Genomic DNA, 57,671 nt, shown 5'->3' with positions numbered 1-57,671 from the left:
GTCAATTTGAACATTTGGTATTGAAATAACTAATTTGAATTAAAAAAATTTAAAATTGACAGTGCGTGAGGGAGTGAATATAATTGATCACAAGTTGAACGCGCGGTCAACTTGTGATTTAATTCCATGTATTCCTATGCGAAAAAACACAAGGGGTGTAACCATGAATCTTTCTTTTCCTAAGTTTAAGTGGGCCATCGTCATGGCTATTGGATTTTCATTAGTGGTTTCAGGATGCAGCAGTGGTGACAAGAATGCTCCTGCTAATACAGCATCAACGAATGAAGCTCCAGCATCTACTCCTACTGAGGGAGGGGAGTTAACCTTCGCACTTGCGGGCTCTCCGAGTACGCTGGATGTCGGGGTCACCTCTTCTGACATTGACTTCCGGGTTGGCCGGAATATATTTGATAGTCTGGTGGGCGAACTGCCGGATCATACAATCAAACCTTGGCTGGCAGAGTCCTGGGAAATTTCAGCAGATAAGAAGAGTTATACCTTCAAGCTGCGTACAGACGTTACTTTCCATGACGGTACACCATTCAACGCAGAGGCAGTCAAAGTCAATTTTGACAGAAGCGCTGATCCTAACGGGAAGTCCGTTTATGCGAAACAATTGCTAGGACCGTACGAGTCTTCCGAGGTCATCGACGAGTCTACCCTTAAAGTGAATTTTAAAGAACCGTTTACGCCTTTCTTAAGTAATCTGGCTAAATCCACTTTGGGCATTCAATCGCCAGAGTCCTTTAAGAAGTATGGCGACCAAGTGGGTCAGCATCCTGTAGGAACCGGTCCGTTCAAGCTGGCCTCCTGGGTTGCAAATTCCGAGATCGTCTTGGAGAAAAATAGCGATTATAAGTGGCCTTCACCGGCAGCGGAACATAGTGGTCCAGCTTATTTGGATAAAATCGTGTTGAAGCTTATTCCGGAAGAAGCGACTCGCGTCAGCAGCTTGCAAAGTGGTCAGGTGCTTGCCGCCGAATCTATTCCGGCTCAGAATATTGTCGCATTGGAGAAAGACCCTAATTACCAGATTCAGAAGGCTTTGCTCCCAGGTGCTACTTTCCAGCTCACCTTTAATAATGAGAAAGCACCATGGAATAATGTGAAGCTTCGCCAGGCGATACAATCTACTGTCGATATCGATGCGATTGTGAAATCTCTGTACCTTGGCACATTCCCGCGGTCATGGAGTCCATTGTCCTCCTCAACCTTAGGCTACGATTCTTCCCTGGAAGATTCATATAAGGTAGATATTCAGCATGCTAACCAATTGCTTGATGAAGAAGGCTGGAAGTTAGGTGCGGATGGTATCCGCGAAAAAGACGGTAAGCCACTGGAGATCAATTATATTGATATCACCGGCAATAGAGAAAAACGCGGGGACATCATTAAAATGGTGCAGCAGCAAGTGAAGCAAATCGGTGTGAAGATGAATGTTTCGATTATGGCTGCGGGCCCTTATGTTGATGCACTGAAAGCTGCCAGCTATGATCTAGTCGGCCACAGCTTTGCTGGTGGAGATCCTGATATTTTAAGAACTATTTTCTCCAAAGCGAACTGGTCTACGAATGAATATGCGAACTCCAACTTTGCTCGTTTCTATGATCCGCAGATTGAGCAGCAGTTAACAGACGCTTACCAAGAAGCCGATCCGGAAAAACGGATTGCGACTTATAAAGAACTACAACAATACTTTGTGAAGAATGCCGTTTCTATTCCTGTATATGTGTTCCCATACACCATTGCAGAAAGTAAGAAAGTTAGCGGAATTACATTTGACTTCCCAGGGTATCCGCAATTCTATGACGTTGCAGTCTCGAAATAGGCAGCAGGAGGGAGACGGGGAGAAATGCTTAGAACTATTCTTTACCGACTACTAGTCTCCATCGTGGTCTTACTCTGCACCATAACACTTGTGTTCTTTCTTCTTCACCTCCTGCCGGGAGACCCGATCAATATTAAAATTGCTGGAAATCCGGTATCCCCGGAGGTTGTGGCCAAGCTGAAGCATGAATTCGGCTTGGATCAACCGCTCCATAAACAGTACCTCCAGTATTTGGGCAAGGTATTCCGGGGAGATTTCGGAAAGTCGCTCGTGGATAATGAACCTGTGATGACCAAACTCATGGCGCAGTTCCCTGCAACGCTATGGTTAACGCTTCTAAGCATGGCTATATCTATAGTGTTTGGCGTGTTGCTAGGCGTTGTGTCGGCAGTGTACCGACATCGCAGTCTTGATCATCTCATTCGGCTGCTCAGTATCTTCGGCATTTCGATGCCGACGTTCTGGGTAGCTATTCTTCTTGTTCTCCTCTTTTCCGTTAATCTGCAATGGCTTCCGGCTTCAGGCGTAGGCGGGTTTCAGTATCTCATCCTCCCGGCAGCGACGATGGGCATTGTTGGCTCAGGGCTAATTGCTCGCATGGTGCGAGGCAGTATTCTGGAAGTGGTGCATGAACCCTTTGTAAGAACACTGCGCGCGAAGGGGCTGCCGGAGAGAAGCGTGATGTATCAGCATGTCCTGCGTAATGCACTCATTCCAGCGGTAACGATGATGGGGATGCTCCTCGGAGAACTGCTCGCCGGTGCGGTTGTTATTGAATCTGTGTTTGCAAGGCAAGGCGTAGGCAGAGTAATCCTGGATGCCATTTTGGCAAAAGATCTGCCTGTAGTCCAAGGGGCGATTCTGCTGACGGCTTCAATCTATATTCTGGTCAATCTATTGGTCGACTTGTCGTATGCAATCATTGATCCAAGGATTCGCCAAGCCTAGCTTGCATGTATAAAGGCAAACCATGAGCCAAGAAGAAAGGGAACGAATAAGGTGAACGCTAAACGAAGTCTTTTTTCAAGAGCAATGATAACCGTTTCCGTGCTGATGATTGCCTGTCTGGTGCTGTTTGCACTTGTTCCTGGCTGGATTGCTCCTTATTCTCCTACCGAGATGAATGGTGCAGCGATCTTGCAGGCACCCGGCGGGAGCCACTTCCTCGGAACGGATTATTTTGGACGAGATATCTTAACCCTCGTTATCTATGGTAGTAGGGATGCTTTGATCATCGGAATCTCTGCGGTGCTGCTCGGTGGAGGGATTGGCGCATTGATCGGTGCTATTGCCGGGTATAGCGGGGGGTTCATCGATGCTGTGCTGATGCGTCTTATTGATACACTGATGACCATCCCAGGAATTCTGTTGGCACTCACGGTTTCGGCGGTGCTGGGGCCAAGTAAATTTAATTTAATCATCGCTGTCAGTATTTCGATCATTCCTAGCTTTGCTCGCGTGCTACGCGGACAGGTGCTAACGATTAAGAATCGCACATTCATTGAAGCGGCGAGAAGCATCGGTACCTCACATCTTAGAATTCTCTTCTCGCATATTGCGCCGCATGCCTTTTCCTCCTTGCTGGTCATGGGGACGATCGGCGTAGGCAGTGCGATCTTAATGGGCTCAGGACTCAGTTTTCTTGGACTTGGGAGTTCGGAAGAAATTCCGGATTGGGGAAGTTTGCTGTCAGAGGGACGAAGCTATATTTCGATGGCTTGGTGGATTGCGACGTTCCCTGGTCTTGCCATTACTTTGCTAGTGGTGTCGATTAACTTTCTAGGGGACGAGTTACAGTCTGCAATTGGCCCTCGAAAAGGTTGAAAGAAAGGAGGACGCATATCCCATGAACAATGTACTCGATATTAAGGGGCTGTCCGTTGATTTTATGACACCGCAAGGACCCCGAAATATGGTGAATGATATCAGTCTAACCATTGCTCCTGGGGAAACGCTAGTTTTGGTAGGAGAGTCTGGGAGCGGGAAGACGGTGACGTCTCTATCTGTTATGCGGCTCATTGATTATGACAATGGACGTATCGCCCAAGGTTCTATCCAGTTGAACGGACTCAATCTGGCAGAACTAAACGCCCGTGAGCTGCGGGAGCTTCGTGGCCGGAAGATAGCGATGATCTTCCAAGAACCGATGACGGCGCTTGATCCTATCTTTACGATTGGTCATCAGATGATGGAGATCCTGATTCATCATGGGCTGGCCACGAAGGAGGAAGCGCGGAACCGGGCGATCACTTTGCTTGACCGGGTGGGTATTGTCGATCCGGAGCTCCGGATGAAGCAGTATCCACATGAACTGTCGGGAGGCATGCGGCAGCGTGTCATGATTGCGATGGCTCTGTCCTGCGGGCCGGAACTGCTTATTGCCGATGAACCCACGACAGCGCTAGATGTCACTATTCAAGCCCAGATCCTGCAGCTTCTGCAAGAACTGAAGGAAGAGTTCAACATGTCGATTCTGCTGATCACGCATGATCTAGGGATCGCTGCAGAAATGGCCGATCGGGTCGCAGTCATGTATGCGGGTAAATTGGTAGAGGTCGCTGATGTTGACTCCCTTTTTGCGAAACCACAGCATCCTTACACACGTGGACTGCTGCAATCGGTTATGACGTTACAGAGTGATCGTACGAAGCCGCTTTATCATATTCCGGGTTCTATTCCAAGTCTATCGGATCTGCCGCGAGGCTGTCGTTTTCATCCACGCTGTGCATTTGCTACGGATCAGTGTCGCTCTGAGGAACCGCCTGCTGTTACGGATGGTACGAACATGGTTGCTTGTTGGCATGCCGAAAGCATCTCAGCACTTCCACTGGGAGCGGAACGGCAGACTGATGAACAGGATGCGCAAAACGTTATTGTTCAGTCCTATACCAATATAGGCGATCCAGAAGTCCTTATTGAAGCGCAAAACGTGACTAAAAGCTTCAACACGGGCAGAGGATTTTTATCCAGAGGCAAGCAAGGTGTTCGTGCAGTGGATGAAGTGAATTTACAGATTCTAAGAGGGGAAACGTTCGGCCTCGTTGGGGAGTCTGGTAGTGGGAAATCAACACTGGGGCGCATGATGCTTCAACTAGAGAAGGTAACTTCAGGTCAAATCCACTGGGAAGGACAAGACTTGGCCGAGACGAAGAGCAAGGATTTAAGAGGTTTGCGCCGTGAGATGCAGATGGTGTTCCAAGACCCCTATAGTTCTATCAACTCTCACTGGAAAGTGGCGGATATAATTGGGGAGCCGCTAAAGGTACATCTTTCGTTATCCTCTAAGGAAAGAACAGAGAGAGTAGAAGAATTGATGACTCTGGTTGGGCTAGAGCCTGCATCGGCAGATCGTTATCCTCATGAATTCTCAGGCGGACAGCGGCAACGTATTGCCATTGCCCGGGCGATTGCGTTAAATCCTAAATTCATCGTCCTTGATGAAGCGGTATCTGCCCTGGATGTATCTGTACAGGCGCAAATTATTAACTTGCTGCAGGATCTGCAGCGAAGGCTCAGGCTAACCTTTCTGTTCATTGCCCATGATCTGCATGTCGTCCGACATTTGTCAGATCGTGTAGGGGTGATGTATCTGGGCCAGCTCGTGGAGCTTGCACCTACAGAAGCGTTGTATGCTTCCCCGGCGCATCCGTATACACATGCGTTATTATCAGCGATCCCTGCTTCGGACCCTTCCGGTAAAAAAGCACATGGGCTGTTAAAAGGGGAAGTTCCCTCGCAGACGTCCCGGACAACAGGCTGTAAGTTTCATCCAAGATGTCCTGCGGCCACTGACAAATGTAGAACAGAAGATCCTGTATGGCAAAATGTCGGAGACCAGCATCTCGTAGCCTGTCATCACCCTATCCCATTTGAAGGAGGCTTACAATGAGCTTATCCAATTCTTCGGAACAGAAGGAATTAATTACGATCCGCAGTGCAGTACCTGCTGACTATGATTTAGTGGTTGAAATACTGTCTCAGGCTTGGGAAAGTTACGCCGTGGCCTACCCTGAAGTCAGAGAATCGCTAAAGGAAGCATTGCGAAAGTATCTGGAGCCAGGTTCTCAGGAGCGTATTGTTGCTGAAGTGGAAGGTCTTATTATTGGAACAGCGGAGATATTTCATAACGCTGCTGAAGCGTACGGTGACATCCAGCAGACGCTTGCAACACCAGTGTTGCGCAGACTAGCTGTTGCACCTGGGTGGCAGGGTAAGGGAATTGCTACACAGCTTATTCATGAGAGTGCGAAGCGAGCATTGAACGCTGGAGCCGGATATTTATATTTGCATACGTCATTGGAAACCAATGCATCCGCTGCGAGATTATATGAACATCTGGGCTTTGTCCGTTCACACGACCAGGATCTTCATCAGGGAGAATACTTCATGGAAGGTTTTCGGCTCGACTTAACAGCTGAACTATAGGAGGAATATCAATGAGCGATCGGAAAATTAAACTGGCAATCAACCTGCGCGGTGTAGGAGGAAGTATGTCTGAATGGAGACATCCTGATGCTAAGGCAGACGCAAGTATAGATTTTGAGCTTTACAAGGAATGGGCACAAAAGGCCGAGGCCGCACTTTTTGATATTCTTTTTATTGCGGATGGTTTGTATATCACGGAGCAGTCGCTGCCTCATTTTTTAAATCGCTTTGAACCGATTACCTTGCTCAGCGCTCTTGCAACTGTAACGAAAAATATTGGCCTTGTAGGGACCGTATCTTCTACTTACAGTGATCCTTTTACCATCGCACGTCAGTTTGCCTCGCTGGATAAAATGAGTGGCGGACGGGCAGGCTGGAATGTAGTTACCTCTGGATTACTTGATGGAGCTGCCAATAACTTCAATGGGAAGCAAGTCCATCATGATGAAAAATATGAATTGGCAACAGAATATCTGGAAATCACTAAGGGGTTATGGGATTCGTGGGAAGACGATGCCTTTGTACGCGATAAGGAGACAGGGGTATTCTTTGATCCTGCGAAGATGCACACTCTGAATCATGAGGGCAAATTCTTTTCTGTCAAAGGACCGTTGAACATTGATCGTTCCCCGCAAGGTCAGCCGGTTATTTTCCAAGCGGGATTGTCGGAACCAGGCCGTAACTTTGCAGCCCAATTCGCCAATGCGATCTACGCTATTCCACAGAGTATCGAAGAATCGATTGCCTTTAGAGAAGATATGAGGGAGAGAGCGGTAGGTTTTGGACGATCGGCAGATGATATTCTGGTGTTCCCTAATATCTCTCCTGTCGTGGGCGCGACCGCTGAGGAAGCTGAGCAAAAATATCAGGAGATTGCAAACCTGGTCACCATCGAACATGCCCTTAACTATACGAGCAGATTCTTTAACCACCTTGACCTCTCGCAGTATCCGCTCGATGAACCGGCAATAAACCTGCTGGAGTTGATTCCGGGTCAGGACGGTACTTTCAAGTACTTTACAGAAGAACTGCAGAGCGGGAAAACGCTCAGACAGCTTGCTTTGGAAGCGACGACTCCGCGTAGTCCATTCATGGGCACGGCTGAACAAATCGCAGACAAATTGCAGGCGTGGTTCGAAGCAGGCGCCGCAGATGGCTTTATGTTCGTTCCCTTCGGTCCATTTGGGCTGGATGATTTCTTAAATGAAGTGGTACCGATTCTGCAAGAACGTGGCTTATTCCGCACAGCTTACGAGAGTTCTACACTTAGAGAAAATCTGGGACTTAACATACCGAAGAATCGTCACGCTCAATCCTAAAAAACAAGATGTTTTCCCCGTAAATATGGACGGAATTTGAAGGATAGACTGCTGATTATGGCGGCGCTTGACTTGGAGTATACTCCAAGTTGTAGAGTGTGAGTGTCACCAAAAGTATTCAAACAAATTCTATACAGAAACAGGGTAAAACCATGTCACATACAAAGACTGTTCTAATTACCGGAGCTAACAAAGGGATTGGATACGCAGCAGCCAGACAATTGGGAGCCTTAGGATATACGGTCCTGCTAGGCGCAAGAAGCGAGGCAAGAGGAAAGGAAGCAGCAGCGAAGCTGGTAAGCGAAGGTTACGATGCTCGTCACATTGTGATTGACGTTACGGACCAAGGTACGATTGATGCTGCCTCCAAGCAAATCGCTGATGAGTTCGGATCACTCGATGTATTGGTTAATAATGCTGGAGCCTCTTTTGAAGCCTTCGCTTCGCCAAGCCAGCTGGAATTGTCTGATTTAAAGGCAACGTATGAGACGAACTTTTTCGGTGTGTTTGCTGTAACGAAGGCATTCCTTCCTTTGCTGACTGAGGCTCCTGCAGGCAGAATTGTTAATGTATCCAGCGGACTGGGGTCATTGACCTTTATGAGCGATACGGCTGCCGAATACGCTAATTTTAACTTCCTTGCGTACCCAAGCTCCAAAACGGCTGTGAATGCGTTGACGATCATGTTCGCCAAGGAATTTAGAAATACACCATTAAAGATCAATGCGGCTGACCCGGGCTATACCTCTACAGACTTAACGGGTAATCAAGGCCATCGTTCAGCTGAGCAGGCGGCTAAGATTATTACTCACCTTGCGACACTGCCGGAAGACGGGCCTACAGGTGGTTTCTTTAACGAAAATGGCGTGGTGCTTTGGTAAGCTTACCTTTGAAACGTAGACCCTTCACCAGTCGTCTTAACAGTGAAAAAGAGGGGTACCTCCCTAACTAGCCGTTTTAACAGTGAAAAAAGAGGTCACCTCCCTAACTAACCGTTTTAACAATGAAAAAGGGAGCCGCCTTCTCAACTAACGGCATTTTTGCACCTTATTTTTCTTCAATATAGTCAAATGAGGGAAATAAGGGCATTATTGTATCTTGTTTTTCGTAAAGCACGCAGTAAGGGGTTTTCTGGAAGAATTAAAGTACAATATTGCACTTAATCTCCAATAACCCCTAGCTGCAGCAGATTTAAGGTGCGAAAATGCCCTTAATTTACACGTCGATACTTTTTATAGATACTCTCTTTTTTCTGGCTATGTTTGATTTATTAATGCGTTCTATATAGCATCAAGTAGATCAAATAATATAAGGACCCGCGACAGAGCTGATTTTAAAAGGCTATTTCGCGGGTTTTGTTTCCGATCTGTATGATAAATGGTAAGTGATAGCTGGTAAGTTTTCGCAGCAGATTGACTATAACTGAATGATCGTTTATTATACAGAAGTGAGATAAATAGACGATATCAAAGCTGAATCGAAGCCGCGATATTTAATAAAAGGAGAGAATATCAATGTCTAAACCAAACGTATGGTTCATTACCGGCAGTTCCAGAGGTCTTGGACGCAGTCTGACAGAAGTTGTTCTGAAAAAAGGGGATTATGTTATTGCAACTGCCCGCAATCCGCAGTCGCTGAATGATTTGGTTGAACAATACGGTGAGCAGATTCATCCGCTTGCGCTAGATGTCAGTGATGAGCAAGCTGTATCTGCTGCAGTTGAACAAGCCCATCAAGTGTTTGGTCGTTTGGATGTCGTGGTTAACAATGCTGGGTATGGCGATGTCGCTTCAGTTGAAGATGTCACCCTGAATGATTTCCGGGCCCAGATTGATACGAACTTCTATGGTGTCGTCTATGTTTCCAAGGCTGTCGTTCCGATTTTGCGCAAACAGGGCAGCGGGCATATCATCCAGATTTCATCTGTAGGCGGCCGGATTGCTACTATGGGCTTAGCAGCGTATCAAAGTGCAAAATGGGCTGTCGGCGGGTTCTCTGAGGTGCTGGCACAAGAAGTGGCGCCATTTGGCATCAAGGTAACTGTAATTGAGCCAGGCGGCATGCGGACAGATTGGGCGGGTTCTTCTATGACTATTCCACCAATCAGCCAGCCGTACGAAGAGACCATTGGAGCGTTAGCTCGAATGCTGCAAGAGCATTCAGGTCAATTTGGCAGTGAACCTGAGAAGTTTGCTGAAGTCATAAGCGAGCTAGCCTTGCTGCCTGAGGCTCCTCTTCGTTTGCTGCTGGGCCAGGATGCGGTCGATAATGCAGATGCAGCACAGCAAGCTCGCGCGGCAACGGATGCCAAGTGGCGCCAAGTGAGTGAGACGGTAAACTTCTCTTCCTAAAATGAAGAGATCAGTTTTATGAGTGATGAATAATAAAAGTTAATCATAGAGGACATCCTGATTTTGGAGCTATATTCCAGTCGGGATGTCTTTTTTTATGTTTAATAGTCATTTTACGAAACATGTCATGTTATTTAACACTACTAGACAATTGTCCTTTTTTCGTGCGAAAAAATCTCTAAAATAAGAGTCAAATGAGGCAAGCGAGTGGAGGTGAGAAGAGATCGAACAGAAGCGAATTAGAGAGTTTACCGCTACGGTCTATGTCCTGAATGAAGAACGCAACGCGCTCTTATTCACACGGAGGCGAAAACCGCCGTTTGTCGGGTGCTTTTTCCCGCCAGGTGGGCATTTGGAGCCGAACGAGACGCCGGATGAAGCAGCTGTCAGAGAAGTGTGGGAAGAGACGGGTTATCACATTCGGCTTGTGTCGGCACATGAAGAGAGTCATACAGAGTCTGGTGTAGTTCCGTTGGCTTTTCCAATCAAGATTCAGCTTGAGCGTATTGATGATCAGCATGACCATATTGATTACATTTATGTTGGAGAAATCATTCGCAGAGCGCGGACGGAAGCCGAGGAGGAGTGGATTTGGCTGGAGGCCATTCAATTGGACGAAGAGCCGGTGCCGGTTGCAGTTCGAGAAATCGCCAAGCGAGTCTTGCAAGATCAGATGCGCTAGGGGAATAATAGCTGTAAAAAGGTAATGGAGGCTGCAAATGGACAAGTCAGTCCTACTCAACTTGATGAACAACTACAGATGGCTGCATGACATGCTGGAACACATGCCGCCGGAACTGCTTGTCCATTGGGAACTATGGCGCTATTATCCTGAAGAACTGGTATGTGAGCAAGGCGAGCATCCTGTTGTCTTCTTCATCGTTATAGAGGGGCGCTTGAAAGTAGAGCACATACTGGAAGATGGCACGATCCTCATTATTGCCTATCTTGATCCAGGGCAGATGATCAGTGATATCGAAATTGCGTTAATGACACCGTACGTCTGCCGCATTACCGCTGAGATGCAGTCTTCTACACTTGTGCTGAAGAAGGATATATACCAAAGATGGCTGCTGGCGGATAATCATTTCTTACTGTACTTAACGAAACAATTAGCCGGGAAGCTGCATGAGACGGTGCGCAAATCCATTGACCATGTGTCGATGTCCCTTAGGCACAAGTTGCTCCGCTATTTATATGGACAGGTTGAGCATTTCAACTTTAACCAGCAGGCATCATTTATCATTCCCATCTCTCGTGAAGATATTGCCTCCCAGTGGGGAGTGACGCTGCGCAGTGTGAACCGGGTGCTCAAAGAGCTGAAGGACCGGGAGATTATTTACGTAGATAAAAACCGGATTATCTGCAATGAGTGGAGCCGCTTTTTATTGAAAAAAGAATTAACGGACATGGAAAAATAACATCTAAGGAGTGTTTGTTGTGAGCCAATTGACTTCCATGCAATCAGGATTACCGAAAAGAGGGGTGACCGCCCGTCATATTGTGGCGATGGTGATCAGTGCGCTGATTTTTGGAGCGACCATTTATATTTCCCGGTTTGTCCCTATCAAGTTAGGTACGGTTCAAGTGCTGTATCCTGCGGCGATTTTCGCCCCGCTGTTCGGGGTTTGGTTTGGCGTTTGGGGTTCGGCTGGACTTGTGGTCGGCAATATTCTATCTATGGTTGTGGTTGGTATGAATCCGGCCATCTATCCTCTAGCCTTGCTTGCCCAGTTCATTATGGGGTTCGTTCCGGGGATCGCTTTCCGCAAAGTCCGGTTTGAAGGCGCGAAGGATCGTATTGTTTTCATCGTTACCGTCACGCTGGGGATGTTTCTGTCCACGATACTAGTAGCACTGAATCTGGTCCTCATTCAAAAGATTCCTGGCAATGTCGTATGGGGCACCATTTGGCCTTGGATGCAGGTTAGTAATACGCTCGCTGCAGCCATCTTCAGCCCGCTTCTGTTCGCGTGGATGTCTGACTATATGAATAAATCCGGCTTGTTTTTCAAAAGGTTCCTAGGCTGACGGAGGTTACACTTATGCAATTGTATTATCCATCGAATTCGCTTCTGCACTACTTGCACGGCTTTACGAAAATATTAGTCTTTGGTTTACTCCTTACCTTTATTCCGCTCTTTATGGACCAGCTCATAAGTCTGACAGGTCTGCTGCTGGTGTGTTTGGCATTATTCATTTATATTCGTCCTTCACGATGGCATTGGCTGCTGCTGGTTCCCGTACTGATCCTGTCATTCACGATGAGTTTGTCTTACTTTCTGTCCGACGCAGGTGGAACGCTATACTTTCAAGCGGATTTGGGGTATTGGAAAATCATAATTTCTTCTGGTAACATCGCAGTTTCGCTAAAATTCATGTGCCGTATGCTGATCTGGTGTTTGCTCTTCTTCCTGATCCTGTTCACGACCTCTAATGAAGATATTGTTATGGGGCTGAAAAAGTTCGGGTTGCCTGAATTTGTTACGTTGTCCGTATCCCTTGCGCTGCGTTACTGGAGCCTGATGATCTTCGACGTCAAAACGGTGATGGACGCGCAATACGTGCGGGGCGTCGATTTTCGCTCAGGCAGTCTGTATGCCCGTTCTGTCCGGTTCGCAAGTACGCTTGTTCCAGTCCTGTTCGTCTTCTTGAAGCGATTCCGTACGACCAGCTTCGCTCTGACACTCAAGGGGGCAGGGCGGAAGAACAAGCGGACTTACTATTACAATCCCAGGATTACCGGAATCGACAAACGGGTCATCCTGGCAGGGGGACTGCTGTTTATCACCTGGCTAGGGCTAAGATGCTTCTTTACTTTATAACAACGGAGGAGAGTCAAGATGATCCGTTTCGATAATTACAGCTGTACGTATTCGTCGGGAAAGCCGATGCTGCATCAATTGAATTTGAACATTACTCCAGGCGAATTTGTGTTTGTCACTGGGCCGAGCGGCGGCGGGAAGTCGACGCTATGCTTTTCAATCAACGGATTAATTCCGCATGAAACGGAAGGCTCCACTTATCAGGGCAGTGTGACAGTAGACGGGAACCGGGTACAAGATGTCTACCCGAACGATCTTGTCTCTGTAGTCGGGACGGTGCTGCAGGACCCGGAGTGGCAGCTCGTCAGGGGGACGGTGAAGGAAGAACTGACTTTTGCGCTTGAAAATATGGGCTTCTCCGCTGAAGAGATTGACCTGCGGCTGGAAGAAGTTGTGGAGAGAGTGGAGATCCAGTCGCTGCTGCTTCGCTCCACACTGGACTTGTCCGGCGGACAGAAGCAGCGGGTGGCTATTGCCGCTTGTCTGATGACGAAGCCGAAGGTCATTGTACTGGACGAGCCGACTGCGGAGCTTGATCCACTTGGCAAAGAAATGGTGCTGGAGACGATTCGCCAGTTGCACCAGGAATGGGGGTATACAATCGTCTTTGTTGATCATAATCTCGATGTGTCTATGCCCTTTGTCGACCGGGTAATCGTGGTAGCAGATGGGAAAATCGTAGCGGATGCTCCGCCAAACCGTCTATACGACGAACCGCTCGTCCGGGAATGGCTGCCGATGCCGCAAGTGATTGAACTGGCACGTAAGCTGGGTGTGAAAATAGAAGACGAGCAGTACAGGGACTGTGATCCGTTGTCAGTGGAAGAGCTATGGAAGGCTTTGTACAACAGAGGTATTGTTCGCCCTGAACCTCCCAGGCAGGAGAGTGAACGTATGTCTGAAGGCGGGGTGGTACCTGCTGGTGAAACGCTGCTGGAGTTGAAGAATATCACGTTCCGCTACCGTAAGCAGGAAGATGAGATGACTATCAAGCCGCTGAATCTCAAGATCGGCAGAGGCGAATTCGCAGCAGTTATTGGCCGTAACGGTGCGGGCAAATCTACTTTGTGTAAGCTGATTACGGGCCTCTTGAAGCCGCATGGTGGAGAGATGCTGATTCACGGCAAGCCCTCCAGAGAATACCGGGCTGACCAGCGGGCGCGTCATATCGGCTTTGTTTTTCAAAATCCGGATTACCAGTTCGTTCGGCGTACCGTATACGACGAAGTTGCTTATGGCTTAAGCGTGCAGAAGCTGCCGGCTTCTGAGATTGAGGAACGTGTCATGAAAGTGACAAAACTGCTGCAAATCGATAAGTATTTGGAGGAGCATCCCCATTTCTTAAGCCGGGGAGAGCGGCGCAGAGTAGCGATTGCCTCCATACTAGTGATGCAGCCGGAAGTGATTATTCTGGACGAACCGACGACTGGACTTGATTCCGTACGCTGCCGGGAAATGATGGATTATATTGCTGAGCTCTGGCGCCAAGGCCATACCATTATTATGCTTACGCATGATATGCGGGTTGTAGCAGACTATATTCCGCGCACGATTGTACTGTCGCAGGGACAGATTGTGTGGGATGCGCCTACTCGTGAGGTGTTTTCAAAGGGGAAAGAGCTGGAGCGTTATCATATTACGCTTCCGCCAGTGGTTGAGCTGTCGCATATCTGGGGTTGGACACCGACTGCGCTGACCTCTGATGAGTTGGTGAAGGCTTTATCCGCTGCGGTTCTGCCAGAGCCGGCTTTTGGCGGAGGTGTAGAATGAACCAGGAATTTCGCATCATGATGCTCGGCGTCGGCAACGGATTCGTGAAGTCTACTTATCATAACAATGCATTGCTGGAAGTGGAGGGTCACCGATTTCTAATTGATTGCGGAGCACTGGCTTGGCACAGCTTGTATGAACTTGGACTCGGATTTGAGGATATTGATGGCATCTTTATTACACATTTGCATTACGATCATTGCGGAGGGCTGGATGAAGCCGCATTGTACGGAGCCTATGCAGCCGGACGCAAGATGAAGCTCTGGCTACCGGCTCCGCTGCAGCCCATTTTATGGGGACAGCATTTACGTGGAACTTTGGAGAATGCGGCTGAAGGAAAAATATCTTTAGCGGACTATTTTGATATACAGACCGTAGAAGAAGGGGAGATTTTTTGGTTAACGGCTAGCAGCGGTGATGGTGACGCTGAGGGAAAAGTCGGTATTTTAGCAGAGGCTGGCAGTGTGAAAGAACCGGGTATTTTGGTTGATGCTGGCAGTGACAGTAAAGCCGGTACTTTGGTTCATGCCGGTGAGGCTGCAGACCGCCCACTCCTCGCCATGCGCTGGATGTCTACACATCACGTGCCCTCCAAGTTCAGTTGTTCGCTCGTGATCGATAATCGCTTCTTTTATAGCGCAGATATGGTGGCGGACGCAGACCTGGTATCCAGACTTCATCAGCAAGGCATCACGGATTTTTACCACGATTGCAGCTTTGATTCCAGTCCCGTCCATGCCAGCTTCCAAGTCTTATGCCAATACCCTGGAGCTATTCGCCAGCATACCTACTTGATGCATTACGGCGAAGCACCGGCAGGTCTTGGGGAAGAAGCACTGTGCGGAATGAGACTGCTTAAGCAGCATGAATGGCGCGTATGGTCATAAAAGAAGCAAGTTAATAAAGATAAACGAGAGAAATAATAAGCCTATATAGATTGAACTGAAAAATTTCAACTAAGGGGAACGGAATGGAGGAAAAGTTTGGAACTGAAGGAGCGTGAGCGACCGCCTTTGTCTCCGGATTTTATCCGCGAATAGCGGTACAATCCCAAGAAATCTGGAGACAACAGCGGCCGAAAGTCCAAACATTTTCCGCAATGACGATCTGACCCCGTGTAAAACTCCTAAGTTCAATCTATATAGAAGAGATGAAGCGGAAAATAGGAGGAAAAGGTGTGAGAAAGCTGAATTTTCCGTATATTACAAAGCCTTTGCCGGAATGGATCGGACCTGTCGTAGCCAAGGTATTCGCCAAGATGTGCGATGACACGACAGGCCATGATTTTTTGCATGCAGTGCGGGTCATGGAGCTCTCGGCAAGCATCGCGGATGAACTTCATGCCGATGTAGATATCGCTGCCGCCGCCGGACTAATGCATGATTACTATCGCAAAGAAGAGAAGCTAAGCGGGCAGCTGCATTTCGGTCTTGAGGCGATAGAAGAGCTGCGCCGGGAGTTCGGCTCGTTGATTATTCCAGAGATCGGGGAGAAGGCATTCGCTAATATTCTGGATGTCATAGCGGTGCATGAGAGCTATAACACTAACGCCGTTCTTTCGCTGGATGCGCAAATTTTGCAGGATGCGGATCGGCTTGAAGCCATAGGGGCAGTCGGGATTGCCCGTACTTTTATGTTCGGAGGTGCACATGGCCTGCCGATGATTGAGGAGGAGCAGAAATCAACCGTGTCTGCATTTGACCCTAATGTTCCTCCCAATGGCTCGGTCCATATCCATTTCTATGAAAAGCTCTTGAAGCTTGCAGACGGTATGCATACGGCGCCCGGAAGAAGGATGGCTGAGCAGCGGCATCAGGTGATGACCGCATTCTTAAAGCAATTCGAGAACGAACTGGGACTTAGCTCCCCTGAAGTAACTGCTTTGAAGTAAAGCTACATGAGTCTAAAAACATCAAAAACCCGCGATTGCCCTGATCTTTCAGAGCGCTTCGCGGGTTTTGTGGATACGGGAGGCTGGGATTCTGCCTGACGCAAACCCTTTGTAATGGCTCCGCCTGCTTGTTTATCCTCTTGGCAATCGGGAGTAAATGTTATTTCAGAAACCGTACGTCCGGGCTAATTTCAATGACATCACAAAGATTGTATTGTTTAAATCGTTCCAGGCCAGATAGCAACTGCTGGCGATAGTCGAGGATATTCGTCTCAGGCTGTGGCCAAAATTGCTTCACTATCAACGTCTTGCTACTTTTATCAGTTTCCAGTTCAATTCGGCCAATCATCTGTTCATCGCACAGCACAGGTAGTATATAATAACCGTATTTGCGCTTGGGGGCAGGAACATAGACCTCCCATGTATATTCGAAACCGAACAATTCCTGGATCAGCTTGCGATCCCACATCAGATTATCCAGCGGGGCGAGAATTCTAGCCGTATTGCCGCTAAGCTCTCGCTCCGTTGCGGATTCCAATAACTCTATGGTAGTAGCCGAAAGATACATCGGATGCTTTATACCTTCGACGGTGATTTCACGAATATGCCCTTCTTCGAGCAGTGCTTGGAATGCCCGGTTCCGATCCTGACTCTTAAGTCCGTTAATCCCGAGCCAAGCATCGCTTTGTCTATTCCACAAGATTCCGATGCTATTGATTCTTCGCAAGACAAACCATTTATAGAATTCTTTCTCTGTCGTGTAGGGGGCGGGAGCGCTGAAATAGGGCTCGGGTATGAATTGATCGGCCAAGCCATAATATCTCCGAGTCCCTTTTTTATGATGAACAACAGCAAGTCCTGCGTAGCACATCGCTTCTAGTGCGGCTTTGGCCAACCTCTGCGGTCCGTAATGCCAATTCACTCGTTCTTCCAGTGCAAAATCGGAGGAGCATGCCGTCTCATGTTCCCTTAGATACGCAGTAATAGTGTCAATCGTCTCTTGGTGTTCATGGCACCAGTGTAGATATCTTTCCCTGAATCGTTTAAAAGAAGGCCAGTCACTGACCTCACATATAGACATGTTCTTGTCCCATACGTCAAACAAAATCCGCTCGGTGTACAGATACTGGTCTATATCTCCTTTACGGTATGCAGCGCAGCGAGATTGCAGCGTCAGATCGGGATTGCGGCCTACGACATCCAGCGGATCATATTGAATACAGCCGACTTTACGGATATACTCAGCAATTTGATGCGTACTCTGAAGTGCTGAATCGTCATTTAAATGATGATAGGCGATTAAGTATTTTCTGATATCTGCTTTTGAATAGGATGGCTGTGTAATAATAATCCCTGCTTTCTTCAATGAGGAATGATTACAACTCCACTATACCAAACGTCAGTTCTTGTTTATAGTGTGAACTAGAGCAATATCATGCAATCTTTTCGTCAACCCTGTTGATATAGTTATGAAGAATGTTAAAGGAGGGGGTGTAATGCCAATGCCAGGTGAAGTAAGAACAGCATGCTATGACACAGAACTACAAGTGGAAGCATACCGGTTTCAAGGCGTGATGCATAGCTTCCCCAATCATTTTCATGATCATTATGTATTTGGATATATAGAGAACAGTCCGCGCCGTATGCTGTGCAACAATATAGAGTATAGCATTCAGCCGGGTGATCTCCTGATCTTTAATCCTGGTGATGTTCATTCCTGTGAAGAAGTGGATGGCAGGCCGTTAGATTATCGCAGCATCAATATCAAGCCGGATCGTATGATGAGCATTATGAACGATATTGCGGGCCATGCGTTTTTACCTTCATTCACACAGAATGTACTTTCCGGCAGCGAGTTAGCGCCAGCTTTGAGAGAATTGCATGCAATGATCCTTAAGGGCGAGCCTGATTTTATAAAAGAGGAATGGTTCTTCTTTTTTATTGTCCAATTGCTGCAAGATTATTCGAATTCGCCGAAGGAGCATGAACAGACAGGAAAGAAGGGTTCTTCTGAATTTGAGGTCGTGTGCGATTATATGGAAACCAACTATGCGTCTAAAATTACATTGTCGCAATTGAGCGATTTGGCCGGACTCAGCAAGTATCATTTTCTGCGTTCATTTACCCGGCATAAAGGACTTTCTCCTTACAACTATTTGGAGACCATTCGAATTGGCAATGCCAAGAAGTTATTGGAGCAGGGAGTGGCTCCTGTGGATGCAGCGCACCTGACTGGCTTTAGTGATCAAAGTCATCTCACCCATTTTTTCAAACGGTTGATAGGACTGACACCTCGGCAGTACATGCGGATCTATCAGCAGGAAACGGCAACAGAAACCCCGGTTTCGGGTGAGCGCCAATGATGCACTCTCGTTACCGGACGGCCGCACATATCGCAACGCTGGTCACCATATTGTTTTGGGGAACTACCTTCATCTCGTCCAAGGTACTTTTGGGCGATTTCAGTCCCATGGAGATTTTGTTTACCCGGTTTCTGATTGGTTATGTGGCATTGTGGATCGTTCATCCAAGACTGATTCCGTTTCAGAAAAGAGCGGAGGAACTACTGTTTGCAGCAGCGGGGCTATGCGGTGTGACCTTGTACTTCCTTTTGGAAAATATCGCCTTAACCTATACGTATGCCTCTAATGTAGGCGTCATCGTCACCGTAGCTCCCTTTTTTACAGCGGTGGCTGCGCACTTTATCCTGAAGGATGAGAAGTTGCATTTTCGATTTTTTGTAGGTTTCCTGATTGCGATGATTGGGATTGCGCTTATTTCCTGGAGTGGCAGCTCGAAGCTTCAATTAAATCCGCTTGGGGATTTGCTTGCCGTTCTTGCATGTATTAGCTGGGCTTTATATTCCATTCTTTTGCGCAAGATCAATCAGTTTCAATACCCTTCAATTGGCATGACCCGGAGAGTCTTCTTTTACGGTCTGATTTTTATGCTACCAGTAACCTTGTTTAGTGATTTTCGACTGGATCTGAATCGGTTGGGGACAGGGTCTCACTTGTGGAATTTTCTGTTCCTTGGTTTGGGTGCTTCAGCATTGTGTTATGTTAGCTGGAACTGGAGTGTCGGCATTCTGGGAGCGATCAAGACCAGCGTATACTTTTATTTGACCCCTGTAGTTACTGTAGGAGCAGCTTATTTATTGTTGTATGAAAGGATTACTGGTGTTGGTATCGTGGGTATTGCGCTAACCTTGGTAGGTTTAATCGTGTCCGAACAAAGATTCCTTCGTAAGCGCAGGCATGTAACGGATTCTGTCACAGAGCAAGGATCATTATAGACTGAACACATTTCTCTAAAGATGTGTTCAGCTAAGCTGCAGATATAAAAAGAGCCGCCGAAGAGGCGACTTTTTTACTTTTTGGCTAAAAAAGCATCGTAGTAGTTCAGTTTCTGAGATAATAGTTCGAGATATTTCTGATATTCTGCGATGTGCTGTTGAACGGTCTCTTTCTGCCGGGAAATGATTTCACGTCTTTCCGGAACAGTGTCGTCCCCAAGAAGGATCAGTTCGTTGTAGTGCTTGATCGCTTCAATCGACATGCTGGAGTCCCGCATGCAGCACAGCATTTGAATCCGCTGTAAATCCGTCTCGTTGTAGACGCGTCTGCCATTGTCCATACGGTGAACGGGCGGCAACAGCCCTTCTTTTTCATAATATCGCAGCGTGTGGGAAGCCAAATTAAATTTTTCTGAGACCTCTTTGATGGTATACATGGTTTTCATCGCACTCATCCTTCGCACATGAATTATGGCTATTATAACCCTTAAAGTGAACTTCAATACAACCGTATAACGTTAGTAAAGTCGCTAATTCCAATTTTCCCCCTTTTCCATTCATGCCGAGAACGGGTATAGTCAAGTAAAATAAACTGGGGGCTAAGACGTTGAGTAGGGGGATTTCAATGAATAGACTTGAGGACGTCTTTACAGATATATTGACCTTTAATGGGATACAAGCGATTGAGATTGTGATGAATGGCGAGGGTTTCTTCGCCAGCATGGATTCACATACAATGGTGATTTGCTTGAACGGCCAAGCAGCGGTGGAGTGGGGGAGTGAAGCTTGTTCTCTAGCCCCTGGAGAAATCTGCATACTACCCCCAGAGCAAGAGCTTAAGATTATCGCAGATGAACAAGAACCCTTTAAGGGCTGGCGGATTCAATTTGATACTTATATGCTACAGGAACAGAATCTTTTAGCAAAACATAATCTTGTTCGGTATGAGTGGCTGCGCTGTGAGAATCCTCAAATGCTGGCAGGCATTTGTGACAGATTACACCAAGTACAGCTAGCTGAGCGGCCAAGTCGGTACAGGGGACAGGCTGATTTTTACCAGCTGATGGCTTTGCTCGAATCTGCGAAGGCCGGGCCGTCCGCTGCGGAAACGTTGGCTGAGGCGATCGCACGTGTATCTAACTATATCAGGGAACATATTGATCAGGAGTTGAATCGAACCGAGCTTGCACAGTTAGCCGGACTTAGCCCGGGCTATTTCTCACGGGCCTTTCAGCAGCTAATGGGGCAATCACCATCCGCATTTGTCATGGATTTGCGAATGGCCAAAGCAAAGGGACTGTTGCTCTCGGGGAGCGGGGTCAGGGATACAGCCTCTCGAGTGGGATTTGACGATGAATTTTATTTTAGCCGGCGGTTCAAGCAGCAGACCGGAATGTCTCCCTTGACTTATGTAAATAGCCGGAGGAGAAATATTGCCAGTGTATCCGAACCGATCTTTGGAAGTCTGCTTGCCTTGCAGTTACTGCCTAGAGCCGCTGCATTCTATCCGAATCACAAGCCGGACGCCAGAATGCTTCGCTTGCATTCCGATGAACAAGGTATAGGACAAATGTGGGGGGAAAATGTAGCCATGCTGCAAGGTGCGCACCCGGAGCTTATTTTCTGTACCGATTTTTTGGATGCACAGGCGCAGCATGAATTAGCGCAAATCGCACCGACCGTCACCGTTCCCTGGCTCACTGCGAATTGGCGTGAACAATTGACGCTCATCGCTGAAGCTGCCGACCTAGGACCAGAGGGACAACAGTGGCTGTCGGAATATGATCGCAAAGCAGAGATTATCCGGCGCAAGGTACGCGGGAGTCTGGGGGGCGCAACGCTTAATATCTGGCGGATCATGGACAATGAATATCGGATCTACGGAGATCGGAATGTTGGTTCGGTGCTCTATGGCGATTTTCAGCTTAGGGCTACGCATTCATTAGAGGAAGTTGATGTGTATGAAATCGTGGCCCGAAAAGATTTGCATGCTTATGACGCAGATGCTCTTGTTATTATGGTTGATCCATCCCCCAAGGCAGTACTAGAGTGGCGGACATTACAGAGAAGCAAGCTGTTGCGAAATCTGACGGCCGCGAAAAATAACAGAATCTTTGATATTGGCACAGAGAAACTTCTGGAATATTCTGCTTGGTCTCATGATCGTGCCTTATCCTATTTTGCTGAGCTGTTGAGTAGACGCTAAATTCAGTTCTGAAGGTAACAAAAATCCAAATGGTATCTCCCCATAATCCATGTTAATGAGAAGGGTTCAGTGTTATTGTTTGTTGAGAAAGAAAATCATTCTCATGATTATGGAAGGGGAGATTTTTTATTTTTACTCACATCCCCTGGGATTTGGAGTCATTATTCCAATTGCCCGCCCTATACCCGGTTTTTGAGGATGAGGAGACTGGAATTCATGCCGTATTTTATCAAGGGGTTCCATATAAGGGAAAAGAAACACGAGTGTTTGCCTACTATGGAATGCCTAAGATTGAAGAACATAAGCAAGATGAGATTCCTAAGCAGGTTCCTGGGATCATTTTGGTTCATGGCGGTGCAGGGAGCGCATTTTCCCATTGGGTGAAGCAATGGAATGACCGGGGTTATGCCGCGATTGCGATGGATCTCGAGGGACAGGTACCCTTTGCAAGCTATGATAACATCAATGCTAGCAGCGGTGATCATCTTAGTATGGACCCATCCCAGTCACACTTCTCCGCACATCCTTGGAGCGGCCCCCTCAAGCAGGGAGTGTTCGCAGATTATGGTGAAGAATTGCAGGATCAATGGATGTATCACGCTGTAGCCGCTGTGTTATCGGCACATACCATCCTTCGCAGTCTGCCTGGTGTGGATGTAGACCATATTGGGATTACAGGGATCTCATGGGGAGGCATAATTACAAGTCTGGTATCTGGTTTGGATCGCAGGCTTTCTTTTGCCATGCCTGTATATGGATGTGGTTATCTTTATGAGCCAGGTACCCTCTACGGTCTTGGATTTGCTGTGATGCCGCCCGCTACAGCAGAGCACCTTCGGAGTCTGTGGGACCCGTCTTCTTATCTCCACCAAAGCAAGATACCCATGCTTTGGCTTAACGGCAGCCAGGATTCACATTTTCCGTTGTCGATCTTTGTGAAGTCCTACGAACAGCATGAACATCACTATGAGGACGCGCCGCTGCATAGCCGACTAAGCATTCAGCATGGACTGCCTCATACCTATCCGGCAGCATGGTCCTGTGAAGAGAGCTACGCTTTTGCAGACAGTATCACAAGAGAAGGACCTGCTTTAATCCGTATTCTTCGCACAGAGCAGGATGAGGAGCAGGTACAGGTGGTTTTTCAATCGCCGCTTGAGGTGACTAAAGCCGAGCTGTACTGGTGTGAAGATGACTCGAATTGGAGAAGCGCCAATTGGTATTTGGAGGAGGCTATTCTGCACAAGGACGGGAATAGGACTGATCTCGGAGAAGCACATGTTTCTCTGCCGACCATAGGTGGAGTATTTTTTATGCAGCTGACCAATGCCAGAGGCTGGATCACCAGTTCCCGTGTCATGAGAGATCATCGAGTTGTACAAGACTCATCAAGTAGAATGAAAAAGGGGAAAGAAACATGAGAAAACATTATAAAAAGCTGCGCCCATTGAGCGTAGTAATTCTGATTATGCTGCTGCTAGCGATCGCTACAGCTTGCAGCAAGGAGTCTTCTGAGCCTGCTGCAGAACAGACTGCCAGTCCGGACACAACCCAAGAGACGCCATTTACCTACAAGGATATCAATGGAGAACATAAGCTTGATCAACAGCCTGCTCATATTGCCACAACGGTAACTTATTTAACGGATCATATGATTGCACTGGGCTTAACGCCGACGGCTTCCGTTAAGTCTCAAAATGAAGATTTCCCGCTGTACCTGAAGCCTTTTCTGAATAATGTTGAGATTATTGGAGATCAAGGAAAGGTTAATCTGGAAAAGCTTTTATCCATAACCCCCGATCTGATTATTACAGACACCAACAGCGAAAAAATCTATGACGAGTACGCGAAAATAGCACCTACGGCCATGCTTGAAAATGGCTATGTAGCCCCTGATTGGCAGACGGCATTCCGTGCAACGGCTACAGCTTTTGGCCTTCAAGACAAGGCCGAGCAAGTCATCACCGACTATGATAAGCACAAGCAAGAGGCAGTAAATCAGATTCACGATAAAGTAGCCGGCAAAACCTTAATGGTACTGCGTATTCGTAACGATATCCGTTATTACGGGGATATGGATTACAAATGGTTGTATGATGATTTTGGCTTCACCCGGCCTGCGGTCTATCCAGTAACTGGACCGGACAATCGTTTTGAGTCGTTGTCTAATGAGAAGCTTCCGCAAATCAATCCGGACTACATTTTGCTCATTAACGACAATGAAAGTATCTATAACGAGCTGCAAGATCTAAGCATCTGGAAAAATCTCAAAGCCGTTAAGAACAATCAGGTGTACACGCTGTCTTCGGATTCCTGGTTCGGCGGATATGGGCCTAACGCTGCTAACTCCATGCTGGATGATCTGACTAGAATCTTCGTTAAATAATGGACACGAATATTTGGGATCAACTGAGCGTCTATTTTAACCTTCATATTCAGCAGCAGGGGAAGGCTGTATGTACTGTTGGAGGTGAAGCTTTAACCGAGAAGGCAGCCATGCAGCGTTTTCTCACCGCCTATGGCGATTACATTGAGGCCGAAGAGCTATCAGTTGCTGCAGCTTATTTTGTCAGCTGGTTTGGGGATGTGGCTGCTGCGCTGTTGTATAGCGTTTCTGTGCACAATACCGCCCCGAACCTTACACTTACAAACTTGCAGGTACATCTCATCCCTGAGCAGGGCTTCACTCGGATTGCCTTCCAACTGTCGGAGGATCAATTAGATCATGCGCCAGGGGAGAGGCAAACGGTAGATTGGACTGTATGGCGGGAGCAAGTGTTCAGCCGTTTTTATAAGGATACTGTCAGTCCTCTGCTCCTCTGTGTATCGGAGGCCAGCGGGATTCAGGCAGGAATCTTATGGGGACAGCTGCCAACTTCTCTGCAGAACTACAGGGAAAAGCTGCAAGCATTGTTGTCTACACAGGATAATGCTTCGCTTCTGGCCTATTTGGCTGAAGATGATGCCTTCATGTGTAATAATCTTGCCCCTGAGGTTTTCGGACGGGCGAAGAACCCGCTCCAAGCTAAAGTCCGATTCCTCGACCATCCGCTCGAGGCAGGAAAGAAGCTTGCTATTAAAAATACCTGCTGCCTACAGTATAAGCGTACCAATCGCTCGTACTGCTATACATGCCCGCGCCTGTCCAAGAAAGATCGTATGAATTGGCTTCAGCAGAGCTAAACAAAACGATGAGGCAATCCTTATAAATAAGGGTTGCCTTTTTTCTTTTCGGAGTATACAGAAAGAAGCGATACATTTCCCTTCACCAGTCGTCTCAACAGTGAAAAAGAGGGTCACCGCCCCAACTAACGGCATTTTTGCACCTTATTTTTCTTTATTATAGGCTAATAAGGTAAATAAGGGCATTGTTGTATCTTATTTTTCGAAAAAGTATGCTGAGTGGGGTATTCTGGAAGAATTAAGGTACATTATTGCACTTAATCTCCACGAACCCTTAACGGCAGAGGATTTAAGGTACAAAAATGTCGCTAATTACACTTCGATACTTTTTTAAAGACTACGTTGATGAAGATGTACGTGGTAAAGACAATTTCCCTCACAATGCTGTTCGTGACAGCCACACTTGAAACTATGATATAATGGTTAGTGACAAGGGGGTGCTTAATAGATGGAGAATCTTGTAAGATTGTCTGGTACTTCTCCCACTCATGCAAAGCCTGTATTAGAAAAGCGTTACTTTGCATGGGGTAAAACCTTTTTTAACACTAACGCTAAATAAGCTCTTCTAATATGTTGGCTTTGCACCTTATTTGGAAACTTTAAAATAAGGAGCGGGCACAATGAAATATATTAATGCAGCAAAAGTGTTACCCGAAAAGCTAATTATGGAAATTCAAAAATATGTTCAGGGAGAAACGCTCTACATTCCTAAGCCGGAAACGGAGTATAAGCATTGGGGAAGTCAGAGCGGCGGGAGGCGGTTGCTTGATGAGCGAAACGCTGCGATCCGAGCTGCCTTTAGAAACGATAGCAGTATCGAGCAGCTGGCCGAGGAACATTTTCTCTCAATCGAAACGATAAAGAAAATTGTCTATTCACATAAAAGTAAGAAGCAGCACTGGTGAGCATCCTTCATCAGTGTCTTTTTTATGCCGAAAATGATTCTAAGTCATTGTTTTCATTTCAAGCGCGAAGGGCACACTGTAGACTAATGGTAGAGATAGCTAGTCTGAATAATGACACATAGAGAGGAAATATTGACAATGAGTGAAGAGCAAAGCAGAAGCAGACATCTGGTTGATCCAGAAGTGGTTAGCGTCCTTGATATGTTCCCAACAACGGATCTTACTCCGTCTGTGCTGATAGAATCACGTATGAAGCAAGCACAAACGATGCCGCAAATCAATGTTACGGAAAAGTTCCCGGTTACCTTTGAAGAAAGAACGGTGCCCAGTTATTTTGGAGGGCCGGAAGTTCGTATAGAGATTATTAAACCTACACAGCCAAAGTATGAAAAGATGCCTTTATATTATTCGCTTCACGGCGGTGGGATGGTTATGGGAAGTCCGGTCGGTGACCGCATGGGAAATGCCGCCCTTGCTGTGCAGCATGGTTTTTGCTGTGTGTCTGTGTATTATCGCCTGGCACCAGAGCATGTTCAGCCAAGTCAGCTAGAGGATATCTATTCAGGACTGAAATGGTGTATTGAACATGCAGAAGAACTAGGAATCGACGCTAAGAAAGTTGCCGTTGCAGGCTCAAGTGCTGGCGCCGGTTTGGCGGCTGGTGTGGCTTTATACATTCGGGATCAGAAGGAATTTGAGATTCATCATTTGAGATTGCGCAATCCGATGCTGGATGACCGTACGAGTGTTGCACCAGATCATCCTTATGCCGGGGAATTTATTTGGAACAAAGCAAGTAATTATTTTGGCTGGAAATCTGTATTAGGTCATGAACCGGGTCAGGAAGGCGTAAGTGAATATTACGTGCCTGCACGTGCGAAATCACTTGCTGGATTACCACCTACTTTTATAACGATCGGCAGCATTGATTTATTCATTGACGAAGCATTGCTATTCGCGAAACAACTGGTTCATGATGGTGTTTTGGTCGAACTGCATGTCTATCCGGGCTACCACCATCTATCTCCGATGTTCCCTAACGCCCATTATTCTCAGGAAGGTGCGAAGTCTAGCGAGCATGCATTGCTGAAGGCGCTGGATTTACTTTAATCTGGAAGAAAAATAACAGTAGAAACGCATAACAAAAGCAGCGACAGCTTATGGATTTGATAATTCAATTCCTGGGTTGCCGCTGTTTTTTGCTTCAAACAGATACGTCCTTATTTTCATGGGTTACGTATCTTCTGTTTATTTAGGAAAACAAATCAAAAAGCTATTGGAGTTCCTCAAATTGTTCCAAGTTAAATTCTTGTCCATTTATTTCGATTTGTTTTATTCCCTTATTTGTAATTACGAATATTTTTTCAAACGAATGATCTGAAGCTACGGTTACTGTTTCTACGATAAGCCTTCCGTCCTGGTTCTGAATATTTACTGAGGGTACTGTGAATTTTTGATTATGCTCTTCGTTTTTATAATTTACATACAGGTATACACGGTGTTCAGCGGATACTCTGCCCAAATAGATTCCATTTCTTGCATGATTAGATTCTATCCATTTATGTATTGGTCCGTTAGCTTCACTTGGGTCTAGATAGTTAATATTTAATGTGTTATGGCTTGAACATCCAACAATGATTATCAGGATGGAAGTTATTAATAATATTAGCTTTTTCATGGTCACCTCTACTAAATTGATATGATTACTAAATTTACCATGTGAGTGTTGCATAGTAAATGTATATAACAACATCTTGCTTGCAGGAATATTGGATTAGTGAAACATATTATCCATAATGGATAAATTTCATCATTAAATTATCTATATTTGAAAAACCGATTTTCCAGTGCTATAATCCCAATTGTGAGTGGAATACTATTGCAGTAGGGGGTGGGGATATAAACCGCAATGAGGTCGGTACGCTCAAGAAGGGTTTGGATATTTTTAACCTTGTACTCCATAATCCCAACATCACTACCCAAGAGGTCATGGAAGAATTACAGCTCAACCAGAGCACGGCGTATCGCTTGGTTAGCACACTGGAGCAGAATGATTTTATCATGAGAAGCCCCAAAAACGGGTTTGTGATTTCGGATGTGTTTGTGTCCAAATTACAAAGTGAGAATCTCCTGAAGCAGGATGTTGATCTCTTGCAATCCGTGCCTTCTATGGACAAGCTAAGTAAGAAAACAGGGGAGACTTCCTACATAGGAATGCTTCATGGTACAGAGGTAGTGATCACGCATGCGATTCCAGGAATATATGCCACTCGGACTCATCATGTGATCGGTGATCGTAAACCTATTCGTGGCGACGCCATTGGAAAATGTCTGCTTGCTTATCAGGGTGAAGAGCTGCAGTCGTGGATTTTGGAGAATATGTCCTTGGAGAAGCAAACGGAGCGTACAATTACTTCCCAGGAGAAATTCCGTGAGGAACTGCGTAACATTAAGATCAAAGGTTATGCTTTGGATGATGAAGAAGGGGAATGTGGAGCCAGGTGTATCGGCGCACCGATCTGGAAGGATGGCAAGGTCATTGCAGCTATTGCAATCAGCGGTCCTACAACCCGGGTGTCCAAAGAGAAGGATGACTATCATATTGAGCAGGTAATGTCATGCGCACAAGAGATTTCAAATCTGTTGAGCCATGAATCAATTTCATAAATTGATAAGTGAGCGTTTGTGAAATTGATTTATTGATTTCCATAAATATAAAATATTTGGAGGAGAATAGACCATGAACTATGTAACATTGAATAACGGTGTGAAAATGCCTCAGCTTGGACTTGGCGTGTGGCAGGTTAGTGATGAGCAGGCTGCTTCTGCTATAGCTACAGCCTTTGAAGTTGGCTATACTTCGATTGACACTGCAATGATTTATAAGAATGAGCTGGGCGTGGGACAAGCAATCAAGGAATCGGCAATCCCTCGGGAGAAGCTGTTCATCACCACTAAAGTGTGGAACGCAGATCAAGGATATGAGAACACTCTACGTGCATTTGACGAAAGCTTGAAGAAGCTAGAATTGGATTATATTGATCTGTATTTGATTCACTGGCCAACCCCGCAATTCGATCAGTACATTGACACTTACAAGGCACTGGAGAAACTGTACCATGATGGTAAAGTAAAAGCGATCGGTGTATGTAACTTTGAAATTGAGCATCTAGAGCGTCTTCTGAAGGAATGCGAAGTGAAACCGGTCCTCAATCAGATCGAATGCCATCCATATCTGGCGCAAAATGAATTGAAGGCGTTCGGTGATAAGCACGGCATCTTCCTTGAAGCTTGGAGCCCACTGGATCAAGGCGGCGATGTCCTGAAGGACGAAGTGATCGTCAAGCTGGCCGAAGCTCATGGTAAATCCCCGGCGCAAATCGTACTTCGCTGGCACCTGCAGCGTAATGCCATTGTCATTCCTAAATCGGTGACTCCTTCTAGAATTGAAGAAAACATTAATGTGTTTGACTTCGAACTTTCCGCTGAAGATATGGAATCCATAAATCAACTGGACAGCAATCGCCGCAAAGGCCCGCATCCAAACGAATTTGATATGAGATAATCGATGGATTCTAAGCCCGTAAATCTGCTTGTTAAAAGCGATTTACGGGCTTTTTGCATCTGGTGATGCAATAGTGAAAATATCATATTCCCTTGACTTTCCCTGGAATCGTAGATAACATAGTCCATGTAATTAAAAATGATAATCATTATCATACATAATATTTGGAAATCAGGAGGATATACAAAATGCACAAAAGGCTTTTGAGTGTAGTTATGCTTATTGTTGTGATACTGGTTGCAGCGGGTTGTGGGTCTAACAATACTACGAATTCGGCAACAAACGATAAAGCAAAGAGTAATGCAACGGCTGAAAATAGTGGCAGTGAAACCGCAAGTGGTCCTATTGTATTGAAGGATGCTAAAGGCGAGGTTAAGTTGGATAAGCCTGCACAGAAGGTTGTTGTACTGGAGTGGACCTTTACAGAAGATGTGATTGCGCTCGGGGTACAGCCGGTGGGGAACGCTGATAATGAAAACTATAAGCTGTATGTGACATCTGAAGCATCATTGGATGCAAACGTGACGGATGTTGGTACGCGCGACGAGCCGAATCTGGAGACCATTGCGGCGTTGAAGCCGGATTTGATTATTGCGAATGCTCCTAGTAACGAAGCCATTTATGATCAACTGAAAAGTATTGCTCCAACATTGATTTTTAGCCTTTATCCGGCTGAAGGGCAAGGGAATCAATACACACTGATGGAAGACACTTTCAAAACGATTGCAGCGGCTCTTGGTAAAACCGCGGAAGGCGACAAGGTTCTCGCAGACCTGGACGCGCATTATGCGGATGCGAAGACGAAGCTGGCGGCAGCGGGCAAGGAAGGTCTGAATTACGTACTGACACAAGCATATAGCTATCAGAATGCAGCAACAATGCGTCTTTTCACAGACAATTCACTAGCGGTTCAAACGTTGGACCGGATTGGTCTGAAGAACGACTGGAAACCTGATAATTTCGAGAGCTACGGATTCAGCACATCGACCGTTGAAGCCTTGCCTGCGGTTCAGGATACGAATCTGCTCTATATCGTCCAAAAGGATGATGATATTTTCACAAAGACACTGAAGGATAATTCCGTTTGGAACGGTCTTACCTTCGTTAAGGAGAAACGCACTTACGCATTAGACAGCGCGACCTGGGTATTTGGCGGTCCAATCTCCTCCAAGGTCATTGTGGATGAAGTTGTAAAAACCTTAACGAAATGAGTGCTTCTATGAACGGGCATAGCAGTGAAAAAACTTCAATCAATATGACCTGGCGGATTATTGGAATATTCGGGGGCGGCCTTGCCGTCCTCTTCGTTCTGTTCATTCTCAGTCTGGGCTTTGGGGAGGCTAAAATCCCAGCGGCTACTGTAGTTGAGGGATTGCTGAACCGTCAGGATGTTATGGAACATCATCTGCTCTGGGATATCCGCATGCCGCGTACAGTTATCGGCATTCTGGCCGGGGCGGCCCTGGCTGCGGCGGGAGCGTTACTACAAACGATAACGAAGAATCCGCTTGCTTCCTCAGATACCCTGGGGATTAATGCAGGGGCTTATTTTATGGTCGTCCTTGGCATGGTTGCTTTTCCGGCTTTGCAGCATCAGTTCCCATTTGTGCTGGCAGCTGCCGGGGGTCTGCTGGCGGCACTTATTGCCTATCTGCTGAGTGGCGGCAAGACGACTACTCCTGTCAGGCTGGCTCTATCGGGAATGATCGTGTCCATGGTGCTTGGAGCGTTCACCTCGGCGTTATTTATTTTCAACAAGACGGAAACGCAAAATTTATTCTTATGGGGTTCGGGTTCTCTGATTCAGCTGAACTGGGACGGCGTCCGGTATGCTTGGCCCTTCATTCTTGTGCTCCTTGGAGTATCCGTGTTCGCAGGCAGACAATTCGATGCGCTTGAACTTGATGAGTCCACGGCCCGTTCGCTAGGACAGCGGGTAGGGTTAACCCGGGCTGTGGGCCTCGGCATATCGGTATTGATGGCTGCGATCGTGGTCAGCGTGGTCGGCCCCATCGGCTTCGTCGGTCTCGTTGCTCCCCACCTTGTCCGGCTTAGCGGTATAAGTAAGCATCGTTTGCTCATTCCCGCGAGCGCCTTGTGGGGAGCATTGCTCATTACGGCAGCGGATACACTTGCGCGTGCGGTGCGGAGTAGTGTAGGGGAGATGCCGGTCGGTGCGGTTATGGCGATAATCGGAGCTCCTTGGCTTATTTGGCTGGTGTTGACCAGAATGAAAAATATATCGGGTTCAGGTCCAGGGCAATCCTCCATGAGTATAGGCGGAGTAGCGCTACGTATGCGTTTTATTCCGACTGCGATATTTATGAGTGTACTGTTAATCGTTATTATCCTTGTGAGCTTGTCACTTGGCGGGACGAGAATTCCTATTGGGGATCTACTGAGCAGTCTTGTCCAGAAGGGCGATGATTCGTATTCTGTTCTGCTGAATTTAAGACTTCCGCGTACACTGGTTGCCGCTGCAGGTGGTATCGCGCTTGCCGTTAGCGGTGTACTGATTCAAAGCGCTGTCCGCAATCCACTGGCAGATGCCTCGATTATCGGGGTGACCTCCGGAGCTGGCTTTGGCGCGCTGGTCGTGCTGTTCGCATGGCCGGCAATGACGGTTATTGCCTTACCTATTGCCGCTATGGCTGGCGGGGCTTTGGCAGCAGCTTTTGTATTCTTCCTGGCATGGCGCAGATCTCTAAATCCATCGGTTCTCATCCTGCTTGGAATCGCAATTTCTGCAATTGCCTCTGCGGGCATACAGGTGATGATTGTCAAGGCAAGTATCTGGAGCGGCAACTCCTTAATTTGGATCACAGGTTCGACCTATGGACGGGGCTGGAATCAATTTTATAGTCTTCTGATCTTTCTTCTTATCCTGTTACCCATTGCTTACTATTTGGGACGGAAAATCGATTTGCTGGCATTTAGCGATGAGAGCTCAGTCGGCCTAGGCTTGCCCGTTCGCGGGACGCGGCTTTGGGCGATGATTATCGGGGTATTGCTGGCAGCGGGAGCTGTTGCTAGCGTGGGGACCATAGGTTTTCTTGGGCTGATCGCACCGCATGCGGTGCGGATGATGATTGGCCATCATACGAGACGCTCCATTATTTTGTCGGGTCTGCTCGGCGGATTGTTGCTGGTGATCGCCGATACTGTCGGAAGAACGATTATGGCACCAAAAGAAATACCGTCAGGCCTGATCATTATGCTGATCGGTGCTCCTTATTTCCTGTTCTTAATGTACCGTTCGCTTATTAGAAAAGGGTAGAATGAGGTTTGAGACACAAATTTAAGGCCGTCCCGTCATGGGGCGGCCTATTTTGTGTACGTCTTTGCCCGTTATACAATAAAAAAGGACGTCCGGTAATGGACGCCCTTATTAATTCTTAACAGCGGACTGTTTTAACGGGAGGGAACGCTGACTACTTGCTTTGTGGGGACGTTAAGGCGGTTCCAGAAGTTGACCGTGGCGATTCCGGCAATGAGAGTGGCTAGCGCCTGTTCACCGTATTGCTGGGCAGCCTCGTTATAAATATCGTCCGGCACCGCATCTGTACGGTCGCTGAGTCGAGTGATTGCTTCACTCAGGGCCAGGGCAGCACGTTCGGCATTGCTGAAATGCGGTGTTTCACGCCATGCGGCTAAGGCTAGCAACCGTTCTGTCGTTTCGCCAGCTGCTAACGCATTACGCGAATGAAGATCTACACAAACACTGTCTCCATTGATTTGACTTGCCCGAAGATAGGTAAGGAACAGTGTCTGTTTCGGAACGCTGGATTGTTCTGCGGACGCGAAGAGGGCTGTGCCCAGGGATTGTAAAGCTGGAAACATTTCCGGTACGGTAACAACTGGACTTTTCATTCTGGATTGCATGGTAACACTCCTTTATTTTTTCTGAATGGAGCCCTTTATTCAGCTCTTCACTACAATGACGAATGGTCTCTCGGGAATGTGACAAACTTGCAGAAGAAACGAGGAAATAAACAAATAATTAGCGTATTGTCACATCGTCCGGATTTGTTTCGTCAATATTGTAGATGGTATTTTTATATTTTAAGGAAGGATCTGAATGATGAACGAACATGAATGGTTGGCAGAGCAATTCGAAGCGCTTCGGAATCACTTGCAGGCGGTGGCCTATCGAATGCTTGGATCGTTGAGCGAGGCGGAGGATGCGGTACAAGAGTCCTGGCTGCGTCTTAGCCGTTCGGATACAAGTGGTGTTGATAACCTGGGAGGGTGGTTGACCACGGTTGTCTCGCGGGTGTGCCTCGATATGCTGCGGTCACGAAAATCAAGACGCGAGGAATCGATAGAAGCGCACTTGCCTGAGATGTTCGCGCGCCATGAGGATAGAAGTGACCCGGAGCATGAGGCATTATTGGCTGACTCTGTCGGGCTTGCGCTGTTGGTTGTTCTGGGAAATCTGAAGCCTTCAGAACGCGTCACGTTTGTGCTGCACGACATATTCGCGCTGCCCTTCACCGAGATCGCCCCGATCGTAGGGAAATCCGAGACAGCAGCCAGACAAATTGCCAGCCGGGCACGCCGTAAGGTACAAGGTGTAGAAAAGGAGCCGGAAGCTAAGCTTGATAGTCAACGCGAACTTATTGATGCGTTTCTTGCTGCAGCGCATGCCGGCGATTTCGATACCCTATTAACAGTGCTTGATCCGAACGTAGTGCTTCGTGATGATCGCCAGACAGGGGAAGCAAGAGTCACTGTAGGCGCGAACGCTCTGGCCAATCAAGTTGCGGGACGTACAAAGGCTGCGCAGCCAGCTCTCGTAAATGGGTCCATCGGTGTAATTGCTGCTCCTCGCGGAAAACTACTCTATGTACTTGAATTTACAATGAGGCACGGGAAAATTGCCGAGATCGACTTAATATCTGACCCCATTCACATAAGTAAGCTTGACCTAGCGGTGTTAAGGGATTGAGAAGCTGTAACAGGCGTTCTCGTTTTTAACAATAGAATAAGGGCCGTTCCAAGCATCTGTTTTTTGGATGTTGGGACGGCCCCCTTTTTTTAGTCTCGTACATAAAATTTAGCTATTGACAAAAATGTTTCTCGAGAGCAAAATAAAATTTGTCAGTATACGTTCGTTAAGTTTAGGGGCTCGGAACAACCCCGCGATTAATATGTGAAAAGAGGAGAGGCCATGAGTACAGGAATTCAGCAAGTAAAAGAAAAACATGGATGGTTGCGGAGCAGTTCTAGTATTAGTTTGGAGGAGGTAAACAATTCCGTTAAAATTCCGCTAAAGTCAGGATTCTGGAGAAAGTTTCTGGCATTTGCGGGGCCGGGGTCACTGGTAGCCGTCGGCTATATTGATCCGGGTAACTGGGCAACCTCAATCGCGGGCGGCGCACGTTTTGGCTACACTCTTTTATCTGTTATTTTAATTTCAAATTTGATAGCCATGCTGCTTCAAGTCTTGTCAGCCAAGCTCGGGATTGTGACCGGAAGAGACTTGGCACAGGCAACAAGGGATGCTGTCGGTCCCAAAATGGCTGTTTTTCTATGGATTCTAACGGAGCTTGCTATTGTGGCAACAGATCTGGCAGAAGTCATTGGATCGGCGATTGCCCTAAATTTGTTATTCGGGATCCCTTTGTTATGGGGGATAGCTATTACTACACTTGATGTGCTGCTATTGTTATTTTTACAGAAAAAAGGTTTTCGGATTATTGAGTCGATTATTATCGTCTTAATGTTCACTATATTCGCAGTATTTACCTTTGAAGTGATCATATCGAAGCCGGAAGTATCGGCTTTATTGGGCGGTTATGTTCCTAAATTTGAGATCATCACGAATCCCGAGATGCTCTTTATCTCATTAGGAATTTTGGGAGCAACAGTGATGCCACACAATCTGTACTTACATTCATCGATTGTACAGACCCGGCAATATGAGAGAACGGCTAAGGGACGGAAAGAAGCGCTCAAGTTTTCTGTTCTCGATTCTAATATTTCATTGTTCTTTGCTTTCTTGATTAACTCTGCTATTTTGATCCTCGGTGCGGCTGCTTTCCATGGCACGGGTCTAAATGTATCGGAAATAGAAGGTGCGTATGAGCTTTTAAGTCCTACTCTTGGCGTTAGTATTGCTGGTACGTTATTCGCAGTCGCATTGCTTGCCTCTGGGCAGAACTCGACCATTACGGGAACTTTGGCAGGGCAGATTGTGATGGAGGGCTTTGTACGATTGAGAGTGTCTCCGTGGCTCCGCAGATTGATTACCCGCTTGCTGGCTGTAGTGCCTGCATTTATCGTCACTTGGATAGCCGGCTCCAGGGGAACCGGCGACATGTTGTTATGGAGTCAAGTAGTGCTTAGTCTGCAGTTGCCTTTTGCCGTTATTCCACTTGTACTGTTCACCAGCGATAAGCGGAAAATGGGTGAATTCGCCAATCGGCCGTGGATTAAAATTCTAGCTTGGTTATCAACCGGCGTTATCGTTGCCCTCAATGTGTTCTTGGTGTGCTATATTATTTTGACTGGTCATGATTTAGGATGACATAAGCGAAAGCCCCTTGGGAATCCAAGGGGTTTTTATGTATATACGCTTGAGAGTACTGAGCTTGAACGTGTTTAATCTCTCTGTGGAGCATTCGCTGATTCTTATTATTGACCAAAAGGTAAATAACTGATATTATAAAGCCACGTAATATTTAATGACCTTTTGGTCAATAATAATAACTAATAAAAGGAGCAACTTCATGACAATATCTAACGCACTGCTTTCCAGCTTCCAGCTTGGAAATATAACCCTTAAAAATCGTGTGGCGCTTGCCCCGATGACACGGATGTCCGCGGACAACGATGGCCGTGCAACCGACAGAATGGCAAGATATTATGAGAGCTTCGCTGCAGGTGGCTTCGGTCTTATCATTGCAGAAGCAGCATACCCAGATGAGGAATATAGCCAAGGCGTTTTGAATCAACCGGGGATCGCCAATGATGATCACGTTACTGCATGGAAAGCTGTAACTGATGCTGTACATGCCCGAGGCAGCAAGATTGTTTTGCAAATTGCTCATGCTGGCGCAGTATCACAAGGTAACCGGTATCGAAAGGGAGCAGTTGCTCCTTCATCCGTGAAGCCCATTGGGGCAGAACAGGGACAAGCCCCGAGGGAACTTACCATTAAGGAGATTCAAGATATTATTGCCGGATTTGCAGAGTCAGCAGTGCGAGCTGAACAAGCAGGCTTCGATGGAATCGAACTTCATGGTGCCAGTGGTTTTTTAATAGATGAATTCCTAACGGATTACACCAATCTTCGTCAAGATGAATATGGCGGCTCTACTGAAAAGCGTACCCGTTTCATAACCGAGATTATTAGAGCTATTAGGGAAAAAGTCGGTAATCGCATCGTTGTTGGTATTCGTATTTCGCAAGCAAAGATCAATAATTATGAGTACAAATGGGCGAATGGTGAACAAGATGCCGAGATCATATTTGGCGCCATTGGCGCAGAACAAACGGATTATATTCATATCACGGAATACAATAGCTTAGCCCCTGCTTTTGCGAACAGTAATTTGACGTTAGCTGAGCTTGCCAAGAAGTATGGGAAAACAACGGTAATCGCCAATGGGCAATTGGATCAACCCGGAGATGCACAGAAGGCACTTGAGGCAGGTTCGGATCTGATTTCTCTTGGAAAACCAGCGCTAGCCAATCATGATTGGGTCAAAAAAGTGCAAAATGGCCTGCCTATTGAAGAATTTACAGGGGAAGTATTGAGTCCGGCACCGACTATAAAAGACAGTGAGTTATACAAGGAGAATGACTAAGCGCTATTGACACCATAATCTATAAGTGGATATGATCAGTGTATGAGTAGACCTAGAGAGTTTGACTATGATAAAGTATTGCATCAATTAATGCTGACATTTTGGGAGAAGGGCTATAAAGGCACTTCCCTGGCAGATTTGGTGGCAGTCAGCAATTTGAAGAAGCAAAGTCTATACGGGGCTTATGGCGATAAACATGCTTTGTTTATAAAGGCGCTTCGTCTGTATCGAATGCAAGCCATGACTTCCATTCAAGAATTGTTGAATCAAGAACCATCGGCGTTAAGAACATTAGAATTATGGAAAATAAATTTGCTGGAGCCCAGTGACGACACTTGTCCGAAAGGTTGTTTTATCGTGAACATGGCTCTTGAGCTAGGCACAGAGGATGCTGAGGCTTCAGTGGAAATTGATGCTCTGTTTAAAGACTCGGAGAAGTTACTTGAGGAAGTCATTATTCGTGGTCAACAAGCAGGAGAAATTACATCTCATTTTCCAGCCAGCCTTATCGCTAAAAATTTAGCAACCACCCAACATGGGATCCGAGTATTGAATAAAACTAGCAGTTCACAAGAAGAAATCAGAGCAATTCTTGATTATAGTATTGATTCGATAAGAGCTGTCCCGCGCTGAAAAGCACGGGGCAGTTTTTTTATAGCGTGCCGGGGACACTTCTTTTTCTGAACAGCCAGATCGCAAGAAATAGAGCCATGCTTACAGCAGCCAGCCCGAGCCAATTCAAGTACAGAACAGAGGTATTGCTGATGACAAGCCCGCCCAATCCAGATCCCAATGCAAAACCTAACTGGATAAAGGAAGTATTCACGCTTAGCGCCATATCGGGATTTCTGGGTACCAGGGTAACCAGTAATAGCTGTTGGGCAGGAGAAATGCTCCAGGTCGTTAACATAAAGACCATTAAGACCAAGATGAATAGAAATTGATTGATGCCAGCCAGTCCAAAGGCAAGGAGCGTTGCTCCTTGTAACAGGAGTCCTAGACAAATGGTGAATTTCGATCCTTTTGCATCGGCCAATTGCCCGCCCATTCTTGATCCTACGAAGCTGCAAACTCCGGCCAGGAATAGAACACCACTAATCTCGGTTATGGACAGTGAGGAGGTGGCCTGCAGGAAAGGAGTAATATAAGTGAACAGGGTAGAATACCCGCCGATATACAATAAAGTAATACCCAAGGCAGTCAGAATTTTTGGATCTTTTAGCATAGAGAGTTGCATCCTGAGGGTAACTATTCCCTCTTCTTTGATTGCCGGAACCTTTCTATAGATGATTAGCAATGGAAGAACGCTTAATAAACCGATCGCAAGAAAGAGAACTCTCCATCCAAGCCTCTCGCTAAAAAAAGGTCCCCATCGGAACACCCAGCACAAGCGAACTGCTGAGACCCATCAAAATAATGCCGATGGCCCATCCCCGTCGTTCTTTTTCAACCCGTCGTGTTGCTACTGCCATAGCGACCACGGCAGCCATTCCTCCACTAGCCCCTTGAATCATTCGCACCCATAGTACGATTTCATAAGAAAGATCCGCAAACATAAGTCCGTTAGTGGCAATGAACACACCAAGAGAAATCATAAGCAGCTTCTTGCGATCCACATTTATAGTCAGTGCGATTAAAACCGGAGTGATAATGGCTCCTGCGAGCGCAAATACAGTCACTAATAGCCCAACTTTGGAAGTAGAAATGCTCAAGTCCAGGGCAATCATATCAATGACTCCTGTAATAATGTATTCAATGGTTCCGATCAGAAAGACTGCAAGTGCCAGGATATAGATGATCATGTTATTTCTCAATGGGTTCGCTCCACCTTCTATTATTCACTTTGCGTTGAAATCATTCCCCCAAGAAAGTCTTCAGTTGTTGATCTATGAATTCGGAATCGGGCCCATGCTGGCCAATGCCTGCGCAATGCCCCCATTTCGAGTCAATCGGGAGGAAGATTGCATCCGGCATACATTGTGCTTCATAGTCGTTATCCTGGGGAGGAAAGAACAAGTCAGTACTTCCCGGCATGACTAGCGCACGGGCTGTAATACTTCGTAATGCAAGTTCGAAATTGCCGTTATACGCCTGATTTGCGCTGATATCGCCGCTGATTCCGGTGCGTAACATGGTAATCAGGTCATTGGCGTCGAAAGTCAGAAACACTTGATCCCAGTAGTTCACAAGATAATCCTCCAGAGTGTGGTAACCCTCTTGCTGATAGAGCTGCTCCAGATAGTAAGCCTGGGAAAAGCCCCAAGGTGCATAGACCCGACCCATTGCGGCTAATTCGGCCTTAGGCTGCTGTTTATAAAACCCATTCTCCCAAGCAGAATCCGCTAGAAGTGCAGCGATCATGCTTGCAAATACAATCTGTGCATGTGGCCTTGTTTGAGCGGTACCACCGAATGGGGCAATGCGTCTTACCATGTCGGGATAGCTGGCTCCCCACTGGAAGGTTTGAACGGCTCCGAGTGACCAGCCGACGACGAGGGCGATTTTGTTAATCCCAAACTTCTGGGTCACCAGTTGATGCTGCAGACGCACGTTATCGTAAATCGTCACCACCGGAAAGTTCCCGCGATCATAGGGCGGAGCCGTATTGCTCGGCGAGGAGGATAATCCATTACCCAGCATGTTCGGAATGATGATAAAATACTTTTCCGGGTCCAGCGCCTTGCCAGGCCCAATTAACCATTCATTATCGGTATGCAGACCTGTAAAGCAGGTGGGGTAGACAATGACATTATCTTTTGCCGCATTCAGTGTTCCAAAAGTTTTATAGGCAAGAATGGCATTTGGCAGGATGACACCGGATTGCAGCAGGATATCCCCCAGTTCATAGATTTCGTAATCTCTCATCGTATCAATCTCCTTTTTCGTAAATGCAAGATGTACTGTGGAATTGCGCCAACTCAAGACCTTTCATACCCTTGCTGCTACACTCAACTTTAGCCGCGCTGCAGAAGTGCAAAACTACGTCCCGTCAACAGTTACGATGCAGATGAAGGCTCTGGAGGAGGAATTAGGGGTTAAGCTGGTGGACAGGCTGGGGAAGAAAGTGATATTAACCGATGCGGGGAGACGGTTCCTCGGATACGTTGACAACATATTAAGGGAGCTTGAAGAAGCAGAACAAGTGGTCAGACAATCTGGCGAGATGACAGGGACACTGGTCATAGGTGCAGATGAAACGTTGTGTACGTACCGCTTGCCGGATGTATTGCGGCGCTTTCGCTTGCGCTATCCTGGAATTCGCCTAATGTTCCGCGCACTTTCCGATGACAATCTCAAACAGAGTCTGCGGGAAGGGGACGCGGATATTATTTTTATGCTGGATGAGGACAAGGGTGGGACCGGATTTTGTGGAGAAAAATTGCTGGATGAAGCCTTTTACGTCCTGGCCGCGCCCGATCATCGCTTGGCAGCACGTCCGACATTGACTGTTGAAGATTTTAAGGGTGAGACCTTTTTGCAGACAGAGAAGGGTTGTTCCTATCGCACATTTTTTGAGCGAAGTCTGTCGCAGAAGGGCATAAGAGGAGTTACGGAATTGGAGTTTAACAGTGCAGAAGCGATCAAGCAGTGTGCGAAAATAGGAATGGGCATTGCTATATTGCCTGAAATGGCCGTGGTCGAAGAAATGAAACGGGGAGAATTGGTTCCGTTGGCGTGGGATTTTACAGCCATATCCTTCGCAACCCGAATGTTCTGGCATGAAGAGAAGTGGATCTCGCCTGCAATTGAAGCCTTTATAAGCTTAAGCAGGGATACATTTTTGGGGAATAGCCAATTGTAGAAACCAATGATAACACCTTGAAAGGCTGCTTCCATGTCGTAGGATGTGAAAGTCAGTCTTTCAAGGTTTTTTGCGTGTATCGCATTGAAGTGATGGGGTTATGATTATGTTATATAAACTAACATAAAATTGATCGTTTCTTTTGTTTTAACACGAATTATACCAGGTGCATCATATAATGTTATGTTAATGAGAGGTAAATCTTTATTTTTAAAAATTTTTAAAATATATTGATAACTTATATAACATGTACTAGAATGAAATTAGAAATTGCGTAAACGTTTTTGCAAAATAACAGATTTATGTTAAATAGTCTCACATTATAAAAGGTATAAAGGTTGTAAAAACGTTATGACAAAAACAGAGGTAAAGAATGGAAGTGGTTGTCACGAAAAGGGACATGACGATTAAGGATGTAGCTAAAACGGCTAATGTGTCTGTTGCTACTGTATCTCGAGTAATCAATGGACTAGACCGGGTAAGTGAGGCTACACGAAAAAAAGTATTGAAAGTAATCGATGAGTTAAACTTCGTGCCGAACACGATAGCGGCATCTATGGTTAATAAAAAAACAAATATGCTGGCGGTAGTTGTGCCGGAGATTCAAAATCCCTTCTACACGGCAGTGATAGGCGGAACGGTGGAAGTGGCGAAGAAAGCAGGCTTTGTCACCCTTGTTGTATCCACAAATGGCGATGAAGCTGAAGAGTCTACCTATTTCGAGAGTTTTCTTGGAAAAAACGCCGATGGCTTTATCTTAATTGGTACTCATAAGACAGCAGATTTCTACCAGACCATTCGCAAGCCAACGATTCTGGTGGATCGGTACATCGATAATAGCGGTCATGATGGTGTGATGATTGATAACTATCGCGGCGCTTATGAAGCTACCAAGCATTTTCTAGAGTATGGTCACACGCGGATTGCCATTATAGACGGGAAGCATGACTTTAATGATGGTAAGGATCGTTATTGGGGATACCAGCGAGCTATGGTTGAAGGTGGAGTTAGTCCTGATCCTAAGTATCACAAGCAAGGGAGCTGGCTGGAGGATAGCGGGTATCAATCTACCCTTGAATTAATGCAAGCCGAGGTACCTCCGACAGCGATTTTCGCAGCCAACAACTTGATCTGCCAGGGAGCCATCAAGGCGATTCGGGATTTGAACCTGGAGGTCGGGGAAGACATTTCATTAATTGGTTTTGATGAGAATGAACTGGCCGAATTTGTGAAACCGAAGGTAACGGTTGTTCGCAGACCTACTCGTGAAATGGGAACACAAGCTGCGGAGATGTTGATTAAGAGAATTAGAGGTAAAAATACGGATGAGACGAACCCTAAGAAAGTCATACTGGATGTCGAACTAATGAAATACGGCTCCGTCAAAAAAATGAATTAGTCGAAGAAGGGTAACATGGCAAAGGTCTTGGTGGTATCCAAATATCTATGTGGTAAGGGGGCAGCTTGAATTATGCTACTGCTGCCTCCGCGTTGACGGTATCGGCTCCTGGCGCTCAAAGTTCTATTCCTGAAGAAGCGCAGGTCCTTGAATTTATGGAAAAAGAAAGAGCGGGTTAGGATAAGTGGGATTCAGATGATCTGCTGTGTGAAATGGAATCCGGAAGGGCGTCATAGGAATAGATTCCATGTTGCTTTTTTTGAAGGGGATTGTTGCATTAATTTACTGTGTTGATTTAAAGCTGAGTCTTGTTGAAGTATACCGGATTTTACATTTTTCACTAGTCAGCCAATCGTAACAGTCTGAAAAGGGAGGGTTAACGATGGAACGTCCGATCTTATTGATGGAGGGGATCAGCAAGGAGTTTCCGGGTGTAAAAGCTTTGGAAGACGTCGATTTCGAGCTTTATCCCGGAGAGATTCATGCTTTGATGGGAGAGAATGGGGCTGGTAAATCCACTTTAATGAAAATATTATCCGGTGTGTATGCACCTACCAAGGGGATTATCCGGCTCAAAGGACAGGATGTCGTCTTTCGTAATCCTCTCAATGCGCAGCATCAAGGTGTATCTATCATTCATCAGGAATTTAATCTGTTTCCCAATTTGTCTGCGGCAGAGAATATTTATATCGACCGTCCGGAAATGGTGGGAAGATTCGGAAGAATCCAGTGGTCAAAATTATATAGTGAAGCTCAGAAACTGGTTGACTCTATTGGTGGAAGAGGGATTGATGTTCGTAAGGAAGTACGGCATCTGGGGGTTCACAGCCAGCAGGTCATCGAAATTGCCAAGGCGTTATCCTTCCAGGCTGATGTACTGATCATGGACGAGCCCTCCGCAGCGCTGCCGGAGAATGAAGTGCAAAAGATGTTTGATGTGGTAAAGCGGCTTAAGGAGCAGGGCGTAGCTATCGTCTATGTCTCGCACCGAATGAAAGAAATATTCGAGATTGCAGATAAAGTGACGGTATTAAGAGACGGGAAGAAAATCGCCACGCACAAGATCGCAGAGGTTACCGAGCAGAGCCTGATTCAGATGATGGTCGGCAAGGAAGTCGCTCAATTATATCCTGTGCGAACCGTAGAGCCGCGTGAAGAGATTGTGCTTCAGGTGAAGCAGTTGTCTCTCGATTCCACGCATTCCATTTCGTTCAACTTGAAAAAGGGTGAGATTCTAGGCCTATTCGGAATACCAGGCTCCGGCTCCCACACCGTAGCAGAGCGACTCTTCGGGTTGGTGAAGGGAACAGGAGAAATCGAGATCAATGGTGTTCAAGTGCAAATCAATACCCCAAATGAGGCAAAAGCCAAGAAGATTGCTTATGTTCCGCCAGACCGTCACCGCCAAGGCATTATTAAACCGATGTCGATCCGGCAAAATTTAGCGATGCCGATTCTGCCTGAGCTTTCAAAGGGTTTGATGCTGGAACAGGAACGGATTAAGAAGATGAGTAGTTTCTATATGGAGCAACTGCATATCAAGGCACCAAATGATCTGCAAAGTGTCGATTTTCTAAGCGGTGGCAATCAGCAGAAGGTAGTTATCGGCAAATGGTTGGCTGCAGAGCCGGAAATCCTCATTCTCGAAGAACCCACACGTGGTGTGGATGTGGGGGCGAAGGCCGAAATCTATAACATTATTCATCAGTTGGCATTAAGGGGCTTGAGCATATTGCTTATTTCATCAGAGATGCCAGAGGTCATCGGCCTCAGTGATCGAATTCTGGTGCTGCATAAGGGAGAGATTGTCCATGAATTCGGACGTGGAGAAGCGGATCAGGAGCAACTGCTGAAACGAGCCTCCAATCCGCGGACTAGGGGAGGAGATGTCATATGAAGCGTCTATTGAACATCCACGAAGCACCGATCATCTTGTTCACGGTATTGATAGGCATTCTGTTTACAATCATCTCCCCGGAATTTCTTCAACTGGATAATGCGAAGCTGATACTGGATCAGAATACTTCAAGTGCGATTGTTGCCATTGGAATGACTATGGTGATTCTGCTGGGCGGCATCGACTTGTCGGTAGGCTCGGTGCTGGCACTGACCGCCACTTCAGTGGGGCTGTTCCTCAGTCACGGGATGTCACCCTGGCTCGCTTCCTTGCTTGGCGTTGGTATAGGGATTCTGTGTGGCATGTTTAACGGCTATTTCATTGCTGTGCTGAACATCCCGGACATTATTGTTACCTTGGCTTCGATGTATATCTTTCGGGGTCTGGCCGTTGGCATCAGCGGCGGAACATGGATGACTAATTTTCCATCAGGATTCCAGTTCTTCGGACAAGGTCAGGTTCTGGGCATATCCTTTCCGTTAATCGTTACTGTACTCCTGATCATCGGCTTTATCTTTCTTCTAAAATTCACCCGCTTTGGCCGCAGAATCTATGCAATTGGCGGTAATAAAGCTGCGGCCAAGCTGGCCGGAGTGAGTATACCGAAAACCAAATTTATGGTCTACGTATTCAGTGGAATGCTTGTCGGTATCGCGGCAGTGATTTTTGCCTCCAAGGTGGGCAGTGTTCAGGCCTCAACGGCAGGCGGCAATCTATCCTTTGAGGTGATGGCGGCGGTCTTGATCGGTGGGGGAAGCATCTTCGGCGGTACCGGCACGATTGCTGGAACTGCGGTCGGTATTCTCTTGATGGGGATTATCAAGAACGGTCTGGTCATTGCTAAAGTTTCTCCATTTTGGGTAGATGCGACGACCGGGTTTCTGATCATTCTGGCGATTGCCATTAATACGCTGCAATACGTCAGACAAAATAAACGCAAAGGCGGCGAGCTGATATGAGTGCACTGACCCAATGGTTTAACTTCAAATCTAATAAAATGCTGGTTCAGATGCTCTTGTTTATCTTCATCCTCGTCTTTTTCAGCATCCAATCTCCTTACTTCCTGTCATTCAACAATTTCATGAATGTGCTGAATCAGATGGTTGAGGTCGGTCTGATCGCAATCCCGATGACTATGATTATTATCTCCGGCGCCATGGATCTTTCCGTCGGCTCGATTCTTGCCTTCTCCGCGGTTTGTATGGGACTTGCGTTTCAAGGCGGCCTGAACATTTGGCTTAGCGTGATCATAGGGCTGTTAGCTGGACTAGCATGCGGAGCTGTTAACGGATACCTGATTGCCAGGCATCGCATGCAGGCTATCGTTGTGACCATCGGAATGCTGGTAATGCTTCGCGGTCTTGTCTATGTATTGAACGAAGGAAGGCCGATCAGCGGTTATCCGGATGCCTTCTACTTTCTGGGGCAGCAATATTTCTGGGGAATTCCCTTTAATGCGATTTTCCTGGCCGTCATGTTCCTGATTGCGAATTTTGTAATGAAGAAGACGCGCTTCAGCCTCTATGTATACGGCATAGGCAACAATGAGGAAACCGTCCATTATTCAGGAATTTCTGTTGTTCGCACCCGGTTCATTTTGTTCATGATCAGTGGGTTGTTCTCCGCTTTGGCTGGTGTTTTCCTAGTGTCCCGACTGGCAAGTGCAGAAGCGACATCAGGTACAAATATAGAGCTTGATGTAATAACGGCTACCCTGATAGGAGGCACACATATTTTTGGCGGAAGGGGGAGTCTTGCGGGTACGTTTCTCGGCTTGCTAATTATCGTGTTTTTACGCAATGGCCTGAATTTGTTGGGTGTATCTGTATTGTATCAATCCGTAATTCTCGGCATTCTGTTGTTGATCGCTGTTGGTAAACAAAAAGCATAACTTACTTGGAGGTCGAAGCACATGAGAAAAATAGCTACTACGTTAATTACTGGATTATTGACCCTTACTTTGGCTGCTTGCGGAAATACGAGCAACTCTAAACCACAAGAAAGTGCGGGAAATGATAGCAATCAAGGCTCTTCGTCCACTGCCACAAGAACCTATTTCATCAATCCGAAGTCCATTGGTCCCGCTTATTGGGCAGCCGCTGAAAAAGGAGCCAAGCAAGCAGAGACGGATCTGAAGGTGAAAGTTCTCTTCAATGCTCCGACTGAGGCAGATTCCTCTAAGCAAATTAATATGATTCAGGATATGTTGACTCGTCAAGTGAACGGGATTGGTGTCTCGCCAAATGATGCCAAAGCCGTTGGACCTGTATTCAAGAAAGCAGCCGGTCAGGACGTCAAAATTGTCACCTGGGACAGCGATGCACCAGATACGGACCGTCAATATTATATAGCGCCAGCTACAGATGAAGAAGTTGGAGACAAGCTGGCTAAAACGATCGGCGACGAAATTGGAGGCAAGGGCCAGGTAGCATTCATGGTAGCAGGTCTTGGTTCTCAGAACCAAATTGCCAAATCGGAAGCGGCAAAAGCTTACCTGAAGGCTAACTATCCAGGCGTTGAAGTGGTCACAACGGTGTCCAGTGATGATGATCAACAGAAGGCATATGCCAATGCGCAAAACCTTATCAAAACGTATCCCGATTTGAAGGGTATCATTGGGTTCGCAGGCGGTGAGCCGCCGGCAGCAGCTGAAGTGGTCGAGCAGGCGGTAAAGGCTGGCACTTTGAAAGCAGGACAAATTGCGATTACCGGCATTGCCGTTCCTAGTGTGGTTAAAAACTACATCAAGAATGGCACGATTAAAACAGATATTATCTGGGATCCGGGCAAGCTCGCTTATACGACTGTATATGTCCTCGATCAACTGGCTCAAGGGAAAAAAATCACTGATGGCATGGATGTACCTACGGTCGGCAAGGTGAAAGTGGATGGGCAAAGCGTCTTTATCGGTATGCTGGAAGTCAAGAGTGACAATGTAGACAGCTTTGGATTCTAATCCTAAAGGATAGGAGGCGTAAAAATGCAGCATAGCATCAATGTAGAACCATTAACGAAAGAGGCGTTTGAACCTTTCGGGAAAGTAATCGATCTTCCTTCTTACGCTCCTCCCAAAACGGGAGATGGATGGGACTGCTGGAATTACATCGACATGCTGGATGTACACGAGCCTATTGGCTTTGGACTTGTGATTACGAAAAAGAGGGAGTTCTTGGTGGATGCCATGGAGCGTCACGTAAGCCGGGAGGAACTGCTGCTTACGTTCGATCAAGAGATCATTCAGCCGGTGGCGTTATGTGCCGATATTGATGATCCGGATGAACATCCCGATGCAAGCACAGTGAGATGCTTCCGGATCAAACCGGGGCAAGCCATCATTATTGGCCGGGGTGTCTGGCACAGTCCTGCGTATCCTGCTCATGATGATGCGCGCTACATGTTCGCCATTGAGAAGAAGAAGGACAAATTCGGTGATGAAATGATCAATCCTTGGGTGGATTTCGGAAATGGGGATACGGTAAGTTTCGGAGATGGCTTGTCCATCTCTGAGGCTGACCCGAGCTTGATCAACTAGAGGAGGACTGGCAGCTATGAATCAAGAACGGCAAATTATGCAGTGGATTGATGACCATAACGATGAAATTATAAGCTTCTTACAACAATTGATACAGATTCCGAGTGTGAACCCCTGGTTTTTCGATGAGCCAGGGCCATCCAAAGAAAAAGACGTGCAGGAATTTATTGCCGATAAGCTGAGTAAATTAGGCGCGGAGATCGAATTATGGGAGCCTGTTGCCGATGATTTAAAGCAATATGAAGGAATGGCCGGTTATTATCCGGGAAGAGACTTTCAAGGGAGACCCAATCTGGCAGCTACTTTTGGAGCAGGAGAAGAAGGGAAGTCCCTGTTACTCTTTGGACATATTGACGTAGTAAAAGCTGGTTCGAAATGGACCGTAGACCCCTTTGGGGCAGAGATCATCGACGGCAAGCTGTATGGCCGGGGTACGGTTGATATGAAGGGCGGGGTCGCGGCCATGATTATGGCGGTTGAGGCGATTCTTCGCAGCGGGGCTAAGCTTAAGGGGCCTGTTATTGTGGGGACAGTCGTGGATGAGGAGACGGGTGGCATGGGTGCACTTGATTTCATTCATCATGGCTATCGTGCAGATGGGTGTATATTAACGGAGCCTACTTCACTTACAATCGCTCCATTATGCAGAGGCATTCTGTGGGGCAAAATCAAGGTGCAAGGCCGCAGTGGTCATATCGAAATGCCGCAGGCGGACTGGGAGGATGGCGGGGCGGTGGATGCCATTAAGAAAGCCAGATTCATCCTGGATCAGTTCGATCATCTGAATACAGACTGGGCTGTACGCAAAACACATCCGTATCTCTCGATTCCATGCCAAGTCCATGTTGCGCAGTTTAATGCGGGTGAGTACCCAACTTCATTTGCCAATGAGGCTGAAATCGTGTTTAATGCGCAGTATCTGCCTTCGGAACGGGACGATAAATTAATGGGCGGACATGTGAAGAAAGAACTGGAAGACTTCATTTATAATATAGCAAAATCTGACCCTTGGCTAAACCAGAATCTGCCGGAGATTGAATGGTTGGTGGATGCCGATTGTGCGGAAACCGATGTTGAGCATCCCTTTGTTCAGACTTGTGTTCAATCCCTGCACTCCATTGGTCTGGAAGGCAAGATCGAAGGACTGGGCTTCCATACGGATATGGGCTGGCCGGTTAATGTTGGGATTCCCACAGTGAATTTCGGCCCGGGAGATCCTAGTCTAGCTCACCACAGCGATGAGTTCACACCCGTAAATGAAGTGATAGATGCCGTTAAAATGATCGCGAAGACGATTATAGACTGGTGCGGAACTGAATCTATGGAGGTGCAAAATTGATGAAGGTATTATTCATAGGTGAATCCTGGATTGTTCATATGATTCACACGAAAGGTTATGACAGCTTTACATCAACTAAATATGAAGAAGGAGCTACGTATCTGTTATCCTGCTTGCGCGAAGAGGGTGTAGATGTGACTTATATGCCTTCGCATGAAGTGCAGGTGCGCTTCCCGAAAAGCCTGGAAGAGCTTCAAGCCTTTGATGCCATTGTGATCAGTGATGTGGGTGCCAACACCTTCCTGTTGCAGAACCCAACATTCTATCAAATGCAGATTGTTCCCAATGCGCTAGACTCCATTAGACAGTTTGTTGCTGCAGGCGGCGGACTATTGATGATCGGTGGCTATCTGACGTTTATGGGAATTGAAGGCAAAGCGAATTATAAAAACACCCTTCTTGCCGAGGTGCTGCCGGTTGAAATGATGAATGGGGAGGACCGGGTGGAGATGCCGGAGGGCTTCTCTCCGAAGGCCTCCAAGCCCCATCCGCTGGTCGATTCATTCGGTGAATGGCCGAGACTGCTAGGATATAATAAATTGGTGACCAAGCCGGATGCGGAAGAAATTCTGAATCATAATGGTGATCCAATGCTTGTATTAGGCACCTATGGAGCAGGCAAAACCGCAGCCTTCGCGAGCGACTGTGCGCCGCACTGGGGTTCACTGGAATTCATGAACTGGGAGCATTACTCAGCGTTCTGGGGGAACTTACTCAAAGCTCTAAACTAGAAGGCTGTCCCAGAAATGAATGAGAAGCCATGATATTCGTAAAGCCGCTAAATCGAAAGGTTTAGCGGCTTTTTGACGATTTCTAATTCAGGCTGATGGCTCGTCTGACTGGGATGTTGTTATCGTGAAAAAAAGTTATGAATATCTGCACGGCTTCGGAAATAGAGTTGAATATACGTTACTGTAAGCGTATTCATATAAAATGGATTATATAACCATTTTATATGTACAAAAGGAGGCCAAAGGATGAAGACAGGCAAAAGGGGATTTTGGCTAGTCGCGACGTCGGTTTTAAGTGTGTCCTTATTGTTTGGTTGTACGGATGGTAAGAATAGCCCGGCAGCGACGAGCAAACCAGAGAAGGCCCCTGGGGGACAGACAGCCAAGAAGACGGTTTCGGTCACGTTCAGGGATGACGGTGTTGGTGAGAAGGGAGCGTTCTATAAGTGGTTGAAGGAAGTAGCGGCAAGCTATCCTGATAAAAATGTGGAGATCAAGCCCACGCCGATTCAAGCCTCAGAAGGTGATTATTTTGCGAAGATCGCTCTGGCTTTGAAGTCCAAGGATACCGCACCGGATATTGTAACTGAAGATACGTTTATTCTGAATTCGGATGCCAGTGCAGGATTCTTGGAGCCGCTTGATGATAGATTGGCGAAGTGGGAGGACTGGACCAACGGCTCCTTCATCGAAGCGATGAAGAAGGGGGTTACGGCTAGTGATGGCAAAGTGTACGGCGTTCCTTACAACACGGATTCCCGCGGATTATGGTACAACAAGCAGATTTTCAAACAGGCTGGTCTTCCAGAAGACTGGCAGCCGAAGACATGGGAAGATGTCTTGAGTGCGGCCAGAACGATCAAAGAGAAAGCGCCGGATGTCGTGCCGATCTGGATGAACATGGGCAAGGCGACGGGGGAGGCAACCTCCATGCAGACCTATGAAATGCTGCTGTATGGTACAGGTGAGAGGCTGTACGATGATGCTACCGGTAAATGGACAGTCAAAAGCCAGGGTATTCTCGATGCGCTTGGTTTCGTAGAGACGGTTAATAAGGAAAAGCTGGGGCCACCGCTGTCCAAGGTGCTCAACGGTCAGGCTGGCAACACCGCTTCCCGCGAATACCTGCCGAAAGGCAAGCTGGCGATTTCTCTGGACGGATCATGGATTCCAGGGAATTATCTCGATACCGGGGCTGCGCCTTGGCCGGAATACAAGGATGTGCTGGGTTTTGCGCCGATGCCTACCAGTAAAGGACAGGAGCCGGGCTCCATAACGCTGGCTGGTGGCTGGGCATTGTCGATTCCAAGCAACTCCAAGAATAAGGATGAAGCGTGGGCGTTTGTTCAATACGCGTTAGGTAAGGAAAACACCCAGAATCTGGTTATTGCTTCCGGAAATATCACCGTGCGTGCCGATGTTGCCAAGGACCCGGGATATACGAAAATGCCGTTTAACGAGATTGCGACAGAATACCTGAAAAACGCGGAGTTCAGACCTGCTCAGGATAAATATCCAGAAGTGTCCACACAAATCCAAACGATGGTGGAATCCGTGGCTACGGGAACTGCACCTGCTGATGCGATGAATAAATATGCGCAGGATGTTACCCGTATCGTTGGGGCGGATCATGCAGTGGAGAAATAGAAGAGAATAGCTGAGGGCCGGCTTGCTCAAGCATTCTTTCAGGTTATCCATGGATGCTTGGGCAAGCGGCTTTGTGCAGAACTACAGCATGGAAGGAGAACGGCACATGAGCAGTTTATCGGTGGACGTTTACGGTAAGTCCAAAAAATCGTATGCGTGGCTCTTTTTTTTACTGCCTTCGCTCGCGATTATGCTACTATTTTTTATTTATCCGATATTGTTGACGTTCTTCTATTCCTTTACGAACCTGGCGTTGACCGGTGAAGCCGCGAAGGAATTAAAATTTATCGGGTTTGATAACTATACACGAATGTTTCAGGACCCCACGGTAAGAATCAGCATCTGGAATACGTTGATCTTCCTGATCGGCTCGGCGGTGATCGGCCAACAGGTGCTCGGATTTCTTGTTGCCCTGCTGATGAAGCAGCGGAATAAAGCCTTTCGGCGCGTTATCGGAACCATCGTGCTTGCGGGCTGGGTGACGCCAGAGATCGTATGCGCCTTGTGTCTGTACAGCTTTTTTGGGGATGATGGTACGCTGAATGCGATCATTGGCTTTTTCGGATTTTCGGAAGTGACGTGGTTGTTTACGGTGCCGATGCTCACCATTATCCTGGCGAACATTTGGCATGGTACGGCATTTTCAATGCTAGTATTCCAAGCGGCGCTGGATGATGTACCCACTGAAATTGAGGAGGCTGCGGTGGTGGACGGGGCATCCAAGTGGAAAATATTCACTCGCATTATTCTCCCTTATATCAAAGGGACCATCACAACCAACATGATGCTGGTCACCTTGCAGACGCTTGGGGTGTTCGGCCTGATTTATGCGATGACCGGGGGCGGTCCTGGTAACTCCACAACTACGCTGCCCATCTTCATGTACAACCAGGCTTTCGTGAATTATCAGCTCGGTTACGGGACGGCCATATCGTTATTATTGCTGCTAATCGGTATCGTACTAAGTCTGTTATATATCCGCTCGATGAAAGAGTAACCGAGGTGAATCCATATGAATGCCAAACAACGCAAACTAATCTTTCGCATCCTGCCGTATGCGATCCTTGCAGGGATTGGAATATGCTTCGTGCTACCGCTGCTCTGGATTCTGGTGGCTTCTGTAGATCCCAATGCGATGCAATCTCTAAAGGTTCCCAGCCAGCTCACCGGGGCTAATTATATTGAAGTGATCACAAGCAGAGATAATCAAAGAGCCTTCCTGATCGGCCTTGTAATGTCGCTTAGCCAAGCTGTGCTGGTTGTAGTTCTAGCTTTGCTAGCAGCCTATCCGCTATCACGTTATCAGTTGAAGTATAAGAAACCGTTCATGCTTACGATCTTATTCATGACATCCTTGCCGATTACGGCGGTTATGGTGCCTGTGTATCAGTTGTTTCTGGGACTGAAGCTGTACGACAATATTCTTGGCGTCATTCTGTTCTATGTAGCGTCTTCGATGCCGTATGGCATTTGGATGATGAAAAATTTTATGGATTCGGTGCCGAGTGACCTGGAAGAAGCCGCTTGGGTGGATGGCGCATCGGTGTTTACGGGAATCCGCAAGGTTGTAGCTCCGCTTATGGTTCCCGGCATATGTACGGTGGCGATTTTCACCTTTTCGGGCAGTTGGGGCAACTTCTTCGTGCCTTATATCCTGCTCCAATCCCCTGAGAAATTTCCGGCTTCTGTGAAGCTATATCAGTTCTTCGGGCAATACGGCATGGTTGATTATGGAAGCCTGGCTGCATTCTCGGTCCTGTATGCCATCCCGGCGATCATCATGTATATTCTCTCACAGCAGTACATGTCCAAGGGGTTTGGGTTACAGGGAGGCACCAAAGGGTAGAGCCTTTCGAGAGAGGCCTTCTAATAAACAAACTTTTTTGAAAATCCTAACGGCAGAAATGCCGTTTTTTGTTTGGAGACATATTTAAAAATAAGACGAGTACTGTCTCAGTTTATTTATATCTGTGATAGTTATGGTTTTATTTTCCTTAATAATAATCCGGTCATCTATAAGTTCATTGAGCAGCCGCCGGAGATGGCGGTCCGAAATGCCCAGCATGCCGGCAACCTCCTTGCTGACAAAGAAAATTGCCGGCGTCTCGAAGAGCTCCGAAGTCTGCAATAGGTATTTGCATAATTTGTTGCGAGCAGGGTACAGCAGGGATCTGGCATTCTGAATGGAGGAGCGCATCAGCTTCTCTGTTATGCTGGAGCACATGAACATCAGGAAGGGGACGGATCGGGTCAGCGTACTGTTCATGATCTCCAAGGGGATTCGCAGAATTTCCGTTGGCACAGCGGCAATTACGGTATGAAGGTATTGGCATTTATGAAAATATTCAATGTCCCCCAGCAGTCCCCCGCGCTCCAAATAATCCACTACAGCAATGTTTCCTTTCTCAGATGAATTATGAATGGCTACCTTGCCCTCGATAATGATAAAGAACTCCGTCACTTCATTGCCGGTAGAGATCACTGTTTCGTTCTTCTTGTAACACTTGATTTCCAGAGCAGGAAGGATCTCGTCCGGAATAAGGTCTTGCAGATTGGCCTTTACGATGGCTGCCCTAAGGTCTGGTTGAGGCTTGTTGGCCGTCATGCAGCAGACTCCTCACGTCTTTATTTGTCGTCTTAAAAAAGCGGACATATGTCCTCCTGATTATGATTTTCAAATCATTATACTAGAGCCAGAAAGACAAGACAAATGCATAGAGACAGAGGTGACAGTATGAATTCTATAATTGATGATCATAGTTTGGCGAATGCGGGAGCTGAAAGAATGCATTGGTTCCGGGAGCGGATGCCTGTTGTTGCTGGGGTAAACCGTACATTTAAGGAGCAGCAGATCTTCAAAGGCAAGACGATTGCGGTGTGTATGCATATTGAACCCAAGACCGGATTTTGGATTGAGGGACTGCTGGGCGGTGGTGCGGAGCATGTCTATCTGGTGGGTTGTATGGGGACAACGAAGAGGGATACTGCGGCATATTTGGCTTCCCTCGAACATATCACCGTGTTAGGTATGGAAGGGGACACATACGAAGACCACAAGGAATATCTCAAGCTGGTGATGGAGCATAAAATAGACATTTTCCTCGACAACGGCGCTAGCCTGATTCTGGCTCACCATGAGCTTAATCCGGGCTGGAGTCCTATGGGCGCCAATGAGGAGACGCGTTCCGGGAAGCTGCTTATCGAGAAAAGCCGTGTAGAAACGGCCTATCCCATTGTGGTGATTGACGACTCGCCCCTGAAGCAAATTCTGGAGAATGCTGTGGGTGTCGGTCAGTCGGTTGTTGACGGATTTATGCGAACCACCAGCCTTCTGGTCGGGGGCAAAAAGGTGCTTGTGGTGGGTTATGGATACTGTGGGAGCGGTGTAGCGAAGAAGTTCCGTGGCTTAGGGGCCACGACCCTCGTGTATGATCTCAATCCTGTCTATCAATTGAAGGCGAAGTCGGATGGCCATATTGTAGGTGAATTGCAGGAGTTAATTCCTCAGGCAGATGTCATTATTACTGTGACGGGTGCCTTTGATGTCATTACCGAGCAGCACATTCCTTTATTCAAAGATAAGGTGATCCTCGGCAATTCCGGTCATTACAGCTTCGAGATCAATGTCAAAGCCATCAAGCAGGCTGCCATTTCAATAGAACAAGTCAAGGAGGGGATTGAACGAATCCGCTTTGGGGAGAAAAGTCTCTATTTGCTGCATCAAGCCAATCCGCTGAACCTTGCCGGTGCTGACGGTAATCCGATTGAAATCATGGATCTTGGGTTAGGCTTACAATCCTATTCTGCCTATCGTATTGTTACAAGAGCTGAGACGTTGCAAGCCGGTATGCAGCCGGTGCCGGATGATATTAATGAAAGCATCAGTCAGCTATTCATTGAATCCTTGAAGTGATCCAATCATCTGCAGGGAAATAAGACAACGAACAGTTGAGTCACGAAGTGTAGTTTGTGAAAGTATACAAAAGGATGATCTCCTCTTATGAGGAGACATCCTTTTTTTGTTTTGTTGATGATTTCTTTACTCAGATTTAATCATTACATAATAAATCGCACTTATACTCAGAGGTGTTTACTCATAGTAAATACATACTTACCATGAGTGAATGAATGATGACAAACCGCCCGCAAGGCATTCTAAAATGCTGGTTTCGGGCTAATATCAGGTGGGGTGAACATATGAATCGGTTAATTCCTTTCCAAGGAACACATAATTTTCGTGATATGGGTGGTTATCGTACTGCGGATGGCCGCAAAGTTAAACAAGGCCTATTCTTTCGTTCAGACGAATTATTTGCTTTATCAGAGCAGGATATGAAGGACTTTCAGGGTCTGAATATTCGAACGATTATTGATTACCGTAGCGAATATGAAGTGCAGAAGAAACCTGATCCGGTCTTCCCGCAGGTAAACCAACTGCACGTACAAGCTATTACGTCCGGTTCGATGTCGATGATGAATATGCCGGAGCAGACGGAGAACAAGGATCAGCAGGAGCATTTTATTATCGGTCTGTTGAAAAGCGGATTCTTCAAGCAATATCGTTCAGACACGATGATGCTGGAGCTATACCGAAACTTGGCAATTAACAATCCGGCATACAAACGGTTAATGGATCTAATTCAGCTTGAAGACAATCTCGGATTGCTGCAGCATTGCACGGCTGGTAAGGATCGAACCGGAGTGGGGGCAGCTCTGATATTTATGGCGCTCGGCGTTTCAGAGGCCGACATTATGGAGGATTATCTGCTCACCAATGAAACGATGAAAGAGGTTAATGAGCAAATTCTGCACCAGCTTTCCGGGCATGCGAATGCGGAGGATCTGAACAATATTGAGCAAATGCTTGGCATTAAAGAAGAGTATATGGAGGCCGTTTTTGAATCCATTAAGGGCAAATATGGAGACTACGACTCGTATTTAGCTGTGGAGTTCGACCTAACGCCTTCCAAACGGGAAGCTTTGCAGAAGTTGTGTCTGGAATGAGTGTCAGGGGGATCAATAACGTGGTAAACTTGGAGGCAAAACCGTTTAATTTACAGCAGGCGGACATTCAATGGGTTCATGAAACATTGTCCGCTATGGACGTCAAAGCGAAAATCGGACAGCTGTTCTGTCTGATCGGCTGGACCGATGATCCACAGCAGCTAAAGGCGCTGATTGAAGCCATCAAACCGGGCGGGATGTTATTTCGCCCTGGAGCAGGGCAGCGAGTGCAGGAGACGCATCGCTTCATTCAAGAGTTGTCTGATATTCCGTTGCTTCTTGCTGCTAATTTGGAAGCCGGGGGGAACGGGACTGCTATCGACGGCACTTACTTCGGCAATCCTCTGCAGGTTGCCGCTACGGATGATGAAGACATGGCCTATAAGCTGGGTCTGGTGGCTGGCAGGGAAGGCTGGGCCGTTGGCTGCAATTGGGCCTTTGCGCCGGTAGTAGACATTGATCTTAACTTTCGTAACCCGATAACGAATGTTCGGACGTTCGGAGCCGATCCAGCACGTGTCGCAAGGATGGCGAAAGCGTTCACTGCAGGGATGCAGGAGAGTGGACTTGCAGTGTCAGTCAAGCATTTTCCGGGTGATGGTGTGGATGAACGCGACCAGCATCTCTTGACCACGGTGAATTCGTTGTCCGTTGAAGCGTGGGAAGCGACCTATGGGAAGGTTTTTCGGGAAGTGATCGAGGCGGGGGCCAACACCGTAATGGCCGGCCATATTATGCTTCCGGCATACTCGCGAATGCTCGCTCCCGGCCTAAGTGATGAGGAAATCATGCCCGCGACTTTGGCCCCCGAGCTGCTACAGGGGTTGCTCCGGGACCGTCTGGGTTTTAATGGCCTTGTTGTTACGGATGCTACACTGATGGCTGGCTTTATGATGGCAGAGAGACGTGAGATTGCCGTTCCGAAGGCTATCGCTTCGGGCTGTGA

General features: G+C 46.9%; 52 protein-coding genes and 1 pseudogene (1 of these 53 only partly in view). 46 read left to right on the top strand and 7 right to left on the bottom strand.

Annotated elements, in window-relative coordinates; translation table 11 throughout:
- Positions 1 to 163: 163 nt before the first annotated feature.
- From ACFVRY_RS17675 to ACFVRY_RS17605, 15 genes are all read left to right on the top strand, one after another.
- Positions 164 to 1,828: an ABC transporter substrate-binding protein gene (locus ACFVRY_RS17675; protein ID WP_387501575.1), complete on the top strand. Its 1,665-nt coding sequence runs from the start codon at positions 164 to 166 to the stop codon at positions 1,826 to 1,828.
- A 24-nt stretch (positions 1,829 to 1,852) separates the two neighbouring features.
- Positions 1,853 to 2,776 carry an ABC transporter permease gene (locus ACFVRY_RS17670; RefSeq protein WP_175372314.1) on the top strand — a complete coding sequence of 308 codons (924 nt, stop codon included), beginning with the start codon at positions 1,853 to 1,855 and terminating at the stop codon, positions 2,774 to 2,776.
- A gap of 84 nt (positions 2,777 to 2,860) precedes the next feature.
- A complete protein-coding gene (locus tag ACFVRY_RS17665) occupies positions 2,861 to 3,652 on the top strand; it encodes an ABC transporter permease (RefSeq protein ID WP_483875153.1) in 792 nt (263 codons plus the stop codon).
- Between the two features lie 22 nt (positions 3,653 to 3,674).
- Positions 3,675 to 5,717: an ABC transporter ATP-binding protein gene (locus ACFVRY_RS17660; RefSeq protein ID WP_387501573.1), complete on the top strand. Its 2,043-nt coding sequence runs from the start codon at positions 3,675 to 3,677 to the stop codon at positions 5,715 to 5,717.
- Positions 5,714 to 6,253, top strand: a complete 540-nt coding sequence (locus tag ACFVRY_RS17655) for a GNAT family N-acetyltransferase (RefSeq protein WP_387501571.1) — start codon at positions 5,714 to 5,716, stop codon at positions 6,251 to 6,253. The genes ACFVRY_RS17660 and ACFVRY_RS17655 overlap by 4 nt, the downstream gene beginning before the upstream one ends.
- Before the next feature lie 11 nt (positions 6,254 to 6,264).
- On the top strand, positions 6,265 to 7,572 hold the full coding sequence (locus tag ACFVRY_RS17650; protein ID WP_387501570.1) for an LLM class flavin-dependent oxidoreductase: 1,308 nt from the start codon (positions 6,265 to 6,267) through the stop codon (positions 7,570 to 7,572).
- 152 nt (positions 7,573 to 7,724) lie between these two features.
- Positions 7,725 to 8,453, top strand: a complete 729-nt coding sequence (locus ACFVRY_RS17645) for an SDR family oxidoreductase (protein WP_387501569.1) — start codon at positions 7,725 to 7,727, stop codon at positions 8,451 to 8,453.
- Between the two features lie 633 nt (positions 8,454 to 9,086).
- Positions 9,087 to 9,923, top strand: a complete 837-nt coding sequence (locus tag ACFVRY_RS17640; protein WP_387501568.1) for an SDR family NAD(P)-dependent oxidoreductase — start codon at positions 9,087 to 9,089, stop codon at positions 9,921 to 9,923.
- A gap of 223 nt (positions 9,924 to 10,146) precedes the next feature.
- Positions 10,147 to 10,605: an NUDIX domain-containing protein gene (locus ACFVRY_RS17635; RefSeq protein ID WP_387501785.1), complete on the top strand. Its 459-nt coding sequence runs from the start codon at positions 10,147 to 10,149 to the stop codon at positions 10,603 to 10,605.
- A 37-nt stretch (positions 10,606 to 10,642) separates the two neighbouring features.
- The gene (locus tag ACFVRY_RS17630) at positions 10,643 to 11,344 is read left to right on the top strand and encodes a Crp/Fnr family transcriptional regulator (RefSeq protein WP_066364668.1); all 702 of its coding nucleotides are present in this window, start codon (positions 10,643 to 10,645) and stop codon (positions 11,342 to 11,344) included.
- A gap of 19 nt (positions 11,345 to 11,363) precedes the next feature.
- The gene (locus ACFVRY_RS17625; RefSeq protein ID WP_387501567.1) at positions 11,364 to 11,954 is read left to right on the top strand and encodes a hypothetical protein; all 591 of its coding nucleotides are present in this window, start codon (positions 11,364 to 11,366) and stop codon (positions 11,952 to 11,954) included.
- Positions 11,955 to 11,968: 14 nt separating this feature from the next.
- Positions 11,969 to 12,748 (top strand): energy-coupling factor transporter transmembrane component T family protein, encoded by a 780-nt coding sequence (locus tag ACFVRY_RS17620; RefSeq protein ID WP_387501565.1) that lies wholly within the window; start codon positions 11,969 to 11,971, stop codon positions 12,746 to 12,748.
- Between the two features lie 18 nt (positions 12,749 to 12,766).
- Positions 12,767 to 14,518 (top strand): ABC transporter ATP-binding protein, encoded by a 1,752-nt coding sequence (locus ACFVRY_RS17615; protein WP_387501564.1) that lies wholly within the window; start codon positions 12,767 to 12,769, stop codon positions 14,516 to 14,518.
- On the top strand, positions 14,515 to 15,405 hold the full coding sequence (locus ACFVRY_RS17610; RefSeq protein ID WP_387501563.1) for an MBL fold metallo-hydrolase: 891 nt from the start codon (positions 14,515 to 14,517) through the stop codon (positions 15,403 to 15,405). Before ACFVRY_RS17615 ends, ACFVRY_RS17610 begins: the two co-directional genes overlap by 4 nt.
- A 290-nt stretch (positions 15,406 to 15,695) precedes the next feature.
- Entirely contained in the window at positions 15,696 to 16,409 is a 714-nt protein-coding gene (locus ACFVRY_RS17605; RefSeq protein WP_387501562.1) for an HD domain-containing protein, read from the top strand.
- A gap of 160 nt (positions 16,410 to 16,569) precedes the next feature.
- Here ACFVRY_RS17605 and ACFVRY_RS17600 read toward each other — a convergent pair whose 3' ends face one another.
- Complete coding sequence (locus tag ACFVRY_RS17600; RefSeq protein ID WP_387501560.1) at positions 16,570 to 17,775, bottom strand: DNA glycosylase AlkZ-like family protein; 1,206 nt, start codon at positions 17,773 to 17,775, stop codon at positions 16,570 to 16,572.
- A gap of 136 nt (positions 17,776 to 17,911) precedes the next feature.
- Between ACFVRY_RS17600 and ACFVRY_RS17595 the strand changes: the two genes are divergently transcribed.
- Positions 17,912 to 18,772, top strand: a complete 861-nt coding sequence (locus ACFVRY_RS17595) for an AraC family ligand binding domain-containing protein (RefSeq protein WP_387501784.1) — start codon at positions 17,912 to 17,914, stop codon at positions 18,770 to 18,772.
- On the top strand, positions 18,772 to 19,704 hold the full coding sequence (locus tag ACFVRY_RS17590) for a DMT family transporter (RefSeq protein WP_387501783.1): 933 nt from the start codon (positions 18,772 to 18,774) through the stop codon (positions 19,702 to 19,704). The genes ACFVRY_RS17595 and ACFVRY_RS17590 overlap by 1 nt, the downstream gene beginning before the upstream one ends.
- A gap of 74 nt (positions 19,705 to 19,778) precedes the next feature.
- Here ACFVRY_RS17590 and ACFVRY_RS17585 read toward each other — a convergent pair whose 3' ends face one another.
- On the bottom strand, positions 19,779 to 20,150 hold the full coding sequence (locus ACFVRY_RS17585) for a MerR family transcriptional regulator (protein WP_387501559.1): 372 nt from the start codon (positions 20,148 to 20,150) through the stop codon (positions 19,779 to 19,781).
- Between the two features lie 179 nt (positions 20,151 to 20,329).
- Between ACFVRY_RS17585 and ACFVRY_RS17580 the strand changes: the two genes are divergently transcribed.
- The 6 genes from ACFVRY_RS17580 to ACFVRY_RS17555 all read left to right on the top strand — a co-directional run bounded on the left by ACFVRY_RS17580 (position 20,330) and on the right by ACFVRY_RS17555 (position 27,108).
- Positions 20,330 to 21,910, top strand: coding sequence for a helix-turn-helix domain-containing protein (locus tag ACFVRY_RS17580; protein WP_387501558.1), 1,581 nt, complete (start codon positions 20,330 to 20,332; stop codon positions 21,908 to 21,910).
- 152 nt (positions 21,911 to 22,062) lie between these two features.
- On the top strand, positions 22,063 to 23,331 hold the full coding sequence (locus ACFVRY_RS17575; protein WP_387501557.1) for an alpha/beta hydrolase family protein: 1,269 nt from the start codon (positions 22,063 to 22,065) through the stop codon (positions 23,329 to 23,331).
- Positions 23,328 to 24,296, top strand: coding sequence for an ABC transporter substrate-binding protein (locus ACFVRY_RS17570; RefSeq protein ID WP_387501556.1), 969 nt, complete (start codon positions 23,328 to 23,330; stop codon positions 24,294 to 24,296). Before ACFVRY_RS17575 ends, ACFVRY_RS17570 begins: the two co-directional genes overlap by 4 nt.
- Positions 24,296 to 25,093: an IucA/IucC family C-terminal-domain containing protein gene (locus ACFVRY_RS17565; protein ID WP_387501555.1), complete on the top strand. Its 798-nt coding sequence runs from the start codon at positions 24,296 to 24,298 to the stop codon at positions 25,091 to 25,093. Before ACFVRY_RS17570 ends, ACFVRY_RS17565 begins: the two co-directional genes overlap by 1 nt.
- Positions 25,094 to 25,713: 620 nt before the next feature.
- The gene (locus ACFVRY_RS17560; protein WP_387501554.1) at positions 25,714 to 25,998 is read left to right on the top strand and encodes a CD3324 family protein; all 285 of its coding nucleotides are present in this window, start codon (positions 25,714 to 25,716) and stop codon (positions 25,996 to 25,998) included.
- 138 nt (positions 25,999 to 26,136) lie between these two features.
- Entirely contained in the window at positions 26,137 to 27,108 is a 972-nt protein-coding gene (locus tag ACFVRY_RS17555) for an alpha/beta hydrolase (protein WP_387501552.1), read from the top strand.
- 163 nt (positions 27,109 to 27,271) lie between these two features.
- On the opposite strand, the gene ACFVRY_RS17550 is transcribed toward ACFVRY_RS17555, so the two are convergent.
- Positions 27,272 to 27,676, bottom strand: coding sequence for a hypothetical protein (locus ACFVRY_RS17550; protein WP_387501551.1), 405 nt, complete (start codon positions 27,674 to 27,676; stop codon positions 27,272 to 27,274).
- 200 nt (positions 27,677 to 27,876) lie between these two features.
- Here ACFVRY_RS17550 and ACFVRY_RS17545 point away from each other — a divergent pair, with 200 nt between their 5' ends.
- The 4 genes from ACFVRY_RS17545 to ACFVRY_RS17530 all read left to right on the top strand — a co-directional run bounded on the left by ACFVRY_RS17545 (position 27,877) and on the right by ACFVRY_RS17530 (position 32,840).
- Positions 27,877 to 28,665 (top strand): IclR family transcriptional regulator, encoded by a 789-nt coding sequence (locus ACFVRY_RS17545; RefSeq protein WP_387501782.1) that lies wholly within the window; start codon positions 27,877 to 27,879, stop codon positions 28,663 to 28,665.
- Positions 28,666 to 28,738: 73 nt separating this feature from the next.
- Entirely contained in the window at positions 28,739 to 29,563 is an 825-nt protein-coding gene (locus ACFVRY_RS17540; protein WP_387501550.1) for an aldo/keto reductase, read from the top strand.
- Positions 29,564 to 29,751: 188 nt separating this feature from the next.
- On the top strand, positions 29,752 to 30,774 hold the full coding sequence (locus ACFVRY_RS17535; protein ID WP_387501547.1) for an ABC transporter substrate-binding protein: 1,023 nt from the start codon (positions 29,752 to 29,754) through the stop codon (positions 30,772 to 30,774).
- Positions 30,771 to 32,840: an iron ABC transporter permease gene (locus ACFVRY_RS17530; RefSeq protein ID WP_387501546.1), complete on the top strand. Its 2,070-nt coding sequence runs from the start codon at positions 30,771 to 30,773 to the stop codon at positions 32,838 to 32,840. The genes ACFVRY_RS17535 and ACFVRY_RS17530 overlap by 4 nt, the downstream gene beginning before the upstream one ends.
- Positions 32,841 to 32,974: 134 nt before the next feature.
- Here ACFVRY_RS17530 and ACFVRY_RS17525 read toward each other — a convergent pair whose 3' ends face one another.
- Positions 32,975 to 33,445 (bottom strand): carboxymuconolactone decarboxylase family protein, encoded by a 471-nt coding sequence (locus ACFVRY_RS17525; protein ID WP_387501545.1) that lies wholly within the window; start codon positions 33,443 to 33,445, stop codon positions 32,975 to 32,977.
- 199 nt (positions 33,446 to 33,644) lie between these two features.
- Between ACFVRY_RS17525 and ACFVRY_RS17520 the strand changes: the two genes are divergently transcribed.
- From ACFVRY_RS17520 to ACFVRY_RS17505, 4 genes are all read left to right on the top strand, one after another.
- Positions 33,645 to 34,511: a sigma-70 family RNA polymerase sigma factor gene (locus ACFVRY_RS17520; RefSeq protein WP_387501781.1), complete on the top strand. Its 867-nt coding sequence runs from the start codon at positions 33,645 to 33,647 to the stop codon at positions 34,509 to 34,511.
- Between the two features lie 222 nt (positions 34,512 to 34,733).
- Positions 34,734 to 36,092, top strand: a complete 1,359-nt coding sequence (locus tag ACFVRY_RS17515; RefSeq protein WP_387501543.1) for an Nramp family divalent metal transporter — start codon at positions 34,734 to 34,736, stop codon at positions 36,090 to 36,092.
- A 202-nt stretch (positions 36,093 to 36,294) separates the two neighbouring features.
- Positions 36,295 to 37,374, top strand: coding sequence for an oxidoreductase (locus tag ACFVRY_RS17510; RefSeq protein ID WP_387501542.1), 1,080 nt, complete (start codon positions 36,295 to 36,297; stop codon positions 37,372 to 37,374).
- Between the two features lie 42 nt (positions 37,375 to 37,416).
- Positions 37,417 to 38,007: a TetR/AcrR family transcriptional regulator gene (locus ACFVRY_RS17505; protein ID WP_387501540.1), complete on the top strand. Its 591-nt coding sequence runs from the start codon at positions 37,417 to 37,419 to the stop codon at positions 38,005 to 38,007.
- A 19-nt stretch (positions 38,008 to 38,026) separates the two neighbouring features.
- Here ACFVRY_RS17505 and ACFVRY_RS17500 read toward each other — a convergent pair.
- A pseudogene (locus ACFVRY_RS17500) lies at positions 38,027 to 39,188 on the bottom strand (MFS transporter).
- A 40-nt stretch (positions 39,189 to 39,228) separates the two neighbouring features.
- Positions 39,229 to 40,239, bottom strand: a complete 1,011-nt coding sequence (locus tag ACFVRY_RS17495) for an alpha/beta fold hydrolase (RefSeq protein ID WP_387501539.1) — start codon at positions 40,237 to 40,239, stop codon at positions 39,229 to 39,231.
- Positions 40,240 to 40,276: 37 nt separating this feature from the next.
- On the opposite strand from ACFVRY_RS17495, the gene ACFVRY_RS17490 reads away from it, so the two are divergent.
- The 12 genes from ACFVRY_RS17490 (at position 40,277) to ACFVRY_RS17435 (ending at position 53,567) form a co-directional block, all read left to right on the top strand.
- The gene (locus ACFVRY_RS17490; RefSeq protein ID WP_387501537.1) at positions 40,277 to 41,176 is read left to right on the top strand and encodes a LysR family transcriptional regulator; all 900 of its coding nucleotides are present in this window, start codon (positions 40,277 to 40,279) and stop codon (positions 41,174 to 41,176) included.
- 400 nt (positions 41,177 to 41,576) lie between these two features.
- Positions 41,577 to 42,575 (top strand): LacI family DNA-binding transcriptional regulator, encoded by a 999-nt coding sequence (locus tag ACFVRY_RS17485; RefSeq protein ID WP_387501536.1) that lies wholly within the window; start codon positions 41,577 to 41,579, stop codon positions 42,573 to 42,575.
- Between the two features lie 382 nt (positions 42,576 to 42,957).
- Entirely contained in the window at positions 42,958 to 44,472 is a 1,515-nt protein-coding gene (locus ACFVRY_RS17480) for a sugar ABC transporter ATP-binding protein (RefSeq protein ID WP_387501535.1), read from the top strand.
- A complete protein-coding gene (locus tag ACFVRY_RS17475; protein WP_387501533.1) occupies positions 44,469 to 45,431 on the top strand; it encodes an ABC transporter permease in 963 nt (320 codons plus the stop codon). Before ACFVRY_RS17480 ends, ACFVRY_RS17475 begins: the two co-directional genes overlap by 4 nt.
- Positions 45,428 to 46,363, top strand: a complete 936-nt coding sequence (locus tag ACFVRY_RS17470) for an ABC transporter permease (RefSeq protein WP_387501530.1) — start codon at positions 45,428 to 45,430, stop codon at positions 46,361 to 46,363. The genes ACFVRY_RS17475 and ACFVRY_RS17470 overlap by 4 nt, the downstream gene beginning before the upstream one ends.
- A gap of 21 nt (positions 46,364 to 46,384) precedes the next feature.
- Positions 46,385 to 47,428 (top strand): autoinducer 2 ABC transporter substrate-binding protein, encoded by a 1,044-nt coding sequence (locus ACFVRY_RS17465; RefSeq protein ID WP_387501529.1) that lies wholly within the window; start codon positions 46,385 to 46,387, stop codon positions 47,426 to 47,428.
- Between the two features lie 24 nt (positions 47,429 to 47,452).
- The gene (locus ACFVRY_RS17460) at positions 47,453 to 48,004 is read left to right on the top strand and encodes an ureidoglycolate lyase (RefSeq protein WP_379469432.1); all 552 of its coding nucleotides are present in this window, start codon (positions 47,453 to 47,455) and stop codon (positions 48,002 to 48,004) included.
- A gap of 16 nt (positions 48,005 to 48,020) precedes the next feature.
- Positions 48,021 to 49,343 carry a M20 family metallopeptidase gene (locus ACFVRY_RS17455; protein ID WP_387501527.1) on the top strand — a complete coding sequence of 441 codons (1,323 nt, stop codon included), beginning with the start codon at positions 48,021 to 48,023 and terminating at the stop codon, positions 49,341 to 49,343.
- Positions 49,343 to 50,074 carry a glutamine amidotransferase gene (locus ACFVRY_RS17450; protein ID WP_387501780.1) on the top strand — a complete coding sequence of 244 codons (732 nt, stop codon included), beginning with the start codon at positions 49,343 to 49,345 and terminating at the stop codon, positions 50,072 to 50,074. The genes ACFVRY_RS17455 and ACFVRY_RS17450 overlap by 1 nt, the downstream gene beginning before the upstream one ends.
- Before the next feature lie 246 nt (positions 50,075 to 50,320).
- Entirely contained in the window at positions 50,321 to 51,721 is a 1,401-nt protein-coding gene (locus ACFVRY_RS17445) for an ABC transporter substrate-binding protein (protein WP_387501526.1), read from the top strand.
- Positions 51,722 to 51,827: 106 nt separating this feature from the next.
- The gene (locus ACFVRY_RS17440) at positions 51,828 to 52,718 is read left to right on the top strand and encodes a carbohydrate ABC transporter permease (protein WP_387501779.1); all 891 of its coding nucleotides are present in this window, start codon (positions 51,828 to 51,830) and stop codon (positions 52,716 to 52,718) included.
- A gap of 15 nt (positions 52,719 to 52,733) precedes the next feature.
- Positions 52,734 to 53,567: a carbohydrate ABC transporter permease gene (locus tag ACFVRY_RS17435; RefSeq protein WP_387501525.1), complete on the top strand. Its 834-nt coding sequence runs from the start codon at positions 52,734 to 52,736 to the stop codon at positions 53,565 to 53,567.
- Positions 53,568 to 53,651: 84 nt separating this feature from the next.
- On the opposite strand, the gene ACFVRY_RS17430 is transcribed toward ACFVRY_RS17435, so the two are convergent.
- Positions 53,652 to 54,326: a Crp/Fnr family transcriptional regulator gene (locus tag ACFVRY_RS17430; protein WP_387501524.1), complete on the bottom strand. Its 675-nt coding sequence runs from the start codon at positions 54,324 to 54,326 to the stop codon at positions 53,652 to 53,654.
- A 129-nt stretch (positions 54,327 to 54,455) separates the two neighbouring features.
- Between ACFVRY_RS17430 and ACFVRY_RS17425 the strand changes: the two genes are divergently transcribed.
- From ACFVRY_RS17425 to ACFVRY_RS17415, 3 genes are all read left to right on the top strand, one after another.
- The gene (locus ACFVRY_RS17425) at positions 54,456 to 55,634 is read left to right on the top strand and encodes an adenosylhomocysteinase (RefSeq protein WP_387501523.1); all 1,179 of its coding nucleotides are present in this window, start codon (positions 54,456 to 54,458) and stop codon (positions 55,632 to 55,634) included.
- A 284-nt stretch (positions 55,635 to 55,918) separates the two neighbouring features.
- Complete coding sequence (locus ACFVRY_RS17420; protein ID WP_387501522.1) at positions 55,919 to 56,725, top strand: tyrosine-protein phosphatase; 807 nt, start codon at positions 55,919 to 55,921, stop codon at positions 56,723 to 56,725.
- Between the two features lie 20 nt (positions 56,726 to 56,745).
- Positions 56,746 to 57,671, top strand: the 5' portion of a protein-coding gene (locus tag ACFVRY_RS17415) for a glycoside hydrolase family 3 protein (protein WP_387501519.1). 772 nt of this gene lie beyond the right edge of the window; 926 of the gene's 1,698 nt are visible here — the first part of the coding sequence; its start codon is at positions 56,746 to 56,748; its stop codon lies off the right edge, out of view.

This window comes from Paenibacillus sp. NPDC057934 (assembly GCF_042887565.1).
Classification (GTDB): domain Bacteria; phylum Bacillota; class Bacilli; order Paenibacillales; family Paenibacillaceae; genus Paenibacillus_AQ.
The sequence above is the reverse complement of the archived record's forward strand: the minus strand, read 5'-3'. Positions and strand labels throughout refer to the sequence as shown.

Excerpts from the sequence above, each read along its gene's own strand:
- ACFVRY_RS17675 (WP_387501575.1), top strand. The coding sequence starts at position 164 with ATGAATCTTTCTTTTCCTAAGTTTAAGTGGGCCATCGTCATGGCTATT.
- ACFVRY_RS17670 (WP_175372314.1), top strand. The coding sequence starts at position 1,853 with ATGCTTAGAACTATTCTTTACCGACTACTAGTCTCCATCGTGGTCTTA.
- ACFVRY_RS17665 (WP_483875153.1), top strand. The coding sequence starts at position 2,861 with ATGATAACCGTTTCCGTGCTGATGATTGCCTGTCTGGTGCTGTTTGCA.
- ACFVRY_RS17660 (WP_387501573.1), top strand. The coding sequence starts at position 3,675 with ATGAACAATGTACTCGATATTAAGGGGCTGTCCGTTGATTTTATGACA.
- ACFVRY_RS17655 (WP_387501571.1), top strand. The coding sequence starts at position 5,714 with ATGAGCTTATCCAATTCTTCGGAACAGAAGGAATTAATTACGATCCGC.
- ACFVRY_RS17650 (WP_387501570.1), top strand. The coding sequence starts at position 6,265 with ATGAGCGATCGGAAAATTAAACTGGCAATCAACCTGCGCGGTGTAGGA.
- ACFVRY_RS17645 (WP_387501569.1), top strand. The coding sequence starts at position 7,725 with ATGTCACATACAAAGACTGTTCTAATTACCGGAGCTAACAAAGGGATT.
- ACFVRY_RS17640 (WP_387501568.1), top strand. The coding sequence starts at position 9,087 with ATGTCTAAACCAAACGTATGGTTCATTACCGGCAGTTCCAGAGGTCTT.
- ACFVRY_RS17630 (WP_066364668.1), top strand. The coding sequence starts at position 10,643 with ATGGACAAGTCAGTCCTACTCAACTTGATGAACAACTACAGATGGCTG.
- ACFVRY_RS17620 (WP_387501565.1), top strand. The coding sequence starts at position 11,969 with ATGCAATTGTATTATCCATCGAATTCGCTTCTGCACTACTTGCACGGC.
- ACFVRY_RS17615 (WP_387501564.1), top strand. The coding sequence starts at position 12,767 with ATGATCCGTTTCGATAATTACAGCTGTACGTATTCGTCGGGAAAGCCG.
- ACFVRY_RS17610 (WP_387501563.1), top strand. The coding sequence starts at position 14,515 with ATGAACCAGGAATTTCGCATCATGATGCTCGGCGTCGGCAACGGATTC.
- ACFVRY_RS17595 (WP_387501784.1), top strand. The coding sequence starts at position 17,912 with ATGCCAGGTGAAGTAAGAACAGCATGCTATGACACAGAACTACAAGTG.
- ACFVRY_RS17590 (WP_387501783.1), top strand. The coding sequence starts at position 18,772 with ATGCACTCTCGTTACCGGACGGCCGCACATATCGCAACGCTGGTCACC.
- ACFVRY_RS17585 (WP_387501559.1), bottom strand. The coding sequence starts at position 20,150 with ATGAAAACCATGTATACCATCAAAGAGGTCTCAGAAAAATTTAATTTG.
- ACFVRY_RS17580 (WP_387501558.1), top strand. The coding sequence starts at position 20,330 with ATGAATAGACTTGAGGACGTCTTTACAGATATATTGACCTTTAATGGG.
- ACFVRY_RS17570 (WP_387501556.1), top strand. The coding sequence starts at position 23,328 with ATGAGAAAACATTATAAAAAGCTGCGCCCATTGAGCGTAGTAATTCTG.
- ACFVRY_RS17565 (WP_387501555.1), top strand. The coding sequence starts at position 24,296 with ATGGACACGAATATTTGGGATCAACTGAGCGTCTATTTTAACCTTCAT.
- ACFVRY_RS17560 (WP_387501554.1), top strand. The coding sequence starts at position 25,714 with ATGAAATATATTAATGCAGCAAAAGTGTTACCCGAAAAGCTAATTATG.
- ACFVRY_RS17555 (WP_387501552.1), top strand. The coding sequence starts at position 26,137 with ATGAGTGAAGAGCAAAGCAGAAGCAGACATCTGGTTGATCCAGAAGTG.
- ACFVRY_RS17550 (WP_387501551.1), bottom strand. The coding sequence starts at position 27,676 with ATGAAAAAGCTAATATTATTAATAACTTCCATCCTGATAATCATTGTT.
- ACFVRY_RS17540 (WP_387501550.1), top strand. The coding sequence starts at position 28,739 with ATGAACTATGTAACATTGAATAACGGTGTGAAAATGCCTCAGCTTGGA.
- ACFVRY_RS17535 (WP_387501547.1), top strand. The coding sequence starts at position 29,752 with ATGCACAAAAGGCTTTTGAGTGTAGTTATGCTTATTGTTGTGATACTG.
- ACFVRY_RS17530 (WP_387501546.1), top strand. The coding sequence starts at position 30,771 with ATGAGTGCTTCTATGAACGGGCATAGCAGTGAAAAAACTTCAATCAAT.
- ACFVRY_RS17525 (WP_387501545.1), bottom strand. The coding sequence starts at position 33,445 with ATGCAATCCAGAATGAAAAGTCCAGTTGTTACCGTACCGGAAATGTTT.
- ACFVRY_RS17520 (WP_387501781.1), top strand. The coding sequence starts at position 33,645 with ATGAACGAACATGAATGGTTGGCAGAGCAATTCGAAGCGCTTCGGAAT.
- ACFVRY_RS17515 (WP_387501543.1), top strand. The coding sequence starts at position 34,734 with ATGAGTACAGGAATTCAGCAAGTAAAAGAAAAACATGGATGGTTGCGG.
- ACFVRY_RS17510 (WP_387501542.1), top strand. The coding sequence starts at position 36,295 with ATGACAATATCTAACGCACTGCTTTCCAGCTTCCAGCTTGGAAATATA.
- ACFVRY_RS17505 (WP_387501540.1), top strand. The coding sequence starts at position 37,417 with ATGAGTAGACCTAGAGAGTTTGACTATGATAAAGTATTGCATCAATTA.
- ACFVRY_RS17495 (WP_387501539.1), bottom strand. The coding sequence starts at position 40,239 with ATGAGAGATTACGAAATCTATGAACTGGGGGATATCCTGCTGCAATCC.
- ACFVRY_RS17485 (WP_387501536.1), top strand. The coding sequence starts at position 41,577 with ATGACGATTAAGGATGTAGCTAAAACGGCTAATGTGTCTGTTGCTACT.
- ACFVRY_RS17480 (WP_387501535.1), top strand. The coding sequence starts at position 42,958 with ATGGAACGTCCGATCTTATTGATGGAGGGGATCAGCAAGGAGTTTCCG.
- ACFVRY_RS17475 (WP_387501533.1), top strand. The coding sequence starts at position 44,469 with ATGAAGCGTCTATTGAACATCCACGAAGCACCGATCATCTTGTTCACG.
- ACFVRY_RS17470 (WP_387501530.1), top strand. The coding sequence starts at position 45,428 with ATGAGTGCACTGACCCAATGGTTTAACTTCAAATCTAATAAAATGCTG.
- ACFVRY_RS17465 (WP_387501529.1), top strand. The coding sequence starts at position 46,385 with ATGAGAAAAATAGCTACTACGTTAATTACTGGATTATTGACCCTTACT.
- ACFVRY_RS17460 (WP_379469432.1), top strand. The coding sequence starts at position 47,453 with ATGCAGCATAGCATCAATGTAGAACCATTAACGAAAGAGGCGTTTGAA.
- ACFVRY_RS17455 (WP_387501527.1), top strand. The coding sequence starts at position 48,021 with ATGAATCAAGAACGGCAAATTATGCAGTGGATTGATGACCATAACGAT.
- ACFVRY_RS17450 (WP_387501780.1), top strand. The coding sequence starts at position 49,343 with ATGAAGGTATTATTCATAGGTGAATCCTGGATTGTTCATATGATTCAC.
- ACFVRY_RS17445 (WP_387501526.1), top strand. The coding sequence starts at position 50,321 with ATGAAGACAGGCAAAAGGGGATTTTGGCTAGTCGCGACGTCGGTTTTA.
- ACFVRY_RS17440 (WP_387501779.1), top strand. The coding sequence starts at position 51,828 with ATGAGCAGTTTATCGGTGGACGTTTACGGTAAGTCCAAAAAATCGTAT.
- ACFVRY_RS17435 (WP_387501525.1), top strand. The coding sequence starts at position 52,734 with ATGAATGCCAAACAACGCAAACTAATCTTTCGCATCCTGCCGTATGCG.
- ACFVRY_RS17430 (WP_387501524.1), bottom strand. The coding sequence starts at position 54,326 with ATGACGGCCAACAAGCCTCAACCAGACCTTAGGGCAGCCATCGTAAAG.
- ACFVRY_RS17425 (WP_387501523.1), top strand. The coding sequence starts at position 54,456 with ATGAATTCTATAATTGATGATCATAGTTTGGCGAATGCGGGAGCTGAA.
- ACFVRY_RS17420 (WP_387501522.1), top strand. The coding sequence starts at position 55,919 with ATGAATCGGTTAATTCCTTTCCAAGGAACACATAATTTTCGTGATATG.